The organism is Serratia sp. NA_112.1 (assembly GCF_052691715.1).
In genome coordinates this window covers 114243-166604 of the sequence record NZ_JBQZFO010000009.1, presented here as the reverse complement: position 1 = coordinate 166604, position 52362 = coordinate 114243, and the positions used below count along the sequence as shown (strand labels likewise).

33 protein-coding genes, 1 tRNA gene, 1 other RNA gene and 3 pseudogenes (1 of these 38 cut by a window edge) are annotated in these 52362 nt (G+C 57.1%); 28 read left to right on the top strand and 10 right to left on the bottom strand.

Annotated features, from left to right (window positions below; translation table 11 throughout):
- Both ACUTQ5_RS17375 and ACUTQ5_RS17370 read right to left on the bottom strand, forming a co-directional pair.
- The coding region (locus ACUTQ5_RS17375) for a two-partner secretion domain-containing protein (RefSeq protein ID WP_445652253.1) at positions 1 to 8715 on the bottom strand (8715 nt) is incomplete at its 3' end.
- A gap of 68 nt (positions 8716 to 8783) precedes the next feature.
- Positions 8784 to 10430, bottom strand: a complete 1647-nt coding sequence (locus ACUTQ5_RS17370) for a ShlB/FhaC/HecB family hemolysin secretion/activation protein (protein ID WP_445652259.1) — start codon at positions 10428 to 10430, stop codon at positions 8784 to 8786.
- 258 nt (positions 10431 to 10688) lie between these two features.
- On the opposite strand from ACUTQ5_RS17370, the pseudogene ACUTQ5_RS17365 reads away from it, so the two are divergent.
- Positions 10689 to 10844 (top strand): annotated as a pseudogene (locus tag ACUTQ5_RS17365) (transposase); the annotation flags it as partial.
- 70 nt (positions 10845 to 10914) lie between these two features.
- Here ACUTQ5_RS17365 and ACUTQ5_RS17360 read toward each other — a convergent pair.
- Positions 10915 to 11040 (bottom strand): annotated as a pseudogene (locus tag ACUTQ5_RS17360) (histidine phosphatase family protein); the annotation flags it as partial.
- 199 nt (positions 11041 to 11239) lie between these two features.
- On the opposite strand from ACUTQ5_RS17360, the gene ACUTQ5_RS17355 reads away from it, so the two are divergent.
- Complete coding sequence (locus ACUTQ5_RS17355; protein ID WP_445652252.1) at positions 11240 to 11476, top strand: DUF4282 domain-containing protein; 237 nt, start codon at positions 11240 to 11242, stop codon at positions 11474 to 11476.
- A 103-nt stretch (positions 11477 to 11579) separates the two neighbouring features.
- A complete protein-coding gene (locus ACUTQ5_RS17350; RefSeq protein WP_445652251.1) occupies positions 11580 to 13028 on the top strand; it encodes an alpha/beta hydrolase in 1449 nt (482 codons plus the stop codon).
- Here ACUTQ5_RS17350 and ACUTQ5_RS17345 read toward each other — a convergent pair.
- Together ACUTQ5_RS17345 and ACUTQ5_RS17340 are read right to left on the bottom strand one after the other, a co-directional pair.
- Positions 13025 to 13774, bottom strand: coding sequence for an NAD-dependent epimerase/dehydratase family protein (locus ACUTQ5_RS17345; RefSeq protein ID WP_445652250.1), 750 nt, complete (start codon positions 13772 to 13774; stop codon positions 13025 to 13027). The genes ACUTQ5_RS17350 and ACUTQ5_RS17345 overlap by 4 nt on opposite strands.
- A gap of 93 nt (positions 13775 to 13867) precedes the next feature.
- A complete protein-coding gene (locus tag ACUTQ5_RS17340; RefSeq protein ID WP_445652249.1) occupies positions 13868 to 14731 on the bottom strand; it encodes a LysR family transcriptional regulator in 864 nt (287 codons plus the stop codon).
- Between the two features lie 114 nt (positions 14732 to 14845).
- On the opposite strand from ACUTQ5_RS17340, the gene ACUTQ5_RS17335 reads away from it, so the two are divergent.
- Positions 14846 to 15604: an SDR family NAD(P)-dependent oxidoreductase gene (locus ACUTQ5_RS17335; RefSeq protein ID WP_445652248.1), complete on the top strand. Its 759-nt coding sequence runs from the start codon at positions 14846 to 14848 to the stop codon at positions 15602 to 15604.
- Positions 15605 to 15616: 12 nt separating this feature from the next.
- Here ACUTQ5_RS17335 and ACUTQ5_RS17330 read toward each other — a convergent pair.
- Positions 15617 to 15823 (bottom strand): annotated as a pseudogene (locus ACUTQ5_RS17330) (GTP pyrophosphokinase); the annotation flags it as partial.
- 108 nt (positions 15824 to 15931) lie between these two features.
- On the opposite strand from ACUTQ5_RS17330, the gene ACUTQ5_RS17325 reads away from it, so the two are divergent.
- From ACUTQ5_RS17325 to dppF, 14 genes are all read left to right on the top strand, one after another.
- A complete protein-coding gene (locus ACUTQ5_RS17325) occupies positions 15932 to 16396 on the top strand; it encodes a MarR family winged helix-turn-helix transcriptional regulator (RefSeq protein WP_445652247.1) in 465 nt (154 codons plus the stop codon).
- A gap of 156 nt (positions 16397 to 16552) precedes the next feature.
- Entirely contained in the window at positions 16553 to 16978 is a 426-nt protein-coding gene (locus ACUTQ5_RS17320) for an organic hydroperoxide resistance protein (protein ID WP_004950797.1), read from the top strand.
- 224 nt (positions 16979 to 17202) lie between these two features.
- Positions 17203 to 18897: a kdo(2)-lipid A phosphoethanolamine 7''-transferase gene (gene eptB, locus ACUTQ5_RS17315; protein ID WP_445652246.1), complete on the top strand. Its 1695-nt coding sequence runs from the start codon at positions 17203 to 17205 to the stop codon at positions 18895 to 18897.
- 119 nt (positions 18898 to 19016) lie between these two features.
- A complete protein-coding gene (gene uhpA / locus ACUTQ5_RS17310; RefSeq protein ID WP_445652245.1) occupies positions 19017 to 19607 on the top strand; it encodes a transcriptional regulator UhpA in 591 nt (196 codons plus the stop codon).
- On the top strand, positions 19607 to 21148 hold the full coding sequence (gene uhpB / locus ACUTQ5_RS17305) for a signal transduction histidine-protein kinase/phosphatase UhpB (protein WP_445652258.1): 1542 nt from the start codon (positions 19607 to 19609) through the stop codon (positions 21146 to 21148). The genes uhpA and uhpB overlap by 1 nt, the downstream gene beginning before the upstream one ends.
- A 94-nt stretch (positions 21149 to 21242) precedes the next feature.
- Positions 21243 to 22574 carry an MFS transporter gene (locus ACUTQ5_RS17300; RefSeq protein WP_445652244.1) on the top strand — a complete coding sequence of 444 codons (1332 nt, stop codon included), beginning with the start codon at positions 21243 to 21245 and terminating at the stop codon, positions 22572 to 22574.
- Positions 22575 to 22694: 120 nt separating this feature from the next.
- Positions 22695 to 22771, top strand: a tRNA-Pro gene (locus tag ACUTQ5_RS17295).
- A gap of 34 nt (positions 22772 to 22805) precedes the next feature.
- A non-coding RNA gene (locus ACUTQ5_RS17290) (RtT sRNA) lies at positions 22806 to 22933 on the top strand.
- Between the two features lie 385 nt (positions 22934 to 23318).
- Positions 23319 to 25010 (top strand): glycosyl hydrolase family 18 protein, encoded by a 1692-nt coding sequence (locus ACUTQ5_RS17285; RefSeq protein ID WP_445652243.1) that lies wholly within the window; start codon positions 23319 to 23321, stop codon positions 25008 to 25010.
- A gap of 602 nt (positions 25011 to 25612) precedes the next feature.
- Positions 25613 to 27220, top strand: coding sequence for a dipeptide ABC transporter periplasmic-binding protein DppA (gene dppA, locus ACUTQ5_RS17280; RefSeq protein ID WP_445652242.1), 1608 nt, complete (start codon positions 25613 to 25615; stop codon positions 27218 to 27220).
- Positions 27221 to 27390: 170 nt separating this feature from the next.
- Positions 27391 to 28410 (top strand): dipeptide ABC transporter permease DppB, encoded by a 1020-nt coding sequence (gene dppB, locus ACUTQ5_RS17275; protein ID WP_020824728.1) that lies wholly within the window; start codon positions 27391 to 27393, stop codon positions 28408 to 28410.
- 11 nt (positions 28411 to 28421) lie between these two features.
- Positions 28422 to 29324, top strand: a complete 903-nt coding sequence (dppC, locus tag ACUTQ5_RS17270; protein WP_445652241.1) for a dipeptide ABC transporter permease DppC — start codon at positions 28422 to 28424, stop codon at positions 29322 to 29324.
- 14 nt (positions 29325 to 29338) lie between these two features.
- The gene (gene dppD / locus ACUTQ5_RS17265; RefSeq protein WP_445652240.1) at positions 29339 to 30319 is read left to right on the top strand and encodes a dipeptide ABC transporter ATP-binding protein; all 981 of its coding nucleotides are present in this window, start codon (positions 29339 to 29341) and stop codon (positions 30317 to 30319) included.
- The gene (gene dppF / locus ACUTQ5_RS17260) at positions 30316 to 31305 is read left to right on the top strand and encodes a dipeptide ABC transporter ATP-binding subunit DppF (protein ID WP_445652239.1); all 990 of its coding nucleotides are present in this window, start codon (positions 30316 to 30318) and stop codon (positions 31303 to 31305) included. Before dppD ends, dppF begins: the two co-directional genes overlap by 4 nt.
- Before the next feature lie 279 nt (positions 31306 to 31584).
- On the opposite strand, the gene bcsG is transcribed toward dppF, so the two are convergent.
- From bcsG to bcsE, 3 genes are read right to left on the bottom strand one after another with little or no spacing between them, the layout of a single operon-like run.
- Positions 31585 to 33237, bottom strand: a complete 1653-nt coding sequence (gene bcsG / locus ACUTQ5_RS17255) for a cellulose biosynthesis protein BcsG (RefSeq protein ID WP_445652238.1) — start codon at positions 33235 to 33237, stop codon at positions 31585 to 31587.
- A complete protein-coding gene (bcsF, locus tag ACUTQ5_RS17250) occupies positions 33221 to 33436 on the bottom strand; it encodes a cellulose biosynthesis protein BcsF (RefSeq protein ID WP_445652237.1) in 216 nt (71 codons plus the stop codon). Before bcsF ends, bcsG begins: the two co-directional genes overlap by 17 nt.
- Positions 33423 to 34991, bottom strand: coding sequence for a cellulose biosynthesis protein BcsE (gene bcsE / locus ACUTQ5_RS17245; protein WP_445652236.1), 1569 nt, complete (start codon positions 34989 to 34991; stop codon positions 33423 to 33425). Before bcsE ends, bcsF begins: the two co-directional genes overlap by 14 nt.
- 198 nt (positions 34992 to 35189) lie before the next feature.
- Here bcsE and bcsR point away from each other — a divergent pair, with 198 nt between their 5' ends.
- From bcsR to ACUTQ5_RS17200, 9 genes are all read left to right on the top strand, one after another.
- A complete protein-coding gene (bcsR, locus tag ACUTQ5_RS17240) occupies positions 35190 to 35381 on the top strand; it encodes a cellulose biosynthesis protein BcsR (RefSeq protein ID WP_318430272.1) in 192 nt (63 codons plus the stop codon).
- A gap of 3 nt (positions 35382 to 35384) precedes the next feature.
- On the top strand, positions 35385 to 36122 hold the full coding sequence (gene bcsQ, locus ACUTQ5_RS17235) for a cellulose biosynthesis protein BcsQ (protein WP_445652235.1): 738 nt from the start codon (positions 35385 to 35387) through the stop codon (positions 36120 to 36122).
- Positions 36119 to 38722 carry a UDP-forming cellulose synthase catalytic subunit gene (gene bcsA / locus ACUTQ5_RS17230; protein WP_445652234.1) on the top strand — a complete coding sequence of 868 codons (2604 nt, stop codon included), beginning with the start codon at positions 36119 to 36121 and terminating at the stop codon, positions 38720 to 38722. Before bcsQ ends, bcsA begins: the two co-directional genes overlap by 4 nt.
- Positions 38723 to 38777: 55 nt before the next feature.
- Positions 38778 to 41087, top strand: coding sequence for a cellulose biosynthesis cyclic di-GMP-binding regulatory protein BcsB (gene bcsB, locus ACUTQ5_RS17225; protein WP_445652233.1), 2310 nt, complete (start codon positions 38778 to 38780; stop codon positions 41085 to 41087).
- Between the two features lie 5 nt (positions 41088 to 41092).
- Positions 41093 to 42205 (top strand): cellulose synthase complex periplasmic endoglucanase BcsZ, encoded by a 1113-nt coding sequence (gene bcsZ, locus ACUTQ5_RS17220; protein WP_445652232.1) that lies wholly within the window; start codon positions 41093 to 41095, stop codon positions 42203 to 42205.
- Positions 42187 to 45660, top strand: coding sequence for a cellulose synthase complex outer membrane protein BcsC (bcsC, locus tag ACUTQ5_RS17215; RefSeq protein ID WP_445652231.1), 3474 nt, complete (start codon positions 42187 to 42189; stop codon positions 45658 to 45660). Before bcsZ ends, bcsC begins: the two co-directional genes overlap by 19 nt.
- Before the next feature lie 290 nt (positions 45661 to 45950).
- Positions 45951 to 47957: a biofilm formation regulator HmsP gene (gene hmsP, locus ACUTQ5_RS17210; protein WP_445652230.1), complete on the top strand. Its 2007-nt coding sequence runs from the start codon at positions 45951 to 45953 to the stop codon at positions 47955 to 47957.
- A 292-nt stretch (positions 47958 to 48249) separates the two neighbouring features.
- Positions 48250 to 49539, top strand: coding sequence for a dicarboxylate/amino acid:cation symporter (locus ACUTQ5_RS17205; RefSeq protein ID WP_445652229.1), 1290 nt, complete (start codon positions 48250 to 48252; stop codon positions 49537 to 49539).
- 282 nt (positions 49540 to 49821) lie between these two features.
- On the top strand, positions 49822 to 51315 hold the full coding sequence (locus ACUTQ5_RS17200; protein WP_445652228.1) for a M16 family metallopeptidase: 1494 nt from the start codon (positions 49822 to 49824) through the stop codon (positions 51313 to 51315).
- Between the two features lie 25 nt (positions 51316 to 51340).
- Here ACUTQ5_RS17200 and ppiC read toward each other — a convergent pair whose 3' ends face one another.
- Positions 51341 to 51622, bottom strand: coding sequence for a peptidylprolyl isomerase PpiC (ppiC, locus tag ACUTQ5_RS17195; protein ID WP_017891252.1), 282 nt, complete (start codon positions 51620 to 51622; stop codon positions 51341 to 51343).
- A gap of 109 nt (positions 51623 to 51731) precedes the next feature.
- Here ppiC and rep point away from each other — a divergent pair, with 109 nt between their 5' ends.
- A protein-coding gene (gene rep, locus ACUTQ5_RS17190) for a DNA helicase Rep (protein ID WP_012004628.1) crosses the window boundary here: on the top strand, positions 51732 to 52362 show its beginning. Its footprint extends 1394 nt past the window's final position; 631 of the gene's 2025 nt are visible here — the first part of the coding sequence; its start codon is at positions 51732 to 51734; its stop codon lies off the right edge, out of view.

Genomic DNA, 52362 nt, shown 5'->3' with positions numbered 1-52362 from the left:
AGACTGCAGGGTAATATCCCGCGCCGCATCGAGCTGCAGGTCCTTGCCCGCTTTCAACTGACTGCCGGCAATCGTGATATCCCCACTTCCGTCCGCGTGGTTTTTACCGGTCGCCGTTATTGACAGATTTTGCCCGGCGTTGAGCGTGCTACCCTGCGACTGACTGCTGTCGGTACGGGTTTCACTCTTCGACGACTGGCTGCCATAAGAGGCGCTGATGCCCACCGTGTTGGTGGCGCCCTGCGCCGCACCTTCGTCTCCGGGCTGCAAACCGGCAGCGGCGTTTTTCGTCTCTGCCGACGCGGTCAGGGCATCGTCACGTTCCCAGGCCTGTGCAGCCTGCACGCCGGACAGCGCTGCCTTGGTGTTTTGCAGGGCGTTCAGGCGCCCGTCGCCTTCTTTCCTCGCCTGTTGCGCCGAGCTGACCGTGGTGTTGAGTGCGCTACCCACGGTGCCCGACAGCGCCACACTCAGGCCGCTCTGCTTCTGCTCGAAGGTTTCTTTACGTGTGCGCTGATCGTAGCCGGGATCGATAATCACGCTGTCGCCGGTAAGAGCCAGATCCTTGCCCGCCACCAGGTCGGCACCGCCAATGTGCAGTTGGTTGCCCGCCGTAATATTAACGCTGCCCTGGCTGCTGCCGACGGTACTGACGCTTTGGCTCTGGGTCCGGCCTTTCTCGTCGATTTCGTGTTTTCTCGACTGTTTGCCAATGGTGAAGCCGATACCGCCGCTGCCCAGCAGGCCGCTCTTTTTCTTCTCTTCCAGCCGGTAATGCGTGTCGGTCTCGGTGGCCGCACCGATGTCGACGTTACGGCCGGCCTGCAGGTTGACATCCTGGTCGGCAGCAATGGCCGAGCCGGTAACCGTCAGGTCATTGCCGGCGCTGAGGCTGACACTGTTCCCGCTGAGCAGGCTGCCTTTCTCGCGCGTGGTCGTATCGTTGGCGATACTGTGGCTGCTGCTTTTTTTCAGGAAGCCTTTTTTCTGAGACCGCTCTTCACTGAAGGTCGACTCGCGTTCGGTAGCGGTATTGAGGGTCACATCCTGCTTCGCCTGCAGGGTAACAGCGCCCTGGTCACTGTGAAGGGTGCTGGCCGTGGCGGTGATGCTGCCGTCCTGCGCTACCACAGTGACGCCGTCGCGCCCGTTGAGGGTGCTGCCCACCACATTTTCCCGCAGGGTTTCTTCGGCGCGCTCACCTTTGGTTTTCCGTCCGCGACTCTCCTCGTTGGAGACGCGATGTTCGCTGTCGGTGGTGTGGTTAAGGGTCACCTCCTTTTTCGCCTGCAGCGCGATGGCGCCCTGGTCACTGTGCAGGGTACTGCCGGTAACCGTGACGTCACCTTCGCGCCCGATCACGGTCACACCGTCGCGCCCGCTGAAGGTGCTGCCGGTGCTGATTTCGCGCTCGGTTTGCTCTTCGCGATGGCTGCGGGTTTTGCCCTTGCGTTTATTTTCGCTGTCCTGGTCCTGCGTGCGGGTGCGCGCGTCTTTAATGGTCACGTCCTGCGCACTGATACCAATGCGCCCCTCTTTACTGTCAACTTGTGCGCCTGCGGCCAGTAGGCGATTGCCCGCTACCAGGGCCACGCTCTGGTCACCACTCAGCGTGCTGAGCGTCAGGCGTTCTTCCTCGCGGCTGTTGCTGACCGACGAGGTGCGGCTGTTGGCCTCAAGATGCGTTCTGTTGGTGGTGGTTTCAGCCTTGAGGTTGATGTCGCCACCGGCCTCTACGCGGGCGTTGCCCCCCGCCTTAGCCTGGCTGCCCTGTAAGGTGACATCCCGTCCGGCCGCCAGTGATAGGTTGCCGCCGGCGTTCAGCTCACTGCCCAGCGCCTGCTGCCATTCACCGTTGACGTGCGCCATCCGGGAGCCTGCCGCTTCCGTGCCGCCGTGGGTGCGGTTACCCATTGAACCGGAAATAACCTCAAGATCGGCGGTATGGCTACTTTTCGCGGCGGTGATGGTCAGGTTGTTACGCGCACTCAGGTTGAGCGTATCTGTCGCATCAAGCTTCGCCCCCGTGAGCGTGATATCGGTGCCGCGCAGGCGAATATCGTCGGCGCTCATCATAGCCTGGCGCAAGGCATCTTGCAGGTTGGTGCTCAGGGTCAGGCTGTCGGCCTGCACGTCGATGCTGCCCGCTTTGATGTCGCCGCCCTGATGCAGGAACTGCCCGGCATCTACGGTCAGCGCCTTGTCGGCGAACAGGTTACCGGCATTGGTGATGCTGCCGGCCGAGAGCTGCAGGTTACCGCCGCCAATCACCGCGCCATCGCCGGTCAGGCGCAGCGTGGTTTGCGCCAGATACACCTTAGGCACCCACACCGTTTGCAGGCCGTCGGCCGTTTGTACCGTTTCGCTCACCAGCCAGACGATATCCTGTTGCAGCGCCGCAATCTGCTCCGGCGTCAGGGCCACGCCCGGCACCAGATGGAATTCTTGGGCGACTTTAGTGCCATGATTCATCAGTTGCTGGTACTGCGCCATCACATCCCAGCCCTTGACGGACGGTTTGCCGGTCAGCGCCAGCACCTGCTCGCGTACCAGCCGCTGCTCGTAAAAGCCGTCGCCCAGGCGCTTATGGGCCTGCGCGGGGTCATACCCTACGCGCTCGAGCATGTAGTCACTGCTGATAAAGTTGTCGCGGCGGGTAAAGCGCTCGTCGGTCACCACCAGGAATGGGCTGCCGGTCGCCGTGTGCTGGCTGAACAGCGCGTTATTGGGAATGGCGGTGGCCACATTGCCCAGATGCTGTAACTGCGTCAGCGCCAGCTCTGCCGGCAGCAGCGGACGCCCCAGCGGCGAGGACGGCGTGGTACCCGATTTTGTCACTTGCTCGCCCGGCGCAAGCGCCGTGTCGCCATCCTGGCGGCCGGTGCCCTCTACCGTGAAGGCCAGCGGGTTGCGCTCAAGTTCGGCACGTTCGGCATCCACGGCGTTTAATACCGCCTGAAGCTGGCTGATTTGTGCCTGATTGACCGTGGTATTGGTGATGCGGATCCCGTTGATGGTGACCGTGCCGTTGCCGGTGATCACGCCGTCAACGGTCGCCAGCGCCGTGGTCTCATCACGGTTGTACGTCGGATACCAGTGGTGGGTGTCTTTATCCATGTGGTCAACGATATGCTCCTGACGTCGTTCGTTGACCGAGTAAGCGCGGTTGTCCACGCTGCCGCCACCGTCCTGCGTCAAATTACCGTTGGCGGTGATAACACTGGCGTCATTGAGCAATGCACCGGTGATGCGCAACACCATGTTGCCGCCGGCCAGAATGCGCGCGCCAATGCCCTCGGAGACCAGTTTGTCGCGCGTCACCGTACCGGTGGCGGTACGCTCACGCAGGTTGTTGTAATCGGTGACGAACGGCGCGCTGTCGATATCGATGTGCTTCTCGGGGTCCCAGGTCATCACCTGCGTCCAGTCGTGCTCCCAATGGAAGCCGTTTTGGTAAGGCGTCGGGATGGACGCCAGCTGATTTCCCCCGCGCGTTTCATAGAACGTCATCGCATAGCTGCCATCGGCATTCGGCTTGAGCGCCAGGTAGTTGACCCACAGGTCGGTCAGTTGCCCCTTATTGTCTTTGACCCGCACCTGTGCACGCTTGCCCGGCGCATCAATGTTCAGCAGGGTGCCGTAGCGGTTGGTTTGCGCCGCCGCGTCATCCTGGAAGGTCAGTTGCTGGGTGGTCGGCGCCATGGTGTTCTTATCGGGGTTGACCTTTGAGCCATAAGAGCGCCAGTAGTAGTTGTAGCGGTGCCATTTGTAGTCGCGCTTCTCGGCGTCACGTTCAATCACCAGCCCTTCACGCAGGTTGTTCAGGCGACGGGCTTCGACCGTGACATCACCGTCAGCTTCAATAAAACTTGCCCGGTTCTCGAGCAAATCATCACTGCGCAGTGACAGACGGTCACCGCTGTAAAGTAGGGCGCCGTCGCGGTTAGTCAAGCGCTCCCCAGTCTGCAACGTCAGGCTCTGCGTCGCCGCCATCACGGCAGGCGTACCGTGGTTGTCGATGACGCGCCCGCGCACGGTGATGTCGTCACCCATCAGCGCCGCGGCGTTGTCCAGGGTATCGACGCTCAGCGTCATGCTGTCAGCCTCAATACGCCCGGTGTTTTGCAATGCCCCGGTCGTCAGTTGCAGCGTTTTGCTCACCAGGGTGGCCGGATTGGTAATGCCGGCCGCAGTGAGCACCAGATTACCCGGCAGCAACCAGTCCGCCAGGTTGGTAAAGGCGCCGCTCAGAGAGAACGTCACTGTGCCGTTACTGCTGACGGTGTCGCCGGCCTGATGGGTGTAGTCCTGCTGCGCGGACAACGTTAGCGCCTGTAGCCCCAGCAGGGTGCCGTTCTGGTTATTCAGGGTGCGCGCATGCGCTGTCAGTTGAGCCGCGCTCTCCACGCGCCCGCCCTGGTTAAGCAACGTCAGCGACGAGTCGCCAGGGGAGAGAGCGGTGTTAATCTCAAGGTTGCCGTTGGCCAGGATGCGCCCCTGGCGGTTATCCAGCGTGGCGACATCCGTGAAGGTGAGGGGGCCCGCACTTTGCAACCGGCCTGACGTGTTGTCGACGTCACGGGCGGTGATGTTAGTGCGGGAGGTGCTCAGTATCAGCCCGCCGTCGCGGTTGTTCAGACGATCGGTCTGCACATTCAGCCCCGCCTGGCTGCTCATCGTGCCCTGACGACTGTTGTCGAGCGCCCCGGCCTTAAGCCTCATCCCCTGGGTCGACACCAGTTGCCCACCCTGGTTGTTGACCTGCGCGCCCTCAAGTGTGAGCGCGTCGCCGCTGTGCAGCTTGCCTTGCTGGTTGTTGAGCGTGTCGAAACGGTAGGCACCCGAGCCCTGACTGATGAGTGTGCCACCCGCATTGTTCAGTTGTGCCGTTGTCAGGGCAATGCCGCCACGGCTGCTGAATATACCCTGACGGTTATCGATACCAGCCGCTGACACCTGCTGGTCACCATTGCTGCGCACCGCGCCGTCGGTATTTTCCAGTAAGCCAAGAATGCGCAGCGCCACCTGTTGCTGGCCGTCTATCGTCCCGCCGGCATTGTTCAGCGTTTGTGCGTCAAGTTGAAGCGCCTCGCCACTTTGTACTTTCCCATCGCGGTTGTTCAGCGCGCCGCTCAGCGTAAGACGTTGTTGTTTCTGGCTGTAGAGCAGCCCGCCCTGCGTATTGTCGAGCGCGTGGGCGGCGATATGCAGCGCCTCTCCGGCCAGCCACTGACCGCCGGCGTTATTGATGGCGCCGGCGTGTTCGCCGTCTTTGTCGCCCGCGACAGCCAGTTGCCCCTGCGCCGAGACCTTGCCGGCCCGGTTGTCGATGTCCTGCACAACGTGCAGCACCAGATCATGTGCCGACTGTAGCACACCTCGGGCGTTACCCAGCCAGTCAGATGCAAGCTGTGCATCCTGCTGGCTTTGTACGCTGCCGTCCGTGTTGTCAAAACCACGACTGACGGCCTGCCAGCTACCCTGACTGCCTATCCAGCCCTGCGCGTTGGAGAGTGTCTGCGCCTGTAAAGTCTGCGACGATGCGCTGAAAATCCGGCCCTGGCTGTTATCCAGTTGGCCGGTGAATTGCATGTCCAGGCTATCCAGTGCGTTGATAGCACCCTGTCCATTCAACAGATTAGCGGCGCGTACCTGCGTGCGCCCATTGCCGGTCAGGGTGCCGCTCTGGTTGTCCCAGCCCCCCGACAGACTCAGAGACAGCGCCTGCCCACTGAGTACCACACCGGCGGCGCGGTTGGTCAGTTGCCCGCCCTGCAGAGATAAGTTGCCGCCGCTTTGCAGTGAGCCTGTATCGTTGTCGAACAGGCTGGTTGCAACGCCTTTAACGGTGAGGGCCTGTTGCGCGGTCAGCTTGCCAGTGTGGTTGAAAATATCGCCTGCGGCGTCAAGCGTCAGGTTACCGCCGGACTGCAGCCGACCACCGGTATTGTCGAATGATTGCGTGCTGGCGGTGACCTGATGGCCACCTTGTGCGGTCCCCGCACGGTTATCCCAGTCACCGCCGCTTTGTACGGAGAGGACGTTGCCGGCTTCAAGCCAGCCGTCAGCATTGCCCAATGCCTGATGCGTCGTCAGATTCAGATCCTGATCGGCAATGATTTTGCCCTGCGCATTGTCCATTTTCTGTGTCGTCAGCGTGAGCGACTCGCCGCTGATTTCACCCTCGCGATTACCCAGTATCCCCGAGCTGGTTAAGGCGAGCTGCTGCCCGCCCAGCAGCTTGCCGGCTTCGTTGCGGATGTCCCGCGCTGCCACGGTGGTTTGCCCATTCCCCTGCACCGTGCCACGATGGTTATTCAATTCACCTGCGGTACGTACCGCCAGTAACTCGCCGGCACCCAACAGCCCTTGCGTGTTGTCCAACCCCTGGCGGGCATTCACATCAAGGCGCTGCTGGCCAATCACTTTGCCCTGGGTGTTGTCGAGACGGTCAGACGTTGCCGTTAGCACTGCGGCGCTGATTTCGCCGCCGCGGTTGGTGGCATTGCCCGTGGTATTCAGGGCTAGCGATTGGCCGGACAGCAGCTTACCACCGTCATTATTGAGGGTGCCTGCCGTTGCCGTGACGGCCGTTTCGCCTTGCGCCGTGCCGCCACGGTTGTCCCAGTTGCCGGCGTGAACATCCAGCGCCTTGCCGGCGCCAATGAGGCCGCGTTGATTATCCAGGCGGCTGGACGTCAGGTCGAGATTGCCCTGACCGATGATCTGCCCCTGCGAGTTATCCAGCCGCTGCGCCACCAGACGCACGTCATCGCCGCTCAGGGTACCGGACGCGTTATTCATCTCGCTGCCTGCCTCAATCGTCAGGCCGTTCCCGGCCAGCAGGTTGCCCCCGGCATTATTCACCGCGCCGTCAGCAAGGAGCGTGAAGCCCGCCTGGGTTTTTACCGTGCCGCTCTGATTATCGAGTCGCCCGGCATCCAGGCGCAGGTTGCCGTTGCTGCCCATCGTGCCGCCGGCATTGTCGAGCAGGCCACCCACCCGCCAGTGTTGTGCCGCGCCGCCCAGCGCCACCAGGCGGCCACGCTGATTGACCAGTTGACCGGCCGAAAGCAGGAGGTTCTGCGTCTCAATGGCACCGTCACTGTTATCCAACTTGCCCGCCAGGGTGAAGCCGCTCTCACCGTCACCGGTCTGTGACCAGGTAGCCTGTTGGTTGAACAGGTTGTCGGCATCCACCGTCCAGCGCCCGGACTTGACCTGCGCCTGCTGCGCATCCACATTTCCTTTCGTGCTCACGGCCAGCTCACCGCTGTCTACGGTGGATTGGTGCAGTGCCACACCGCCTTCGCGAGCCGTCAGCGCGGTACGGCCGGCCGCAACCCGTGCGCCGCTGATATCCACCCGGCGGCCGGACGCGTTGACATTCTTTTTGGCAAGCAGACTGCCACTGGTACGGATATCGCCCTGGCTATCAAGCTGCAGGTTGGCATCCTGGACCAGCAGGCTGTTGGTATCACTGCCCGCCAGCAGATGGCCGCTGCTCTGTATACCGTGCGCGGCGTTCAGGCGCACATCCCCGGCCGCTGCCAGCGTACCGGATTGCGTTAACATTCCCTCGCGACTCTGCACGGCCAGTTGACCACCGCTATACACTTTGCCGTGCGTCTCGATGTCGCCTTTTGCCGCCAGCTGAATATCACCGCCGGCTTGCGTGCCCGCATCTGGCGCACCAGACTGCCAACTGAGCTTACCTTCGCTGCTGACGGTGAGCGTTTTGCCTGCCTGCACCTGCCCGTTCTGATTGCGCACGCCGACGCCGGCTTCGGTGCCAATCATGCGGATACTGCCGCTGTACATGCCGCCCATCTGGCCCATGTCGATGGCAAGCTCCGGTTTGGCGCTGCCGTTATCTGAAAGCGGCGTCGCGGTTTTACCGTCCGCACTCACCCGGTTACGCCCGGCCACCACCGACACGCCTTCTTTGGCCCAGACGCCGGCGTTGATCTCCACCGCGCGCGCCAGGATGTCGACGTACTCGGTATCATGACGCGCATCGCCGTTGAGCCCACCGCCCTCGATGCGCACCACGCCGCGTTCGACCTGATAACCCGCCACGCTGCCGTCGGCGTTCATCTGCGGTTTGCCGGTGGTCAGCGTCATGCGCCCGGCGTTGATGGTGCCGCAGCCGTTGCAGACAATACCGGCGGGGTTGGCCACAATCACCTGCGCCTTGCCACCGGCCACTTCCATAAAGCCGCGCAGTTGGCTGGGGTTGTTGCTGTTAACCTCGTTGAGGATGACGCGAGCCGGTGCAGCGTTGGGATTGAGGTTGGGGTTACCCTGGATCATCCCGGCCATCTGGGTGGCGGTCATCACCGCCGAGTTGTTGAGGATGGCGCCTTTGGGGTCGACGTCGAATTGTTGATATTGGTTATGTGAGATCCCAGCCTGATTGGGGGCGGTGATGTTGACCTGCGGCAAGCCGTTCTGGGTATTGATGACCTCCGGTCGCTGACCCGGCGCAGCCGCACCGTCCGCCACAATGCCATTCGCCATTACCGGTCCGGCGAACAGGGCCAGTCCCAGCAGCCACACCGACCGTCGCACGGTCACCCACAGACGGTGAGCGTCCGTTATCCCCGTGCCGAGGCGTTGCCCTGGTTCGTTGCTGCAACTACGGGCCAGTTCGGACACCACCCGCAATTCCCCGTGGGTGCGGCTGAAGATGAGGCGGTAGCAATGTTTATTCATGGGTCACATCCGTGAGAAAAGTCAGTCCAGTCAGGTCAATATAAGCACAGTGGTCGGTATCGTGATGTTCAGATTTCCAGATTCACGCTAAAACCCGCGATAGCACCGGAGGTGTGGAAGCCTTCTGGCTTGTAGAGCGGTACGCCGGCAAACAGGTCATAGCTGAATCGTCCCCACAGCGCGCCACGCACGCCGAGTGCACTGCCTACCAGCTGATGCCCCACCAGGTAGCGGGGGCGAGTGCTCGGGCCATCCACCCGGCCATAGTCGGCAGCCAGATACAGTTCGTGCCCGCCGGATAACACATTCCAGGCGATTTCGTTACGCCACAGCAGGCCCTTTTCGCCGGACAGCATCTGCTCACCGTCAAAGCCGCGCACCGTGTAACGCCCGGCAATCGCCATCCGCTCCTGCGGCGTCAGCGCATTCGGGCTCCACTGGCTCCGCAAGCTGGTGTAAACCCGCCACGGCTGCTCGCCCAAGGCAAAGGGGATATTGATGGCTGCATCACCGAGCAATATACCTGTACGGGCAGACCCGTCATGGTTGACCTCCTCCGGTGCGCGCAGGGCGCCCAGCGCCCCGGTTCCGCGCCGCCAACTGATGTTCGCATCCAACGTGGTGGTACCGAAATAACTGCGCTGGTTCAGCCCAATTTCCCAGCCTGCGGTGCGGCGTTTTTGTTGGGTCAGCTCGATGTCATCCGCGTGGTTGGTGGAGTGCTTGCGGTAGCCCCGCAGGTTAAGCGTTAACTTGTGCGACTGGTCGCGGTACAGCAATCGGGAGACGGTCAACTGAATGTTGTCGCTCTTGCCGCTGTAACGCAGCACCTCGTTGGCGTTGGGGATGTTCTGATGGTAGGTGTAGTCGTTGTAGTTGGCCGAGAAGGCCCAATACCCCACCGGGAAAAAGTAGTTCAGCGCATGCGAACGGTTGCCGAACGGCCCGTGCTGAAACACATCCTTGCCGATGTTGGCATAGAAAAGGTCATTTTGCGCAAAGGGGGCATCGATTGCCAGGGTGGCCGAACCGAGATAACGCCCGGTGCTTTTGGAGCCGCTGTCGTCCAACCCCAGACTGAGTCGCACCGGCCGCCCCTCGTGCCAGTTGACCTGCAGGTCACTGGTGGCGTCCTGGGCGCCGGGGATGATTTTGATGTCGGCATTGGCGCTGGGCACCCGCCTGAAGTTCTCCAGCCCCTGCTCGATATCACGCAGGTTGAGAATATCACCGCGTGAGGCCGGAATGGCGTTCCACAGCCGTCCGCGCCAGGAGACCGGTTCATCAAAGCGGATGTCGCCAATACGCCCCGGTTGCAGCGTCAGCGTCAACACGCCCTGAGTCAGGTCCTGCTCCTGCGCCATCACCCGCGTGGTGACATAGCCTTTGGCCAGTATGGCGTTCTGTACTTTATTGATGGCAAGCACAATGCCCTGGCCGCCCAGGCAGCGGCCTTTGGCATCGGCTGCCGCGTCCACCGCCCACTGAAAGCGTTCGGCCGCTTCCCCGACAAGGGTAAGCCGGTTGATGGCGAAGCAAGGGGACTCATTGGCAGGATAATCCGGCAACACGGCCTCGGGACGGGAAAGGCGCGCATCGGCCTGTGGGACATTTTGCTGTTGCAGGGCACGCTCGCGCTCCTGCTGGCGCTGCTGCTCAAGGGCATCAATGGCGGAAGCTGCCCGTTCCGGGGCGTCGGAGGGCGTGGCGGCCATGCCTGGGAAAGCGCCGGCGAAGAGAACACCAGCGAGAACGTGGCTCACCGCCTTCGATGTGAATCCGTGCGAAAGAAAAGTCCTTTTCATGAAAATCCATTTCATCATAAAGTGTAAAGATATGTAATTTGGCGCATTATCCGCCAGCAAGATCAGAAAGCAAGCGAATTATGTTTTCGGGGAGACTGAAGTGGTTTACTGAATTTGGCCACCTGAACAGAGGTGATATGCCCACCTCAGAACAACACAGGTGCTTCAATGAAAAGAAGAAATTTTAGTCCTGAATTCAAACGCGAATCTGCTCAGTTGGTTGTCGATCAAAACTACACCCTCTCTGATGCCGCTAAGGCTATGGATGTAGGTCTTTCCACTATAACGAAATGGGTCAAACAACTGCGTGACATGCATACCGGGTAGCCATGTCCAGTGATGATCCCTGACTCCACTTGGTTTAGCCAGCAGAAGGTCATTTGGCTTTATCCTGCAGCATGTCCGGCAATGCCAGTGCACGATTTAGTCCTTTACAGGTTAACTGCCCACTGTTATTAGCCGGTTTTTCCCCATGCCGCACAAAGATCAGTGTTTCCTGCGTCAGTGCGCTTTGGCCCAATAGCTACAACGCCGCCAAAACACCGAGTAAATTGTGAGCTACTTTGTTAAACATCCTAAACCCTTATGTAATGGCTTGCTGATTTCTCTGCGCTTTTGGTCGCGTTACTCGCTATCATTACCGATGTAACAAAACGGGCTTTCCGCACCGATGCGGCGCCTCTGGGATAATTAAATACTGGCCTAAGAAAGGATTTACAATGAAAAACATTTTCTTTTTTGATGCGATGCTGACGCCGAAAATCATCACTGGTGTCTACTGGCTGTGCCTGCTGGGCATTATTGTTGGCGGGATTGGGGCGATGTTCTACGGTGAGTTTTTCCGTGGTCTTTTCGCAATCATCATCGGTGGCGTGTTTACTCGCGTCTGCTTTGAAATGATCATTATTGCGTTTAAAAATAACGAATATCTGCGCAAAATCTCCGAAAAGCCGTAATTCATGTCACAACGTCGGGCTAGCCCGACGTTGTTCTGCCTGCCCCTGTGGGCATTTAACTTCTATAATCGCTGCTGGGATCATCGTGAATTCAGGAGTGAGCATGCCTTCCAGGGCGATAATCAAATGGACCAAACGGCTGACGATCGTGATGGTCAGCGTGCTGCTCACACTGTTTGCGGTACGGATTTACGATACCCAAAACGGCCCGGCGCTGGAACCCTGGCACACCTTTGTGCCGCATGAACTGTCGGCCACCGAACTGGACAAGACCGACTGGCCAGGCTATCTGGCCGCAGAGAGTCGGGTGTTTGATGAGGTGAAGGCTAACGTCACGGACAAACTCTCCGCCAGCGAACGTATTCCGCTCAACCGCTACTTTGACGGCAGCCCGATATACCCGGAGCACTTCGCCCAAGACTGGAACCGTTCCTATGAACTGTTGCCACAGGGCGAACCGCGTGGTGCGGTGGTGCTGTTGCACGGCCTGACCGATTCCCCTTATAGCCTGCGACACATTGCCGAGAACTACCGGCAACAGGGATATGTGGCGGTCGGTATTCGCCTGCCGGCGCACGGTACGGTGCCGGGTGCGTTGACCGATATTGAATGGCAAGACTGGTTGGCGGCGACACGTTTAGCCGTGCGCGAGGCGCGCAGCAAAGCCGGGGGCGATAAGCCGCTGCATATCGTGGGCTTTTCCAACGGCGGTGCGCTGGCGATGAAGTACGCGCTGGATGCATTGGACGATCCGCAATTGGCAGCTCCACAGCGACTGGTGTTGGTCTCACCGATGATCGGCGTGACCAGTTTTGCCCGTTTCGCCGGTATTGCCGGTTGGCCTGCGGTGTTCCCTGCGTTTGCCAAAGCCGCATGGCTCGGGGTTCTGCCGGAGTTTAACCCTTTCAAATACAACTCGTTCCCGGTGAACGGAGCGCGTCAGTCTTATCTGCTCAGTAATGGTCTGCAACAGCAAATTGCCCGGGGGGCGCGTGATGGCAAGCTGGATAAATTAGCGCCGATACTGACCTTCCAGTCAGTAATGGATTCCACGGTCAGCACCCGGGCGGTGATCCGCGCGTTATACAACGAATTGCCGGCTAACGGTAGCGAACTGGTGCTGTTTGACGTCAATCGTACGGTAAACTTCGGGCCGCTGCTGCGGCCAAATGCGGCTGCGGCGGTCGGCCAACTGCTGCCGCCGCCTCCACGCCGTTATCAGACCACGGTGATCGCCAACGCCTCACCGGAAAGCACTGAGGCGATCGCCAGCGTAACGCCAGCCGGGGCAACTACGGTCAGTGAGCAGCTACTGGGCATGACTTACCCAGCGGATATTTATTCGTTGTCGCATGTGGCGTTGCCATTCCCGGTAAGCGATTCTCTTTATGGCCGTTTTCCGGTGCGGCGTGATGAGTTCGGCATTAGCCTTGGCACCCTTGCTGCGCGCGGTGAAAGCTCAGTATTAGTGGTCAGTCTCGATTCGCTGATGCGTATTGCTTCCAACCCGTTTTTCCCTTACCTGCTGCAGCGCATTGATAGCAAACTTTAGTCGAAACCGAGGATGCTAAATGCGTCGTCCTGCGGGTAGTAACCAAGCAGCTGGCTGGTTTCCTCCAGCGATAGCCGTTTGTAGCGGTTATTGGAAACGCCGTGCACCACCGCATGGTGCACGCCTTCAACGCGCAGGCAGCGCTCCAGCAGATCGGCAGCGTCGCGGTGGCTGAGAAAAGCGCTCATATCGCGAGCGCTGAGCTGCTCACCGGGCTCGAGTGTGGTGAAGTTGGCAATGCGTACCGACAGCGCAGAAAGACCTTCCTGATGGGCAAAATAGGCGGCGATGCCTTCGCCAAACGCCTTGCTGACGCCATACATATTTTTCGGTTTTGGTGCGTCCTGCGGCCTAATCTGATAATCCAGCGCATAACCTTCTACCGCCTGTGCGCTGCTGGCGAAGACTACGCGCTTACAGCCGGCGTCTTTTGCTGCGCGGAATATATTGAAGGTGCCGAGGATATTGTTATCCATCAGCGAGTGGCAAAAGTCTGCATCGGGGGAGGGATCGGCCGCCAGGTGCAACACGGTATCGATATCGGCGCAGGCCGCGCGGCAGGCGGCGATATCGGCAATGTCGAAGCTGATGATCTCATCATTTGGCTGCAGGTTGATCAGCCGCCCGAGGTCTTTTTCCGCCAGCCGCAGTGGGTAGCGATTTCCCACCGATTGGCGGAATGCCGTAGCCACCCGGCCGCCCGCGCCGGTAATCAGAATTCGTCCAAATTCAGTACGCAAAATCATGATCTCAGCCAGCCCCTAAAGTCCATTCTGTGGTGACCAGTAATAATCCGCTGCGTCAGATTTGTCCAGTATCAAATTAGAATGTCTTATGATTTAGCGCGCCAGCGGGCATTTTTCCCCAATGATTTCGGCCAGGAAATTCATGACCGCGCGCACGGCCGTCGAGCGAGCCAGGTCCGGGTAAGTGACCAACCACAGCTCGCGAGTCGGTGCCGCTATTGAAGTCGGCATTGTCACCATGTCTGGGTCACCATCGGCAACAAATGTCGGCAATACTACCGCTCCCAGTCCCGATCGTGCGGCTTCTTGCAACGAGAACAGGTCGCTGGCCTGAAACACCACCGGACGACCCTGCAACAGCTGTTGCAGCCATTGCTGATGGGGCTGGTTTTGGTAGTGGTGGTCGTAGGCGATAAAGGCCCGCGCCGCCTCCGGCAGGGCGGCGTGCTGTGGCGTGGCATACAACGCGTAGCGCATCATGCCAATGCGCTGCACCAGCAGGTCCGGTTGTTGTGGGCGCACCATGCGCACCGCCACTTCGGCGTCACCGCGATCCAGTTCGGCGATAGCCGATTCGCCGGAGAGTACCAGCGTAATATGCGGAAAATTATGGTGAAATTGCGCAATCTGCGGGGCAATAACCCGCGCGGCAATCGACGGCGGGGCGCTGATGCGCACCTGAGTTTGCGGTGTTTCACCAATGCTGCGCGCATGGCGGACAATGGCGTGGCTTTGGTTTTCGATGTCGGTCGCCAGGCCGGCAATGACCTTTCCGCCCTGCGTCAGCGGCGTGCTGCGCGGCAGCCGCAGGATCAGCGGCACGCCGAGTGCTTTCTCCAGTGCTGCCACCCGTCGCCCTACCGTGGCGTGATCGCAACCCAGCTCCCGTGCCGCTGCCGACAATGAACCGGTGCGTGCCAGCACCACGAAGTGTTTGAGATCCTGCCAATCGAACATCAGTGAATTCCTGCACAGTATTACCGCGAATTTACGGAATATTCACACAGGCTGGGACATGATTCAATGGCGTTATCTTTGTCACTACATTGAATTATTTAATTAGGGTATCTTATGAATTTGTGTCTGCAGGGGCGTATCGCGCTGGTGACCGGCGCCAGCGAAGGGATCGGTGCGGGAATGGTGCGGGTGTTAGCGGCGCAGGGAGTGACTGTGGTGGCGACGGCGCGCCGGGCAGATCGTTTGCAGGCCTTGGCGGATGAAGTTGAACAAGCCGGTGGCATTCGGCCCTGTGCTATCGCGGCAGATATCACCAATGCGCAAGCGCTCGAGGGCATGCTTTCGCAGGTGATGCAGCGTTTCGAGACCATCGATATTGTGATTAATGCGGTCGGCGGAGCCCGCCCGACCACGTTGAGCGAAGGCGACGCTGGCTGGGAAGAAGCTTTTGCCCTGAACTTTACGCCGGCACGCCGGGTGACTCACGCCTTGTTGCCTCGGATGCTGGCGCAGGGCTGGGGACGAGTGATCAACATCAGTGGTTCGATGGAGCCGCGCAGCTTGAATGCCGCCACCGCCGCCAAAGGGGCATTGCACCTATGGGCCAAGGGGCTGGCAGGCGACGTGGCGGCGCAGGGCGTTACGGTTAATACTCTGCAGCCCGGACGAATAAATAGCGAACAGGTACGTGAAAAACTCCACCCCAGCGAGGAAGCACGCCAGGCATTTATCGAGCAGAATATCCCGATAGGCTATTTTGGCGAACCGGAAGATATGGCCTATCTGGCCGCGTTTCTTTGTTCCCCACTAGCGCGCTATATCACTGGCGCCGTGATCCCGGTGGATGGTGGTATGCATTATTTTGCGCACTGAAGTCGTTGTCGGTTATGCCGCATCGCTTTCCCGGTAGCGCTGGCGGGCATGTTCAAACCAGTTTGCTGGGACGTTATACGGAGGCAACCGCAGCTTTTCCAGCCCCTTTTCGACGATATGATACGCCTGCTGCCATAAAGTAGGGTCCCCTTCGGTCAGCACTTCCAGCAGCCGCTGTTTTTCGATCCGGTAGGTTTGGGCGAAATGGCTATCATAGTCCTTTCCCTCCACACAGCACCTCTCTGTGGTATCCCCTGCTTTTAACAAGGTAGCATATTGGCTGAAAAATAGCTTGCTATTACATCGTGCGCTATCTATATTCAGAGCATGAAAATCGAAAACACCGAACCACCGACAGCGAAAAACCTGCTGCTGCTTGATCAGCAACTTTGCTTTGCCCTGTACTCCGCCAACCTGGCTCTGAACAAGGTGTATCGCAAACTGCTGAGCCAGCTTGATCTCACCTATCCGCAATATCTGGTGATGCTGGTGCTGTGGGAGCGGGATGAAATCAGGGTCACGGACATTGGCGAACGGCTATTTCTCGATTCCGCCACCCTGACGCCATTGCTGAAACGCCTGGAGTCCGCCGGTTTGTTGGCGCGTTACCGCGCCACCACCGATGAGCGGCAGGTGATTATCGCGTTAACCGATGCCGGTCGTGCATTGCGTGAGAAAGCGCAGTCGGTACCGGAAGCTGTATTCTGCGCTACCGATTGCAGCCTTGATGAAATCGTCAATATCAAACAGCAGTTGGAAAAGCTGCGCGGCAAGCTGATCAACCAGCTTTGATCCCCAGTGCCGGACGCAGGATCGGCACGGGTGGACTACACTGGAATTAAGCAGTAAATATATAGCGTGCGATTTAATCGTGAAAGATATACCAATGACGACGTTCCGCCAGCAGGAATTGTCGTCTTGCCTCCAACCAGAAAGAAGGAATGATGTATGTCGATTGAAAAAGTTGTGTACCGTGCTCATGCCACCGCAACCGGTGGCCGCGATGGCCGTGCGACCTCATCTGACGGTGTGTTGGATGTCAAACTGGGCGTGCCGAAAGAAATGGGTGGCGCGGGCGGGGAAGTCACCAACCCGGAACAGTTGTTTGCTGCCGGTTATTCGGCCTGCTTTCTCGGCGCACTGAAGTTTGTCGCGGCGAAAGAAAAAGTGAAGATCCCGGCCGAAGCCAAAATTGACGGCACCGTCGGTATTGGCGAAATCCCCAACGGTTTCGGTATCGAAGTGCAGTTGGATATCACTCTGCCGGGTATCGAGCGCAGCGTGGCGGAAGACTTGGTGAAAAAAGCCCACGTGGTCTGCCCTTATTCCAACGCCACCCGTGGCAATATTGATGTAACGCTTAACGTTAAGTAAGATTTTCGCCAATATCGCGGAACAAATGGAGGGTTCAGCCCTCCATTTCTCGTCTCTTCCCCCTTTATCTCTTGTACAAAAAATGGCAAAAATGGTTATTTTGTGAGAATTCTCTTGATTCTTACCCCCAAAATAGCGCTTATTGCCGATCGGCTGAACCTGCAGCCGCATCGAATGTCTGACTGACTTCAGAACTGTTAAAGCCCCCGGAGCCATCGCGTTACATGAACAAAGTTAAATCGCTATCACAGCAGAATTTATCGTTATTGTTAGCGATCTATATCGGCATCTTTTTGAACCTTTCCGTTTTCTATCGTCGCTTTGATTCATTTTCGCACGGCATTCAGGGGATTAAGGTTATTTCTGCGGTAACCGAGGTTATCGCCATCGTTCTTTTCACCTTCTTTATTATGCGGCTGGTTTCGCTCGGCGGCCGGCTGTTCTATCGAATTACTGCCTCGCTGTTGGTGCTGATTTCCGTGGCGGCCAGCTATTACATGACGTTTTTCAACGTGGTGATCGGCTACGGCATCGTGGTGTCGGTGATGACCACCGATGTTGACCTGTCGAAAGAAGTGGTCGGCATGCACTTCGTGCTGTGGATGGTGGTGCTCAGCGTATTGCCGCTGCTGTGCATCTGGAAAAACAACCTGCGTTATACCCTGATCGAGCAACTGAAAACGCCTGGACACCGGATAAAACCGCTGGTGGTGCTGGTGGCGGTAGTGGCGCTGGTCTGGGTGCCGCTGCGTATGCTGGATAACGAGCAAAGCGCGCAGGAAAAAATCACCAATGTGGACTTGCCAAGCTACGGTGGCGTGGTCGCGCATTCCTATTTGCCATCCAACTGGCTGTCGGCGTTGGGGCTGTTTGCCTATACCCGTTATGACGAAAGTCAGGATCAGGCCAATTTGTTCGACCCGGCCAAGAACTTTACCTATGTGGCACCGGCCGATATTGATGATACCTACGTGGTATTTATCATTGGTGAAACCACCCGCTGGGATCACATGGGCATTCTTGGCTATGACCGTGACACCACCCCACGGCTGTCCAAAGAGAAAAATCTGGTGGCGTTCCGCGGTACGTCTTGTGATACCGCCACCAAACTGTCGTTGCGCTGTATGTTCGTGCGGGAAGGCGGCACGGCAGATAACCCGCAACGGACGCTGAAAGAGCAAAACGTGTTCGCAGTAATGAAAGATCTGGGCTTCACCTCCGAGCTGTTCGCCATGCAGAGTGAGGTTTGGTTCTATAATAATACCGAAGTGAACAACTATTCTTTCCGCGAGATGATCGCCTCCGAAAAGCGCAACGACGGCAAATCGGTTGACGATATGCTGCTGGTGGATGAAATGAAGGAGTCGCTGGCCCGTTATCCCAAGGGTAAGCATCTGGTGATCCTGCATACCAAAGGCTCACATTATCTCTATTCCCAACGTTATCCACGCAGCTACGCACGCTATCAGCCGGAGTGTCTCGGCGTTGACGATTTCTGCTCTAAGGAGCAGTTGGTTAACGCCTTCGATAACTCGGTGCTGTATACCGACAGCTTTATCGCCAATGTGATTGACCAGGTGCGCGAGAAGAAGGCCATTGTGTTCTATTCTTCCGATCACGGCGAATCGATAGGCGAGAATTCGCACCTGCATGGTACGCCGCGTGAAATGGCGCCGGTGGAGCAGTTCCGCGTGCCAATGATGGTATGGGCATCCGACAAGTTCCTGGAAGACCCACAGCATCGCAGTGCTTTCGAGCAATTGCAGGCGCAGCAGCGGGTTGGCAAGACCCACCGCCATGTCGAGCTGTTCGATACCATTCTCGGTTGCCTCGGTTATACCTCGCCGAACGGCGGCATTGTGGCGGAAAACAACTGGTGTAATATTCCGCAGGAAAAAGCAGCGGCGACCCCGCTGTAATTCCCCATGCCGGGCGCGACTGCGCCCGGCAATTCACGCGAATACCTTCCCTCCATCAATTCATCCGGCTCAGGCTTACGGTATACTTGCAGACTTTCCCCCTCGGACCGGAGATTTCCATGACCTTGCGCGTGGCGTTTATTGACGATCATGACATTGTGCGATCGGGTTTTGTGCAACTGCTGTCGCTGGAGCCGGATATTCAGGTGGTCGGCGAGTTCAGCAGCGCTGCTCAGGCCCGCGCCGGCCTGCCCGGTCTGGAGGCGGAAATCTGCATCTGTGATATTTCGATGCCGGACGGCAGTGGACTGGATCTGCTGGCGGATATTCCCTCGGGTATTCGGGTGGTGATGCTGTCAATGCATGACAACCCGGCGCTGGTGGAACTGGCGCTGGAGCGCGGTGCCTGCGGGTTCTTGTCCAAACGCTGTAAGCCGGAAGATTTAATCACCGCGGTGCGCACCGTCGCCAGCGGCGGCGTGTATCTGATGCCTGAAATCGCCCAGCAATTGACGCGGGTGAAGGTGGACCCACTGACCCGTCGTGAACGTGAAATCGCACTGTTACTGGCGCAAGGGCAGGAGGTGCGGGAGATTGCTGCTGCGCTGGGTTTGTCACCCAAAACGGTACACGTGCACCGCGCCAATCTGTTCGCCAAGCTGGGTATCAACAACAACGTCGAACTGGCGAAGCGGATGCTGAACCTGTGATGCAACGCCTGATCAGTCAACTGGCGTTGTTCTTTATCTATGCCACCAGTGCGTTTTGCCTGTGGGGCATTGGTACCGCGCTGATCGACCCGCCGTGGCAGGCGCTGTTGCTGTTCCCGTTTGGTCTGCGTATGGGCATTCTGCTGCAAAGTCCTTACCGCTTCTGGCCGGGCATCCTGTTGGCCGATCTGTTGCTGATGGTGGTGTTGGCCGATCAGTTCGGTTACGGGCCAGCACTGTGGGCTTCGGTGGTGGTGCTGGTACTGACGGTGTTGCTCAGTCTGGTGGCCTCCCCTTGGCTACTGCGGCATCAGGAAAGCGACAGCGAATGGCAATGGCCATTGTTGCAGGGCGCGGTGGTGGCGGTGGCCGCGTTGCTGCAGGCGCTGGTGTGGCAGGTAGTGAACGGTGAGGGTGCCAGAGCCCTGTTGCTGGGGTTGGCGGGCGGATTCACCATTGCCCCGACTTGCCTGCTGCTGTGGCATTACCTGGCGCGGCAGATCTGGGTGCCGCTCGAACCGGGCCTGATCCATAAGCCTGTGACGCTACGGTTGCGCCATCTGGCCAGCTATTTACTGCTGTTTGCGCTCAGTATCTGGCTGCAACAGCAGGTCAATGCCGCCGAACTGCGCCGTTTTGCCCCCTTTTGCCTGGCCATTCCGATCGTCTTTATGTCCTATCGCTATGGCTGGCAGGGCGCGCTGTTGGCAACCCTGCTTAATGGTGTGGTACTGGTGGCCAACGAACCGCCACAACCCGAGTCACACCGAGATTTGCTGCTGTCGCTGCTGGCCCAGAGCCTGACCGGTCTGTTGCTCGGTGCGGGTATTCAACGCCAGCGCGAACTGAACCAGCAACTGCGGCTGCGGCTGACGGAAAACCGCCAACTGGCGCGTGCGCTGGTTACGGCAGAAGAACAGACCCGGCGCGAGGTGGCGCGGGAGTTGCACGACGAGGTCGGTCAAACTATCACCGTGATCCGCACTCAAGCCAGTATTATCAAACGGTTGGTGCCACAGCCGCAGGTGATGGGCTGCGCTGAAGCGATAGATACCCTGGCGCTGCGGGTGTATGACGGCGTGCATGATGTGTTGACCCAGCTGTGGCCGGCTGCGCTGAATAATTTGCCGCTGTCGGCGGCGGTGGCGGCGATGCTGCGTGAATCATTGCCGCAGGATTCGTCGCTGGTGAGCGTGATGCAGTGGCAGGTGCCGGATGAACTGCTGGATGAGACGTTGAAAATTACTCTGTATCGGGTGTGTCAGGAAGGGGTGACCAATGTCTGTCGTCACGCCGCCGCCAGCCGGATTGAGCTGGATGCACGTTTTCGTCAGCGAAAAGGGCGGTTGCCGCAGGTGCTGCTGACCATTCGCGATAACGGCGTGGGTATCGATCTGGCCCATCATGAGCCTGGCTATGGTCTGCGCGGCATGCAGGAGCGCATCAGCGCACTGGGCGGCCGCCTGCGGCTGACGTCGGAGAATGGCACCTGTTTGAATGTGATCTTACCCACAGTTTCACCGGCGGAAGGGCCAAACTAGGAAATACTCCTAGCCGCGTCGGGAATCCGGCGTAAGTCATTTCCGCGCGCGCGCAGCATGATAGCGGCACTTTTCATATTCTCTGAGGTTTCACATGTGGTCTTTCCTTAAAAGCCGCGATGATGTGCCGCCGGTTTCCGATCAAAAACAGATCGATGCCAGCTATAAATACTGGCGCATCCAGCTGATGTGGACGATGTACATCGGCTATGCCGCGTTTTACTTCACGCGCAAAAGCTTCAACTTCATCATGCCGGCGATGCTGAGCGATCTTGGCCTGACAATGTCTGACGTCGGCATCCTCGGTACGCTGTTCTACATCACTTACGGCTGCTCGAAGTTTATCTCAGGCATGATCAGCGATCGTTCCAACCCGCGCTATTTTATGGGGTTGGGCCTGATTATGACCGGCATACTCAATATCTTCTTCGGCCTCAGTTCCTCTCTGCTAATGCTGGGGACGCTGTGGGTCCTCAACGCCTTCTTCCAGGGCTGGGGCTGGCCGCCATGCTCCAAGATCCTTACAAGTTGGTACTCGCGTTCCGAACGCGGCAGTTGGTGGGCGATCTGGAATACATCACATAACTTTGGCGGTGCGCTTATCCCGCTGCTGGTTGGCTTTATCTCGCTGCACTTCAGCTGGCGCTACGGCATGATTATTCCGGGCATTATCGGCGTGGTGTTGGGCCTGTTGATGTGTTGGCGCCTGCGTGACAAGCCCTCCACCATGGGGCTGCCTAGCGTGGGTAAATGGCGCAACGACGCCATGGAACTGGTGCAGGAATCGGAAGGTCAGGGGCTGACCAACCGCGAAATCATCAAACGCTACGTGTTGACCAACAAGTACATCTGGCTGTTGGCGGTATCCTACGTGCTGGTGTACATCGTACGTACAGCCATTAACGACTGGGGCAACCTGTACCTGACCCAGGAAAAGGGCTATTCGCTGATGACCGCCAACTCGGCGATCTCGCTGTTTGAAGTGGGCGGCTTTATTGGTTCGCTGGTGGCCGGTTGGGGTTCTGACAAGCTGTTCCGCGGTAATCGTGGGCCAATGAACCTGATCTTCGCCATCGGGATCTTCCTGTCGGTTGCGGCGCTGTGGATCATGCCAGGTATCACTTTCCTGCTGCAGGCGGCCTGCTTCTTTGCTATCGGTTTCTTCATCTTTGGCCCACAGATGCTGATTGGCATGGCGGCGGCGGAATGTTCGCACAAGGATGCTGCCGGGGCGGCAACCGGTTTTGTCGGCCTGTTTGCTTACCTGGGGGCGGCGTTGTCCGGCTACCCGATTGCCCGCATCATGGAAATCTGGCACTGGAACGGTTTCTTCGTGGTGATCTCGATCGCTGCCTGTTTGTCTGCGTTGTTCCTGCTGCCATTCTTGCGTGCTCAATCACCGGCGCTGAAAACGGCGAAGGCATGATGAAAAAGTGCGCTGCAGGCTGCTGTGGCGCGCTTTATGCCGCTTTTATCACCACTTGATTAGCCGGGATAAGAAAGTTATTGACGCGTATGATCGTCAGCAGTAAGATGCGCCCCGCATCGGCGAGTAGCGCAGCTTGGTAGCGCAACTGGTTTGGGACCAGTGGGTCGGAGGTTCGAATCCTCTCTCGCCGACCACATTCAAGAAAACCTGCTTTTTAAAGCAGGTTTTTTTTCGTCTGTAATTTATAGGATGAGAGCCTCCGAAGGAGGTTTGAGCCGAGCGTAGCGAGACAACGTTGCTTTAGCAACGGCCCGCAGGGCAGCATCGCAGATGCAGTAATCCTCTCTCGCCGACCACATTCAAGAAAACCTGCTTTTTAAAGCAGGTTTTTTTTCGCCTGTAGTTTGTGTTTTGCACCCAGCTCCAGAACTCACTTTTTCCCATAAAAAACATTCATCCTTTCTCGCTAATTAATTCACTCTCCTTATTCCTGGCTGCTTCTGTTATTCATATTTAAATAAATTCACCGTTGCCAAATAAAATCTGGTTGATAGCGCTATTGTTTTAATGATTATTTTATCTATAGTCTGAATACGCGGGATGGGAATGATAGATTTCCGTTACGTGGGAAAGATTAATGCTTGTTTATTCATTTTAACCGGCCTGGATTATTCTGCTTCGACAATCTTCGGCCGTCATTAAATATTTTACGTTTATCCTCTCGGAATAAAGGAATCAGTTATGCGCAAATTTAATAAACCGTTGTTGGCGTTGTTGATCGGCAGCACGCTGTGCTCTGCGGCGCAGGCCGCCGCACCGGGCAAGCCTACACTGGCCTGGGGCAATACCAAGTTCGCTATTGTCGAAGTCGATCAAGCGGCGACGGCTTATAATAACCTGGTGAAGGTAAAAGATGCCGCCGACGTTTCTGTTTCATGGAATTTATGGAATGGCGATACCGGTAATACGGCAAAAGTATTATTAAATGGCAAAGAAGTCTGGAGCGGTGCCTCAACCGGTGCTTCGGGCACGGCAAACTTTAAAGTTAATAAAGGTGGACGTTATCAAATGCAGGTGGCGTTATGTAATGCTGACGGTTGTACTGCCAGCGATGCTACCGAAATTGTAGTGGCGGATACCGATGGCAGTCATTTGGCACCGTTAAAAGAACCACTGTTGGAAAAGAATAAACCTTATAAACAAGACTCCGGCAAAGTAGTAGGTTCTTATTTTGTTGAGTGGGGCGTCTACGGCCGTAATTTCACCGTTGATAAACTGCCGGCACAGAACCTGACGCATCTGCTGTACGGCTTTATTCCGATCTGTGGCGGTGACGGCATCAACGACAGTCTGAAAGAGATCGAAGGCAGTTTCCAGGCGCTGCAACGTTCTTGCCAGGGCCGTGAAGATTTCAAGGTGTCGATCCACGATCCGTTCGCCGCGTTGCAGAAAGGGCAAAAAGGCGTGACCGCCTGGGATGACCCCTACAAAGGCAACTTTGGTCAGTTGATGGCGCTGAAGCAGGCGCGTCCAGACCTGAAAATCCTGCCGTCGATTGGCGGCTGGACCTTGTCCGATCCGTTCTTCTTTATGGGTGACAAGGCCAAGCGCGATCGTTTCGTCGGCTCGGTGAAAGAGTTCCTGCAAACCTGGAAGTTCTTTGACGGTGTGGATATCGACTGGGAATTCCCGGGCGGGCAGGGTGCTAACCCGAAACTGGGCAGTGCGCAGGATGGGGCGACCTATGTGCAATTGATGAAAGAACTGCGAGCGATGCTGGATCAGCTTTCCGCAGAAACCGGTCGCAAGTATGAACTGACCTCTGCGATCAGCGCCGGCAAGGACAAAATCGACAAGGTGGACTACAACACTGCGCAGAACTCGATGGATCACATCTTCCTGATGAGTTACGACTTCTATGGCGCCTTCGATCTGAAAAACTTGGGCCATCAGACAGCACTGAAAGCACCGTCCTGGAAACCGGATACAGCATATACCACGGTGAATGGCGTCAATGCGCTGCTGACGCAGGGGGTGAAGCCGGGCAAAATCGTGGTGGGTACTGCCATGTACGGCCGTGGCTGGACCGGTGTTAATGGCTACCAGAACAACATTCCGTTTACTGGTACCGCGACCGGCCCGGTAAAAGGCACCTGGGAAAATGGCATCGTCGATTACCGCCAAATCGCCAATGAGTTTATGAGCGGTGAATGGCAGTACAGCTACGACGCCACTGCCGAAGCGCCTTATGTATTCAAACCTTCCACCGGCGACTTGATCACCTTTGACGATGCCCGCTCGGTACAGGCGAAGGGCAAGTATGTGCTGGATAAGCAGTTGGGCGGGTTGTTCTCCTGGGAAATCGACGCTGATAACGGCGATATTCTGAATAATATGAATAGCAGCCTGGGCAACAGCGCCGGCACGCAATAAATCGGTTGTAGCACGTTGCCGGGGGATATCCTTTTGCCCCCGGCTTTTTAACAGACGAAAGTTTTTTTACGCTGGATAGATTGTGGCGTCACCCGGCTAAAAAAATGCACCGATGGCTCACCCTTTCGGGTAACAGGACAGCATTTCGTCCTGTCTTTTACGTCGATCACAAAAATAACCGTTCAGATATTCATCATTCGACAACAAACTTTTTTAGTTTTTTATCGGAGTTAAACACCAGTAATTTTCTGCAACACAGCCTATCGAACTAAATTTGACCGTATAGCATAAGTTTTCATGCTGCCAATGTTAAAAAAAGGTTTTTTTTATGTTTGTTTGCTGTTTCTCACAGTCTGCGTAAATCCCCACTGGTTATATTGACGACACCCCAAACAGTTGGCAATTTGGTAGCCTCAGGGGTAAGAGCGAGAGTTGTTTGAGTGAATGCCACGCGCTCAGACGCCCCCACCGGGATGCGTTCCCCCGGCTCTCTTGCGCAATTATCCCTCCAGCCTTCGGGCACCGACTGCACAGGCCGCGCAATAAAAAATACAGGCTCTGGCGGTAATACACACATCACATCACATAATGGAGCACAAGCGATGACAAGTTCCTTGGGAAAAACAGGGATTCTGAAATTCGGTATTGGGCTGATTGCGTTGACCGTTGCGGCCAGCGTGCAAGCCAAGACTCTGGTTTACTGTTCTGAAGGTTCCCCGGAAGGGTTCAACCCGCAGCTGTTCACCTCGGGTACCACCTATGACGCCAGCTCGGTCCCTATTTACAACCGTCTGGTCGAATTCAAAATCGGCACCACCGAACTGCAACCGGGCCTGGCTGAAAAATGGGATGTCAGCGAAGACGGCAAAACCTACACCTTCCACCTGCGTAAAGGTGTGAAGTGGCAGAGCAGCAAAGACTTCAAACCGACCCGTGATTTCAACGCCGACGACGTGGTGTTCTCCTTCGAACGCCAGCTTGACGCGAAAAATGCCTATCACAAAGTCTCCGGCGGTAGCTATGAGTACTTTGAAGGCATGGACATGCCGAAGCTGATTGCCAAAATCGAGAAGGTGGACGATTCCACAGTCCGTTTCGTGCTGAACCGTCCGGAAGCCCCGTTTGTGGCTGACCTGGGTATGGACTTCGCATCCATTCTGTCTGCCGAATACGCCGACGTGATGATGAAAGCCGGTACTCCGGAAAAAGTTGACCTGAACCCAATCGGTACCGGTCCGTTCCAACTGCTGCAATACCAGAAAGACTCCAAAATCCTTTATAAGGCATTCGACGGTTTCTGGGGCACCAAGCCGAAGATCGACCGTTTAGTGTTCTCTATCACGCCAGACGCTTCAGTGCGTTACGCCAAGCTGCAGAAAAACGAATGTCAGGTGATGCCGTTCCCGAACCCGGCTGACATCGCCCGCATGAAGCAGGACAAAACCATCAACCTGATGGAACAACCGGGGCTGAACGTTGGCTACCTGTCGTTCAATGTTGAGAAAAAACCGCTGGATAACCTGAAGGTGCGTCAGGCGTTGACCCTGGCGGTCAACAAGCAGGCGATCATCGACGCGGTGTACCAGGGCGCAGGCCAGGCGGCTAAAAACCTGATCCCGCCAACCATGTGGGGCTATAACGACGCGGTGAAGGATTACACCTACGATCCGGTCAAGGCCAAAGAGCTGCTGAAAGAAGCGGGCATGGCAGACGGCTTCGCCATCGATCTGTGGGCTATGCCGGTACAGCGTCCGTACAACCCGAACGCGCGCCGCATGGCGGAAATGATCCAGTCTGACTGGGCGAAAATCGGCGTGAAAGCCAAAATCGTGACCTATGAGTGGGGTGAGTACCTCAAGCGCGCCAAAGCGGGCGAGCATCAGACGGTGATGATGGGCTGGACCGGCGACAACGGGGATCCGGACAACTTCTTCGCCACGCTGTTTAGCTGTGCGGCGGCGAAAGATGGTTCCAACTACTCTCGCTGGTGCTACAAGCCGTTTGAAGATCTGATCCAACCGGCACGCGCTGAATCGAACCACGACAAACGCATCGAACTGTACAAACAGGCTCAGGTAGTGATGCACGATCAGGCTCCGGCACTGATTGTCGCCCACTCCACCGTTTACGAGCCAGTGCGTAAGGAAGTGAAGGGCTATGTTGTGGATCCGCTTGGTAAGCATCACTTTGAGAATGTCTCTCTAGATTAATTCTGGCCGTTAAGCCGGCGACACACGAATGGACTTGGCAGGGGCGCAACAGGTTGCGCTTCTGCTGACCAGTCTCCGGCGTATGGCATCAGGATTGTTCAAAGTGTGTGAGCTTTAATAAGCCTGGCGGACGATGAGCTGCCGGGCACTTTATACAGAGAGTTCGGGATATGTTGCAGTTCATACTCCGACGTTTGGGGTTAGTTATCCCAACGTTTATCGGCATAACTTTGCTGACTTTTGCATTCGTCCATATGATCCCCGGTGACCCGGTGACCATCATGGCCGGGGAACGCGGGATCTCCGCAGAACGCCATGCGCAGTTGATGGCGGAAATGGGGCTGGATAAACCGCTCTATCAACAATATTTCTCTTACGTATCCAACGTGTTGCAGGGTGATTTGGGTACGTCCCTCAAAAGCCGCATCTCCGTTTGGGATGAGTTTGTTCCACGCTTCAAGGCCACGCTGGAATTAGGGTTCTGCGCGATGATTTTTGCCGTGCTGGTGGGTATCCCGGTCGGGGTGCTGGCGGCAGTCAGGCGAGGCTCAATATTCGATCACACCGCGGTGGGTATATCACTGACCGGCTACTCGATGCCGATTTTCTGGTGGGGCATGATGCTGATCATGCTGGTCTCGGTGCAGCTAAACCTGACGCCGGTATCGGGGCGGGTCAGCGACACGGTGTTCCTCGACGATACCTTGCCGTTAACCGGCTTTATGCTGATTGATACCCTGATTTGGGGCGAGCCGGGCGACTTCGCTGATGCCGTGATGCATATGATCCTGCCTGCTATCGTACTCGGCACCATTCCGCTGGCGGTGATCGTGCGTATGACGCGCTCCTCAATGCTGGAAGTGTTGGGCGAAGATTACATCCGTACCGCGCGCGCCAAAGGTGTGAGCCGTATGCGGGTGATTGTGGTGCATGCGCTGCGCAACGCTTTGCTGCCGGTGGTAACGGTGATTGGCCTGCAAGTCGGCACCATGCTGGCCGGTGCCATCCTGACCGAAACCATCTTCTCCTGGCCGGGCCTGGGGCGTTGGTTGATGGATGCGCTGCAACGTCGCGACTATCCGGTTGTTCAGGGCGGCGTATTGCTGGTCGCCTGTATGATTATTCTGGTTAACCTGCTGGTAGACGTGCTCTACGGTGTGGTCAACCCGCGTATTCGCCACAAGAAATAAGGGGCGCTCTGATGTCTCAAATCACTGAGTCTGTAGTTAAAGGTGCGCCGAAGCCCATGACCCCGTTTCAGGAGTTCTGGCACTATTTCAAGCGCAATAAAGGGGCCGTTGTCGGTCTGGTGTATATCGTTCTGATGTTTGTGATTGCCATCGGAGCCGGAGTATTGGCGCCGCATGCACCGGCGGATCAGTTCCGCGACGCGCTGCTTAAGCCTCCGGTGTGGCAGGAAGGCGGCAGTTGGCAATATCTCCTCGGTACCGACGATGTGGGTCGCGATGTGTTGTCGCGCCTGATGTACGGTGCGCGACTGTCGCTGCTGGTCGGCTGTCTGGTGGTGGTGCTGTCGCTGATCATGGGCGTGGTGCTGGGCCTGTTGGCCGGTTACTTCGGCGGCGTGGTGGATGCGATCATTATGCGTATCGTCGACATCATGCTGGCGTTGCCAAGCCTGCTGCTGGCGCTGGTGCTGGTGGCGATTTTCGGCCCCTCCATCGTTAACGCCTCGCTGGCGCTGACCTTCGTCGCTCTGCCGCACTATGTGCGTCTGACCCGCGCGGCGGTGCTGGTGGAAGTGAACCGCGACTACGTCACTGCTTCACGCGTGGCGGGTGCCGGTGCGATGCGCCAAATGTTTATCAACATCCTGCCAAACTGCCTGGCACCCTTGATCGTCCAGGCTTCTCTTGGTTTCTCGAACGCTATCCTGGATATGGCCGCTCTCGGCTTCCTGGGTATGGGTGCACAGCCGCCTACGCCGGAGTGGGGCACCATGCTCTCCGACGTGTTGCAGTTCGCACAAAGCGCTTGGTGGGTCGTGACCTTCCCTGGCGTGGCGATCCTGCTGACGGTGCTGGCATTTAACCTGATGGGGGACGGCTTGCGTGATGCTCTCGACCCCAAACTCAAGCAGTAAAGAGGACGAGAGAGATGGCGTTATTAAATGTAGACAAGCTTTCGGTGCACTTCGGTGACGAAGGTACCCCTTTCCGCGCGGTAGATCGTATCAGCTACAGCGTGGAGCAGGGCCAGGTGGTGGGGATCGTTGGTGAATCCGGCTCCGGCAAGTCCGTCAGTTCGCTGGCGATTATGGGGCTGATCGATTTCCCCGGTAAGGTGATGGCCGAAAAGCTGGAGTTTAACGGCCAGGATCTGCGCAAGATTTCCGAAAAAGAGCGCCGCCAACTGGTGGGCTCGGAAGTGGCGATGATTTTCCAGGATCCGATGACCAGCCTGAACCCGTGCTACACCGTCGGCTTCCAGATTATGGAAGCGCTGAAGGTACATCAGGGCGGTAATCGGCGTACCCGTCGTCAGCGGGCTATCGACCTGCTGACGCAGGTGGGCATCCCCGATCCGGCCTCGCGTCTGGATGTATATCCGCACCAGCTTTCCGGTGGTATGAGCCAGCGCGTGATGATCGCCATGGCGATTGCCTGTCGGCCAAAACTGCTGATTGCCGATGAACCCACTACCGCACTCGATGTGACCATTCAGGCGCAAATTATCGAGCTGCTGTTGGAATTGCAGCAGCGTGAAAATATGGCGCTGTTGTTGATTACTCACGATTTGGCGCTGGTGTCCGAGGCGGCGCATCATATTATCGTGATGTATGCCGGTCAGGTGGTGGAATCCGGTAAAGCATCGGAAATTTTCCGCGCACCGCGGCATCCTTATACTCAGGCGCTGCTGCGAGCGCTGCCGGAGTTCGCGGCCGATAAGGCGCGGCTGGCTTCGCTGCCTGGTGTGGTACCGGGCAAATATGACCGCCCAAGCGGTTGTTTACTCAACCCGCGTTGCCCGTACGCCACTGAGCGTTGCCGTGTTGAGGAGCCGGAACTGCGCAGCATTCCCGGCCGTCAGGTTAAATGTCACACACCGCTGGATGATGCGGGGAGGCCGACCGTATGAGCCAGAACCAACCCTTGTTGCAGGCGATTGACCTGAAGAAACACTACCCGGTCAAGAAGGGCATCTTTGCCCCGGAACGGCTGGTTAAAGCCCTGGACGGCGTCTCTTTCACCCTTGAGCGTGGTAAAACGCTGGCGGTGGTGGGCGAATCCGGCTGTGGCAAGTCAACGCTGGGCCGTCTGTTGACGATGATTGAAGTGCCGACCGGCGGTGAGCTGTATTATCAGGGGCAGGATCTGCTAAAGCCTGACGTCACCGCTGAGAAGCTGCGGCGCCAGAAGATCCAGATTGTGTTCCAGAATCCTTATGGATCGCTTAACCCACGTAAAAAGGTCGGGCAGATCCTCGAGGAGCCGCTGCAGATCAATACCGGGCTAAACAGCGCTCAACGTCGTGAGAAAGCGCTGGAGATGATGGCCAAGGTTGGCCTGAAAACCGAACACTATGATCGCTATCCGCACATGTTTTCCGGTGGGCAACGCCAGCGTATTGCTATCGCCCGTGGTCTGATGCTTAACCCGGACGTGGTGATTGCCGATGAACCTGTCTCCGCCCTCGATGTCTCGGTGCGAGCGCAGGTACTGAATCTGATGATGGATCTGCAGCAGGATTTGGGGCTGTCCTATGTGTTCATCTCGCATGATTTGTCGGTAGTGGAGCATATTGCCGACGAAGTGATGGTGATGTATCTCGGCCGCTGCGTGGAAAAGGGCAGCAAAGATGCCATTTTCAACAACCCGCGCCATCCGTATACCCAGGCGCTACTGTCCGCGACGCCACGTCTGAATCCGGATATGCGTCGTGAACGCATCAAGCTGACCGGCGAGCTGCCCAGCCCGATGAATCCACCGCCGGGTTGTGCATTCAATGCCCGCTGCCGTCGTGCTTTTGGGCCATGTACCCAGCTGCAGCCACAGTTGAAGCAATACGGTGAACAGATGGTTGCCTGCTTTGCGGTCGATCAGGATGAAAATCCTGTGACATGACTTTGTTATCAAGAGCGATTAATTTAAATGCCGGCATTTACGCCGGCATTTTTTTTGATTAAACCCACTGGTTTGTTAATTATTTTGTTGGGAAATTAATTAATTTGTATTAATAACGATTGTTTCTCTTAACGAAATCCTAACGAAATAATTGTTATTTAGGAATATTCTCACGATTATAATAAATAAATCGCTTAAATTTCATGTTGCCTGATATCAGCTATAAAAAAGCACGCCCGAAGGCGTGCTGAATATTCATGGAAAGATTTTTAGATGCATTTACTGGGGGTAAGGCACCCAATCACCACCGTTCAAGCGGATGTAGGATTTACCCTGGTATTGCATCACGATGGCGTTATCATTCTCCGAAATGACCGCTGTCTGCGGCAGGTTCTGCGTCAGCGCCTGCCAGTCGACGCTTGGGGCAATGAAGGCTTTGCCGTCGACCAGCCGTGAGACCAGCTCGGAAAGCGCCAGGTAGCTGCTCGGCGTCTTAATCTGCAGCGTACTGCCCTGATGCGGCGCTTTCATGCCCACCAGTTTGATGCCCACCGGCATATGGGTAATGTTCGGGCTTGGGATATCCCGCAGGCCGGACATCTGCATTTTATCGCCCACCAGGGCTGCGCCGTGCTCCGGTACAAATACCACCATTACCTTGCGCCCGGATTTCTCCAGTTGGTCAAGGAAGGTATTCAACTGATCGAACAGCTTCTGCGCCCGTGGCTGATAGTCCGCGCTCTTGTTGGAGCCGACGAAACGGTTGCCGTCGTGCAGTGGAATGATGTTGAAGAAGGTGGCACTGCGGGTATCGCCAGCCTTTTGCTGCAGATCCAGCCAGCGGGTGAGCAGTTCCAGATCGTTGTATATCGGTTCGCCGTCAAACGACGCCAGCTCATTGCCGATCCCGGCCTGAGACATCAGCGGTGCCTGCATATCACCCTGTTCGCGCAGCTCTTTCAGGAAGTTGCCGAATACGCCAGAGTGATCGAGCATCAGTTGTTCCTTGAAGCCCAGCTTGGCCAGATTATCAAACAGATAGCACTGCTGGTTTACCGGTTGATACAGGTCGTGGTGCGAGGGCTGGCCGCAGCTGGCGCGCAGCAAACGGATGGCCGCCGGGCCGCTGTAGGCGGTTGCCGAGTTGAAGTTGTCGAACATGATGTCCATCTTCGACCACAGCGGATGGTTTTCCAGTTTCGCCGCATCAATGTCGGCCCAGGCCAGCGAACAGATATTGATCACCAGCAGGTCGAACGGCTGAGCATCGGCAGGCAGGCTGGCCGGGAAGGCGGTGGCGCGGGCTTTTTCCTTGTCGTAAAACTGATTCAGGTAGGCCGTGAGGTTGGCGCTGGTTGGCGGTGCGCTGTCCGCCGGGGCATTATCACCACCGGCAGCCGGGGTAGCCACCGCCTGTGTGCTGCTGTTGGAGGCCGTGGTGCTGGCCGGCAGCAGTGACACTGCCGGGCCGGCAATATTGACCAGGTTCAGCCACACCAGCGCGGCAACGGTGAACACCGTTACCCGTATCCACTGGGATAAAAACAGATAGGCAATCAGCATCACAAAGGCAGCGCCGATCATCTGCCAATTGATAAAGCGATTGGTCAGCTCCAGCAGATATTGGGCACTGAAGCCGGTCAATTGCGAACCCTGACTCATGATGCTGTTGATACCAGGTAGCCAGGTGTCGTGATAAAACAGCGCGAAACCTATCGGGATCGCCACATAATGGCGCCAGCGGTGCACACGCAGTGCCGGTATCGGCATCAACAGAAACGCCATGAACACCAGGTTTGGCAGCGCGTGGAAGTTCAGGTACCCGAACCACAGCAGGGCAAACTTGACCAGGAAGTAGTAGTTCCAACCCCCCAGCCCACGCCAGTAGCGCCACAGGGAGTTATCGGATTGCGGGTTATTTGTTGGCTTCATGGCTGTTTTTACGCTTAATCTGAGATGAAGAACCTTCGCGCACCCATAACCCGGCGGATTTTAAATAGCGCGGTGATAACAACAGGTTTTGCCAGTATTGACGGCAGTGCGGGAAACGCCGATGAAAGGCATAGCCCAGTGGAATAAAAATAATGGCGCACAGGGTAATCAACTGCACAATATCGCTAAGATTCAACATGCTTGTTCTCCTGTGCCGTGGTGGTTAGCGTGAAGGCCACCGGTTGACGGCGTTCCTGCGGGCTTACTGCCTCGGCGGCGGTCTGACGTGGTGCCACCGGTGCGGTCGCCGCGCCCAACGGAACAGGGGCGTTGTGCGCCAGTCGTTTGATTTCTGAAATAATATCGACATCCTGATACCACACCACCCGGTTGCTGAAGGCTTCATCCACCGGCAGGCGGAAGATAAATTTCAGGGCGGTATCCAAATCGTTAATCCGGCAGGTGGAAAGGAATAGCACCAGTCGGCCTTGCACCACGGTCATTACATCGCCGAAGCGGCGCAAAAAACACAGGGTCATCGCCTGCTCGGCACGCAGCCCTGGGGCCGGGCGCAGGGCGACCATCACGCCTTTGCCGTCTTCCGGCAGCAGCGTGTTGGCCATCAATGAATTTACCGCCTGACTAAAATCATCCGGCCGCAGGTAACCCTTCAGCTGCAACGGTCGCAGTCCGGCCAGCAGGGCGTCGATATCTGCCGGAACGTGGCGTGAGAAGCGTTGCCCCTGGATGCCCTCTAGCATGGTCAGAAAGCGCGACAGCGGTGCCACGTGCGGCACAATCAGGTTGGCGCCACAGGCCAACAGCAGGCGTTCGTCGCTGTAACGCAGGCTGGCGCTCATCTCGCGCACGACGATTTTCAGCCCGTTACCGCGCTGGCGGCGCAGGCTGTGGATTTGGTGCGCCAGTGCATCAATATCATCGCTTTGGTACAGGGCAAAAATCAACGTTGCCGAGAGTGTCAGCATGCCGTGCTGCGCCAGTAGCGCATTGCTTTCCAGCAGTTGCCAGTTGGCCGACAGCGGCGGTGCACCTTCCAGAATGCTCTGTTGGGCCAGATAAAGCCCTTCATCGCTGCGAATGGAGGTCGGCGAGGGTTTGTTGCTGTCATCGTCACCTTGCCAGCCGTTTTCACCGGCGTACAGCGTCAGCAGTTGGTTGGCATTGATGCCGTTTTCGGTACTCCACCAGTTAACCAAATACTGTGCGCAGCCCTGTTGCCACTGTAGGCTGGACAGGCCGTTAAGGATCCGGTGCTGGGCGCTGAGTTGTCCCTTGAGCTTGTTGACGCCGCCGCCATGGCTGAGGATCAGCAGAGTACAGCCTTGTCGCCGCAGCCAGGCACCAGTAGCGTGGGTCCAGTCACGCAGTTCTTCGCTGGTGAAGGTTTGCCACAGGCTGGCGTGGGCCAACAGGATTAATAAGCGGTTTTGGGGCTTTAAGGCGCGCATCAGATCGTCGCTGAAATGCGTCAGCGCGGCTTTTTTTTCCGGCAGCTGGTACAGCGGAATTTTTTTCAGCGCGGGTGAGGTCAGTTCGGCCAGCAGTCGGTCAGGTTTACCCCCACTGCAAATCAATGCCACCTGGCTGGTTGCGGCCTGGGCAGCTATGGTTTGTTGGCAGAGCAGGTTAGCATCGGTCTGACGGTCGATGTTCACCCAATACAGGCCCGGGGCCTGCATGACAGACAGTTCTTCCCAAACCTGCTGAATACCTAATGAGAAAGATTGCGCCATAGGTTATGTTTCTGCTTTCGTTGAAAGTGTCGTCGCGACCAACTGAGCATTGCTATTCAGTCATATTATCATTGGGATCAATAATAACAAATCTTACATTATGTGTAATAATATCTTTTAGAAATCATCTTATTGTCCATTTTTTTTTATTACGTTGCTATAGTTAATTAACATTAGTCTATTTTTAAAGGCGGCAGAATGAATAATCAATTAACGCGATTTCATGCAGTAGTACCGCCAGAAACACAGGATGATCTGCTGGCCCTCAGTCATGCATTTTCCTTACCCAAATTAAGTTATATCGATATTTCGCGTCAGGAGCGTTTAACGCAGATGATGACTCGCTGGCCACTGCTGGCCGAACTTGTGCAGACCACGGGGAGCCAGTAATTTATGCCAGTGATTGCGCTGCAGGGTTTGCGAGGCGGGATGGGCACAACGTCGGTCACCGCGGCGCTTGCGTGGGCATTACAGCAGTTGGGCGAGTCGGTGCTGGCCGTCGATTTCGCGCCGGATAACCAGCTGCGTCTGCATTTTAATACGCCGTTTGAGCTGGCGCGCGGCTGGGCCAGAGCGGAGCAGGATGGCGGCGAATGGCAGCAGGGCGCAATGCACTACTGCGAAAACCTCGACTTTCTCCCCTTTGGCCGACTCACCGCGGCAGGGCGGTTAAGTTTACAACAATATTGCCGGCAACATCCTAACCACTGGCAGGAGAATCTGGCGCAGCTAAGCGCCAGTGCTCAGTACAACTGGATCCTGCTGGATTTACCGGCGGATGACCCACTGTTGGCCGCGCAGGCACTGCCGTTGGCGGACTCTGTGTTTATACTGATCGCCCCAGACGCTAACTGCCAGGTGCGGTTGCATCAACAGGCATTGCCGGAAGGCTGCCGTTTCCTGATTAACCACTATTTCGCTGCCAGCCAGCTCCAGCAGGATTTGCATCAGCTATGGTTGCAAACCCTGGGCGGGCTGTTGCCGGTGGTTATCCACCGTGATGAGGCGATGGCCGAGGCGCTGGCGGTCAAGCAGCCGCTGGGCGAGTACCGACCGGAAAGCCTGGCCGCAGATGAAGTGTTGACGTTGGCAAACTGGTGTCTGATCAACCTGAAGGATACGGCCCCATGAGCCGGGTGATGAGCCTGCTGCTGGTGCCGCCTGTCCAACAGGCGGTGCAGACGCGTTATCGCGCTTACCGCCGGCATGGCTCTTCGGCCTTTACCGCCTTTTTCACTACGCTGTTGGTGGCGTTGGGCTGGATTTTTCTGCGCTTTGAATCCCCGGGCTGGCAACGGCTACGGGTCGGTCGTGCCTATTGGTTTCCGCATCTGTCGTTTAGCCGCCCGCGGCCGGCGGATGTGCTGCGTTATCTGTTGCAGGGACTGTGGCTGTTGGTGTTCCGTACCGATCGTGAACCGCTGATTAGCCCTCGTTTTGCTGGTTGGCAGCGCCTGCAATTACGCTACGCCAATTGGCTGAAGACGGTGCCACAGCGGCTGGAAAATACCGGGCTGGAGCAGCGCTCGGTAGCACGGCTGAGCCGGATGAACCGGCGTGTGCGCCGCGTGCTGTTTATTCTTGTCGGTGTATTGGCGGCAATCCTGGCGATCCTGTGTATTTCACAGCCGTTCGACCTACCAGCGCAGTTTGTGTTTGTGCTGTTGTTGTGGGGCATCGCCATGGTGGTGCGCCGGGTGCCGGGCCGCCTGCCAGCGCTGATGCTGATCGTGCTGTCGTTGACCGTGTCCTGCCGCTACCTGTGGTGGCGCTATACCGCCACGCTGAACTGGGACGATCCGCTAAGTCTGACCTGTGGTCTGCTGTTGCTGGTGGCGGAAACCTATGCCTGGGTGGTACTGGTACTGGGTTATTTCCAGACCGTCTGGCCGCTTAACCGCCAGCCGGTACCTATGCCCGCCGACAGTTCGACCTGGCCGACCATCGATCTACTGGTTCCCACCTATAACGAAGACCTGGGGGTAGTGAAGCCTACTATCTACGCTGCATTGGGTATCGACTGGCCGAAAGAGAAAGTCACCATTTACATTCTCGACGACGGCAACCGGCCTGAATTCAAGGCCTTCGCCGAAGAGGTGGGGGTGAAATATATTGCCCGACCCACCCATGAACACGCCAAGGCCGGTAACATCAATAACGCCTTGAAGCAGGCTACCGGTGAGTTTGTGGCGATTTTCGACTGCGACCACGTGCCGACGCGCTCTTTCCTGCAATTGACTATGGGCTGGTTCTTCAAAGACAAAAAGCTGGCGATGCTACAGACTCCGCATCACTTCTTTTCGCCGGATCCATTTGAACGCAACCTCGGTCGTTTTCGTCAGACGCCGAACGAAGGCACGCTGTTCTATGGTCTGGTGCAGGATGGCAACGATATGTGGGACGCGACTTTCTTCTGCGGCTCCTGCGCTATCTTACGGCGCAGCGCGCTGGATGAAATCGGCGGTATTGCGGTGGAAACCGTTACCGAAGATGCCCACACCTCGCTGCGTTTGCACCGTCGTGGGCATACTTCGGCCTATATCCGTATCCCGCAGGCGGCGGGGTTGGCGACCGAAAGCCTGTCGGCGCACATTGGCCAGCGTATTCGCTGGGCGCGGGGCATGGTGCAGATCTTCCGACTGGATAACCCGTTGTTCGGCAAGGGGCTGAAACTGGCGCAGCGGTTGTGTTATGCCAACGCCATGCTGCACTTCCTTTCCGGCATTCCGCGGCTGATCTTCCTCACCGCACCTTTGGCCTTCCTGCTGTTGCACGCCTATATCATCTTTGCTCCGGCACTGGCGATCGCGCTGTATGTGCTGCCGCATATGATCCACGCCAGCCTGACCAACTCGCGCATTCAGGGTAAATACCGCCACTCTTTCTGGAGCGAGATCTACGAGACGGTGCTGGCCTGGTACATCGCCCGGCCGACCACGGTGGCGCTGTTTAATCCGCACAAGGGTAAATTCAACGTGACCGCCAAAGGCGGGCTGGTGGGGGAAGAGCATGTCGACTGGGTGATTACCCGGCCCTATATGTTCCTGGTGATATTGAACCTGGCCGGGTTGGTGTTCGGTGTCTGGCGTCTGGGTTACGGCCCGACGGACGAAGTGATGACGGTGATCATCAGCCTGGTGTGGGTGTTGTACAACATGACCATTCTCGGTGGCGCGGTGGCGGTGGCGGTAGAGGCCAAGCAGGTTCGCCAGGCGCACCGGGTGGAGATTGCCATGCCGGCCGCCATTGCTCGTGCCGACGGCCATCTGTTCCCCTGCACGCTGCGTGATTATTCCGACGGTGGGGTGGGGATTGAGATGCGCGTGGAGGATGCGCTCAAAGATGGTGACAAGGTGTCGCTGCTGCTCAAGCGCGGCCAGCAGGAATACAGCTTCCCGTGCGTGGTGACGCGCGCTTTCGGCAGCAAGGTGGGCATCCGCATGGTTGGTCTCAGCACCCGTGAACATATTGATTTTATTCAGTGCACCTTTGCCCGTGCCGATACCTGGGCGTTGTGGCAGGACGGCTTCCCTGAAGATAAACCGATCGAAAGCCTGCGCGACGTTCTGGCGTTGGGCTTCCGGGGTTATATACGTATGGCGGATTATGCACCGCCGTTGGTGCGCCGCTTGCTGGTTGGAACCACGACGCTGATTGGCTGGATAGCGTCATTTATCCCGCACGGCGTCGGCAGGGCTCCGGCCTTCAGCCAAAAAGAGACAGTGGTATAGGCAAACCGCCTGCTTACTCGCCTGGCTCCCAGGCTCTAACATTGATGATGATACGATGACGAGAAAAATAACCTGGTTTACCGCCCTGGCCTTAGGCATCAGCACCCTGTCTCAGGCTGAAACTGCCACCGCGCCGACCGTTGCCGCACAACCGCCGCTGGCGGTGCCTGCCGACGCAGTGGTGACGACACCCATGAGATCGGTCGTGCCGGAGGATCCGAATGCGCCGGTGCGTGACGTGCAATTGCAGTTTGCCAAAATTGCGCCGCCACCGGGCACCTTTACCCTGCGTGGCACCCGGCCGGATGGCCAGGTCGAATTCGGTGTGCGCAGCGATGAAGTGGTGTCGCAGGCGATGCTCGATCTGGAATTCACCCCGTCACCTTCGCTGATCCCGGTGGAGTCACACGTCAAGGTGTACCTCAATGACGAACTGATGGGCGTGACCACCCTCGCCAAAGAGCAGCTCGGCAAACCCAATCGTATCCAGATGGCGATCGATCCGCGCTATATCACCGATTTTAACCGTGTGCGGTTGGTGTTCGTTGGCCATTACCAGAACATTTGTGAAAACCCGGCAAACACCACGCTGTGGCTCGAAGTCAGCAAATCCAGTTCGTTGAATCTACGCTACCAAACCCTGCCGGTGAAAAACGAGCTTTCGCATTTCCCGGAGCCTTTCTTTGACAGTCGCGACAACCGACCGCTGACCCTGCCAATGGTGTTTGCCGGTCAGCCGGATGTCACCCAGCAGCGGGCTGCGGGCATTCTGGCCTCGTGGTTCGGCAGCAAAGCTCAGTGGCGCGGCCAGTCGTTCCCGACGCTGTATAACAAGCTGCCGGAACAGCATGCCATCGTCTTTGCCACCAACAAGCAGCGCCCGGACTTCCTGCGCGATTATCCGCCGGTCAACGGCCCGACGGTGGAGATGATCAGCCATCCGGATAATCCCTACATCAAACTGCTGCTGGTGCAGGGGCGTGATGACAACGACCTGATCACCGCCGTGAAAGGCATTGCGCAGGGTAACATCCTGTTCCGCGGTCAGAACGTCACGGTGGATAAGGTCGAACAACTGGCGCCGCGCCAGCCGTACGACGCGCCGAACTGGGTGCGTACCGACAGGCCGATGACCTTTGCCGAGCTGCAACAGTACGCTGAACAACTGCAGACCAGCGGCATCGAGCCTGGCCCGATCTCGCTGACCATGAACTTGCCGCCGGACCTGTTCCTGATCCGCAGTACCGGCATTGATATGCATCTGAAATATCGTTACACCGCGCCGCGCATTCAGGACGGCTCGCGCCTGAGCGTCAGCCTGAACAACCAGTTTGTGCAGGCCTATTCGCTGGTGCCGGAGCACGAACAGGGTGCCCAACTGTTGCGTTTGCCACTGACCCAGGGGCTGATCGATTCCGACAAGAGCGTCAATATTCCGGCGCTGCGGCTGGGTGCCAGCAACCAGATGCGTTTCGACTTTGATTACACCACGCTGCTGGCCAGTGGGGCGGAAGGGCGTTGCGAGACGTATTCCTTCACCCAAAACCACGCAATCATCGACGGTTCATCGACCATTGATTTCTCCGGGTACCGTCACTTTATGGCGATGCCGGACCTGCGCGCCTTCGCCAATGCCGGTTTCCCGTTCAGCCGTTTGGCTGATTTGTCGCAAACGCTGGTGCTGGTGAACAAGCAGCCACAGCCAACGCAGGTTAGCGCACTGCTGAACGCGATGGGCGTTATCGGCGCCCAGACCGGTTATCCGGCGCTGGCGGTGACGGTGAGTGACGACTGGTCGCAAGCCAAACAGCGTGACGCCGATATTCTGATGATCGGCACTATTCCGCCGGAACTGCGGGACGACAAAAAAATCAACCTGCTGGTCGATGCCACCCAAAGCTGGGTGAAAGTGCCGACGCGGCAGTTGGCGCTGCCGACAATGGATGTATTGCCGGAGGACACCAAACCCGACAGCCAGACCACCATCAGTTCCGAAGGCGCGATGTCGGCGATTGTCGGCGTGCAGTCACCGTTTAACAGTCAGCGCAGCATCGTGGCATTGCTGGCCGACAGCCCGCGAGGCTACGACCTGCTTAACGATGCACTGCTGGACAGTGGCAAGCGTGCGGCGGTGTTTGGTTCGGTGGCGGTGATCCGGGAATCGGGGGTGAACAGCCTGCGCGTGGGCGACGTTTATTATGTCGGTCACCTGCCGTGGTGGGAGCGTATCTGGCATGCGCTGTCGACTCACCCGATGCTGTTGGCGGTGATTGCGGTAGTGGTGGTGGTGGTTCTGGCGCTGATGCTGTGGCGTGGCCTGAAGGCCTTCAGTCGTCGCCGTCTGTCGCCTGAAGATCGGGATTAATCGCTATGCCTGCGGTATTGAAGCGTCTGACATTCGGCATGTTGCTACTGTGCTCATTCAGCGCGGTAGCCACCTGCGAGTGGCCTGCCTGGCAACAGTACAAACAGTTTTATATCAGCGAGCAGGGGCGGGTGATCGACCCGAGTAGCCCGAACCGTATTACTACCTCGGAAGGCCAGAGTTATGGCCTGTTCTTCGCGCTGGTGGCCAACGATCGGCCTGCTTTCGACCAACTGCTGGCGTGGACGGAAAATAATCTGGCAGCGGGCGATCTCAGCGCCCATTTGCCGGCCTGGTTATGGGGTGAGGACGATAAAAAACAGTGGACGGTGCTGGACAGCAATTCGGCCTCCGATTCCGACCTGTGGATTGCCTATAACCTGTTGGAGGCCGGACGCCTGTGGAAAAGTCGTCGCTATCAGACCCTGGGTACCTTGCTGTTGCAGCGTATTGCCCGTGAAGAAGTGGCTGATATTCCCGGTCTGGGGCTGATGCTGTTACCGGGTAAGGTGGGGTTTGTGGCGGAAGATCGCTGGCGGCTCAATCCAAGCTACCTGCCGCCGCAACTGTTGGTGCGTTTTGCCGCGTTGAACGGTCCGTGGCGTGCGATGCAGCAGACCAATCAACGGCTATGGCTGGAAACTGCCCCCCACGGCTTCTTGCCGGACTGGGTAGTGTGGCAGGTCGGAAAAGGCTGGCAGCCGGACACCGTCAAACCGAACATCGGCAGCTATGACGCCATCCGGGCCTATTTGTGGGCCGGTATGCTGGCAGACGACGATCAACACAAGGCGGCGCTGCTCAAAAAGTTGCAACCTATGGCACAGCTCACCGTTCAACAGGGCGTACCGCCGGAGAAAACCGACACCGCCAACGGCAAAACCACGGGTGACGGCCCGGTGGGTTTCTCTGCCTCGATACTGCCGATGCTGGCCAATCAACCCGAGGCGTTGCAGGTACAGCGCCAACGTATTAAGCAAAACCCGCCGGGCGACACTGCCTATTTCAGCGCCTCGCTGGCGCTGTTCGGCCAGGGATGGGATCAACAACGTTATCGTTTTAATCGGCAGGGTGAACTTCAACCCTCTTGGGGCGGCCAATGCGTAACTTCCGAATAAACTGGCTGGGCCTGGTGCCTTTAAGCCTGGCGATATTGCCACAGGCGCAGGGGGCAGAAACCGTTGCGCCGGAACAATGGCTGCTGGAGCAGGTGCGTGTTGGCGAGGCCGGCAATAAAGATGAGCTGGTTCGCCAATCGCTCTATCGGCTTGAGCTGATGGATCCGAACAACCCGGAGGTGATTTCAGCGCGTATGCGCCTGGCGTTACGCCAGGGGAATCAGGCGTTGGCGCAGCAGCAGCTGGATAAGCTGAAAAAGATTGCGCCGCAGTCCAGCGCCTATCGCCAGGCGGAAATGAATATGTTGCTGACCCAGCCGGAAACCCGCCAAAAGCTGCAGCAGGCGCGGTTGATGGCGACTGCGGGTCGTTTGCCGGAGGCCAAGGCGCAGTATGATGCCCTGTTCCACGGGGATCCGCCGACGCTTGAACTGGCGGTGGAATACTGGCGACTGGTGGCACGGCTGCCGGGGCAGGAAGCGGCGGCACTGAAAAAACTGCAGGCGCTGGATCAACAATATTCCGGCAACGTGCCGCTGCGCATGTCGCTGGCGCGGATGCTGTTTAGTCAGGATCGTGACGCGCAGGCCTATGATTTGCTGCAGAAAGTGGCGGCCGACCCGGTCGGGCGCGGGGAGGCGGCCGATCTGTGGCTGGAGAAAGTGAAAGCCATGCCGGTCAGCCCGCAAAGCGTGGCGGCCCTTAACCGTTTTCTCGGGGTGTTTGAAACCGGCGATCAGGCGGTCAGCGCCCGGCAAGAGCTGGCCCGGCAGCAGGCGTTGTTGTCGGATCCGGCCTATCAGGCACGGGTGCGTGGGTTGGCGCAGGTCGACAAGGGCGGCAGCCGTGCCGCCATTCCCGAACTGAAGAAAGCGCTGGCGGCTTCCCCCAATGATGCCGAAGTGCTGGGCGCGCTCGGGCAGGCTTACTCCCGCGCCGGTAATCGGCCGCAGGCCTTGAGCCTGTTCCGCCAGGCATTGCAGGCCGACAAAAGCGGTTATGGCAGCAGTAAATGGCAGAGTCTGATCAAGAGCAACAGCTATTGGCTGGCGGTCGACGAAGGTGACAAGGCGTTGAAAGCCGGCAATCTGGCACTGGCCCAGCAAAAATACCAACAGGCACGGCAATTCGACAACACCGACAGCAGTGCGGTGATCGGCTTGGGTGATGTTGCGGTCGCGCGTAAAGATGACGCTGCCGCCGAACGTTTTTATCAGCAGGCATTACGGCTGGATCCGGGCAGCGGTAGTGCGGTGCGTGGCCTGGTGAATATTTACCAACGGCAATCGCCGGAAAAGGCGCTGGCCTATCTCAACGGCCTGCCGCGCAGCCAGCAAAACAAAATGAGCAAGACGCTCGAGGGTTTGCAGCTCGATATGCTCAAGCAGCAGGCCGAGCAGCTGGTACAGCAGCAGCAGTGGCATCAGGCGGCGGAAAAATACCGTCGCGCCCAGCAGATGGACCCCGATGATGTCTGGTTGACCTATCACTACGCGCAAACGCTGCGTCAGGCTGGGCAGCCACAGCAGGCGGATGCCCTGTTCGCTCGGTTGGCGCAAAAACAGCATGATAATCCACAGTTAGCCTATGCCTATGCGCTGTATCTTTCCAGCAGCGATCGCGACCCGCAGGCGCTCGCACAGTTGAATGCCTTGCCCAGCGCACAGTGGAACGACAATATGCGCGAACTGGCGCAGCGCTTGAAAATGCAGGCGACCCTGGAGCATGCCGAGCAGTTACGCGCCGCGGGTGACGAGCCGGGCGCGGTGGCTTACCTGCGTCGGCAGTCGGCGGATACCCGTATCGATCTCCAGTTGGCCGATTGGGCGCTGGTACGCGGTGATTATGACGCTGCACTGGCTGACTATCAGCGGGTGCGGACACGCGAACCGAATAACCCGGATGCGCGGCTGGGCGAAATCGAGGCCTATGTGGCGCAGGGCAAGCTGAGCGAAGCACGCCAACAGCTGCAAACTAAAACGCCGGAGCCGACACCATCAGCTAACAGCGAGCGACGGGAGGCTAACGCCTGGTCTGCCGTTGGCGAACCGCAAAAAGCCACCGATATCTTTACCCGGCTAAAAACCGCCGCCCAACCAGAGCCGGCAAGCCAGTCGAAGGCGTTGATTTACCGTGATGCGGCGCGGCTCGAGCGCGACCAGCTACAACCGGCGCTGGCGCAACAGGATTACAAACAGGCGATGGTGGCCAGCGGCATTGCGCCAGACGTGCCGCAGGATAACGACAGTTATACCTATCTGACACGCAACAATCCGGGTGACGACTGGCTCAAGCGGGGTATTCGCTCGGATGCGGCAGATTTGTACCGCCAGCAGGATGTTAACGTCACGCTCGATCACGATTATTGGGGCTCGAGCGGTACCGGTGGTATCTCCGATTACAAAGCGCATGACACCATGCTGCAGGTGGATATGCCGCTGTACGACGGGCGGGCATTTTTCCGTTCCGATACCGTGCAGTTGGATGCCGGCAGTTTCTCTACCGACGGCAGTGGCAAATATTACGAGACCTTTGGCACCTGTAATACTCAGGGTTGTAGCGGCGACGAACATCAGAAAACTACCGGCACCAGCGTGGCGGTTGGCTGGCAGAACGATCGCTGGTCAGGGGACATCGGCACCACGCCGATGGGTTTTGAGGTGGTCGACTGGGTAGGCGGGTTGGCCTACAGCAATGACTGGAACCACATTGGCTGGACGTTGGCGGCTTCGCGTCGACCGATTTCCAGCTCATTGCTGGCGTTTGGTGGCACCAAAGATCCGAACACCGGCACCACCTGGGGCGGCGTACGCGCCACCGGGGTCAGTCTGAGCGGCAGCTACGATCGTGGCGAGGCTCATGGCGTCTGGGCCGATCTCAGCGCGCATCAGTTGACCGGTAAAAACGTTGAGGATAACCAACGTGAACGCTTTATGGCCGGTTATTATTACAAGCTGGTCAATGAAGATAATCGCCGCGTCACCGTCGGGCTGAACACCATGCTGTGGCACTATCAGAAGGATTTAAGTGGTTACTCTCTCGGCCAGGGGGGCTATTACAGTCCGCAGCAATATATGTCGCTGGCGGTGCCGGTCAATTATCGCCAGCGGACCGAGAACTGGTCATGGGAGCTGGGTGGGTCGGTGTCGTTGTCCCATTCGAAAACCAACAGTCAGCAACGTTATCCGCTGCAGGGGCTGATCCCGGATTCGCTGCCGGACAAGTTTGCGGTAGAAGACGGCAGTTCCTCTTCCGGTGTCGGTTATACCCTGCGGGCGATTGTCGAGCGACGCCTCAGTTCACACTGGACGCTGGGTGCCGGGTTCGATATCCAGCAGGCGAAAGACTATACGCCGAGCCACGCATTGATTTATCTGCGCTATTCGATGGCCGGTTGGCAAGGCGACCTGGATTTACCGCCGCAGCCGCTGACGCCATACGCCGATTTCAAGTAACCCAACTCAGGTAGATTCAGAGTGTCGGCACAGGGTAGTTTTGCTACCCTGTGTGAGTTTGGTATGTAGCCTGAGATATCCGGGCCTGGTGCACCGAGGTGCGCTATCACTAATAACCGGCTTCGCAAGCCGCGTTTCATTAGGAAAAGACTGAAACCCGCGGTTTTCTAGGTTTTGTCCTGGGTATGGCCAGATAAAAACATCTGACGATCGAGTATACTCAGACCGGTATGAGGGATGGGTATTATTCATCCCTTTTTTATTTCAGCCCGAATTAGCGGAGAGCAGGTTTGCGGGTCAGGCGTTCATTAACGATTAAACAGATGGCAACGGTTTCCGGCGTGGCGCTGGTGACAATCTGTATCTTTATCGTGATCCAGTTATTCCATTTTGTGCAGCAGCGCAGGGATGACTATGCCCAGCAACTGGAAAATATTGCTCATTCCGTACGCCAGCCGCTGGCGGAGGCCGTGCTGCGCATGGACGTGCCGGAAACCAAGCGGGTGCTGAACACCCTGCTGCCGGTAGGTATCCTGAGCCGGGCGGATATCGTACTGCCGAACGAATTCCAGGCATTGCACGCCAATTTTCCGCCAGAGCGCCCGGTACCGACGCTGATTGCTCGTCTGTTCGAGCTGCCAATCCAGATTTCCGTGCCGCTCTATTCGCTGGAGCGCGTGCCGACCAACCCGCAGCCGCTGGCTTATCTGGTGCTGCAGGCCGATTCGTTCCGCATGTACCAATTCATTCTCAGCATTCTGTCGACCATGTTATCGACCTACTTGCTGTTGGCGTTGATTCTGTCGGTTTCTATCAGCTGGTGTATGAACCGATTGATGGTGCATCCGTTACGCGCGATGGCCAAAGAGCTGGAAAATATTTCCCAGGAAGAGGCGCCTTACCATCAATTGATGCTGCCGGCGTTACACCAGGACGACGAACTGGGGTTGTTGGTGCGCAATTACAACCGCAATCAGCAGCGGCTGGCCAAAGCCTATGCCGAAATGAGCCGTATGAGCACCCATCATCCGGTTACCGAGCTGCCGAATCAGGCGCTGTTTACCGCGCTGCTGGAGCAGCATATTGCTTCCAGCCTGCGGCCTGAGCGTTTTAACTTGCTGGTTATCGGCATCGAAACCTTACATGAGGCCTCCGGTGTGCTCAACCCGGCAATGCGTGAGGCGCTGCTGTTGACGTTGGTGAAAAAACTGCGTGAGTGCATCGATGAAAACGGCGTGCTGGCGCAACTGAGCAAAACCGAGTTTGCCATTCTGGCTAAAGGTGTTGAGCGGCCGTTCCACGCCATGCAATTGGCGCGGCGTATCATGGCAGAGATTAACGCGCCGCTGAGCTTGCAGGACATGCCGCTGCGACCCAACGCCAGCATCGGTATCGCCCATTCTCTTAATCCGGGGGAAAGCGCGGAACAGCTACTGCGCAGTGCTACCTCGGCGATGATGTCGGCGCATCGTGAAGGTAAAAATCAGGTGTTGTTCTTCGAGCCAAGCCTGACGGAGCGTACGCAGAAACGACTGACGCAGGAAAGTGAAATCCTGCAAGCCATCGAGCAACGCCGTTTCACCCTGTTTTTACAGCCGCAGGTCGAGATGCAGTCCAACGCGGTGATCGGTGCCGAAGCCCTGCTGCGCTGGCAGCAGTACGACGGCAGCTTTACCCTGCCGGCCGAGGTCATTCCATTAGCCGAAGAGCTGGGTGTGATTGTGCCGCTCGGCAACTGGGTACTGGAAGAGGCTTGCCTGATCCTGGCGGATTGGCAGGCCCGGGGCATTACGCTGCCGCTGGCGGTCAATGTCTCCCCGATCCAGATGAAGCATGAAGATTTTATTCCACATCTTAAGAGCCTGCTGGCGCAGTATCAGATTGACCCGTGTAAATTGCTGCTGGAAATTACCGAAACGGTGCGTATTGACGATCTCGACCGTGCATTGGCGTTGTTCCGGGAGTTGCACGACTTGGGGCTTTCCATTGCGCTGGACGATTTTGGCATGGGGTATTCCAGTCTTAATTACCTTAACCGGTTGAAATGCCTGCCGATCGATTTGATTAAAATCGACAAGAGCTTTATTCAGGGCCTGCCGACGGACGACGCCATAGTGCGTATTGTCAGTTCGATTTCTGAGGTGCTGGCGCTGCCGGTGATGGCCGAAGGCGTCGAAAATGACGAGCAACGTGACTGGCTGTTGCAGCACGGCATTCACAGCGGTCAGGGGTTCCTGTTTTCTCGCCCGCTGCCGCGCAGTGAGTTTGAAGCCGAGTTTTGCCGGCCTTCGGCCTGATCCGCCTTTTGCCTTCCGTCTGGGCGACATCCGCGTCGCCCGCTAAGCCCGCCCGAAAACCGCCAGTGGTTCCTACCCCTTTTGAGTTAATGCAAACAATGGGTTACGCAATTTACAGCCTTGCATTCGAGCTGGCGCGTTTCAGCTCTTAAATTCGTATCAACATGTATCTATTGGTGCAACAAATTATTTCCATGTTGTTAGGTGGGTGTTATTTTCCGCGCAAGCGATGAACAGGCGAGATAACTAGACTACCGCCTGGTGCGTGTATTTCCCCCCAAAGGATGTTCATATGAAACTCACTATCTTTAAGAGCCTCTATTTTCAGGTGCTGACAGCGATTACGCTGGGCGTCCTGCTTGGCCATTTTTACCCTGACATTGGCGCGCAGATGAAACCTCTGGGCGATGGATTCGTCAAACTGATTAAAATGATCATCGCTCCGGTGATCTTCTGTACCGTGGTGACCGGTATCGCGGGTATGGAGAGCATGAAGGCTGTAGGTCGCACCGGTGCGATTGCACTGCTCTATTTTGAAATTGTCAGTACCATTGCGCTGCTGATTGGTTTGCTGATAGTCAACCTGGTACAACCGGGCGCCGGGATGAACATCGACCCCGGCACGCTGGATGCCAAAGCGGTGGCCGTTTACGCCGAACAAGCCCAGCAGCAGGGCATTGTCCCGTTCCTGCTGGACATCATCCCCGGTAGCGTGATTGGTGCCTTCGCCAGCGGCAATATTCTGCAGGTGCTGCTGTTTGCCGTGTTGTTCGGTTTTGCCCTGCATCGCCTGGGTGATAAGGGCCAACTGATCTTCAATGTGATTGAAAGCTTCTCCCGCGTGATCTTCGGCATCATCAATATGATTATGCGCCTGGCGCCGTTGGGGGCTTTTGGGGCCATGGCGTTCACCATAGGCAAGTACGGCGTGGGCTCGCTGCTGCAGCTCGGTCAGTTGATCGCCTGTTTCTATCTCACCTGCGTTCTGTTCGTGGTGGTGGTGTTGGGCTCGATTGCCCGCGCCAACGGCTTCAGCATTTTCAAGTTTGTTCGTTATATAAGAGAAGAGTTGCTGATCGTGCTCGGGACCTCTTCTTCCGAGTCGGTACTGCCACGCATGCTCGACAAGATGGAAAAACTGGGCTGCAAAAAATCGGTGGTGGGCCTGGTTATTCCGACCGGCTATTCGTTTAACCTGGACGGCACCTCAATCTACCTGACCATGGCTGCGGTATTTATCGCGCAGGCGACCAACACCCATATGGATGTTATCCATCAGGTGACGCTGCTGGTGGTGCTGTTGCTGTCCTCGAAAGGGGCGGCAGGGGTGACCGGCAGTGGCTTTATCGTGCTGGCCGCCACTATTTCTGCCGTCGGCCATCTGCCGCTGGCCGGTCTGGCGCTGATTCTGGGCATTGACCGCTTTATGTCTGAAGCCCGTGCGCTGACCAATCTGGTCGGTAACGGTGTGGCCACGGTGGTGGTGGCAAAATGGTGTAAACAGCTGGATGAAAAACAGCTGCATGACACCCTGTCCAACAATCCTGGCTCAGGAGCCGATAAAACGCTGCCTTCAGCCTGATTTTATCCTCAAATCACCGGTTGCCACGGCAATCGGTGATGTTTTATCCCCCCGCGTAATGATTTCTTGCATTAAAAATACGGTTATCCATTATTTTTCACACTAATGAGTGACATCCGCAAAGGCGCGCGGTCTAACTCGATGGTACACTTTCTGCTTTCCGCCCCACTGTGAAACTCAGGGCGTTTTGTTTGTAGGCTGTTGGTTGCAGCCTAATATTCCGGTAAATGGAATATCCGCATTTGCATAAAGAAATTGGATAGTCATTAAGTAGGGGTTCACATGCAGGGCACCAGAATTCATCTCATAGCAGGTGGGCTGCTGTTGGCTGCAGCCAACAGCAGCGTGCAGGCTGAAGCACTACAACCCGATCCTGCCTGGCAGCAGGGGGCCTTGGCCAACGGGTTCTCATGGCAGATATTAGACACACCGCAGCGGCCGAGCGATCGCGTCGAGCTGCGGTTGATGGTTAACACCGGCTCTTTAGTGGAGTCTTCACAGCAGATTGGCTTTGCCCATCTGTTGCCGCGCCTGTCGTTGGCGCGCAGCGAAAGCTTTACGCCACCGCAGTTGCGTTCACTGTGGCAACAAAGCGTAGACAGCGAGCGGCCTCTGCCGCCGGCCATCAGTTCTTATGACTTCACCATTTACAATCTCAGTTTGCCGAATAACCGCCCAGACCTGCTGAAAGAAGCGCTGGCATGGCTTTCCGATACGACCGGCAAACTGGCGATTGACGAACAGACGGTGCATGCGGTGGTCAACTCCAGTGTCGATCCGGTTGGCACTTTCCCACCGAATCCCAAAGATGCCTGGTGGCGCTATCGGCTGAAAGGCTCGGCGATGCTGGCGCACGATCCGGCCCAGCCACCCAAGCGACCGGTGAATGTTGATCAACTGAAGAAATTCTACCAGCAGTGGTACACCCCAGACGCGATGACGCTGTACGTGGTGGGCAAGGTAGACATCCGTAGCCTGAGCGAGCAAATCAACAAAGCCTTCTCGCCGCTGCAAGGCAAGCGTGAAACGCCGGCCCTGATGCCAACGCTGACGTCCCTGCCACCGCAGCCGGTCAGCCTGATCAGCGAGCAGGTGAAACAGGATACGCTGTCAATCATGTGGGATGCACCCTGGCACCCGATCCGTGATTCGCAAAATCTGAGCCGCTATTGGCGCGGTGATATGGCTCGCGAAGCGTTGTTCTGGCATCTCCAACAGGTACTGGACAAAAGTGACCAGAAAAACCTGCATCTGGGCTTCGATTGCCGCGTGCAATACCAACGCGCCCAATGTGCCATCCATCTGGACACCCCAAACAACAACCTGAACAACAGCCTGGACTTTATCGCCCGCGAGTTGGCTAACGTGCGTAATAACGGCTTGTCGCAGGACGAGTTTAACGCGCTGCTGGCGCAGAAAAACGATCAACTCAGCAAGCTGTTTGCCACTTATGCCCGCACCGATACGGACGTGTTGATGAGCCAGCGCTTGCGCTCGCAACAGAGCGGCGTGGTGGATATCGCACCGGAGCAGTATCAAAAACTGCGCCAGGAGTTCCTGAGCGGATTGACGCTGGAAGCGCTGAACCAGGAGCTGAAACTTAAGCTTTCGCAAGATGCGACCCTGGTGCTGATGCAGCCGAAAGGCGAGCCAGAGATGAGCATGAAGCAGTTACAGGAAACCTATAACGGCATTATGTCCCCGGCACCTGCCGTGGTAACGGAAGAAATCAAACCCACCGATACCGCTCCAGCGCCGGAGACCAGCGCACAGTAATAATAGGGGGGCGCTTGCCCCCCAATCAACTGCGGTACAGCACTTTGATGATGTGGTAGCCGAACTGGGTTTTCACCGGGCCGTAGGGCTTGAGCAACGGAATGCTGAATACTGCCTTATCGAAGGCCGCCACCATGGTGCCCTTGTTGAACTCGCCCAAAGAACCGCCATTGCGTTTTGATGGGCAAGTTGAATATTTGCGTGCCAGGGTGTCAAAGCTGACGCCGCGTTTAAGCTTGGCCAACAGTTCATCGGCCAGCTTTTCGTTATCTACCAGAATGTGCAGGGCGCACGCCGTCTTTGCCATGGTATTGCCTTTATCGATACAGAAATTGCGCTGATTATACCCGTTAAATCTCGTCGACGCTTTCTGCTACAATCCTCTCCCACGTTATAAAGTCGAGCAATAAAGCGCCATGCGATTAAACCCCAGCCAACAACAAGCCGTCGAATTCGTTACCGGGCCCTGCCTGGTGCTGGCCGGTGCCGGTTCCGGCAAGACGCGCGTCATCACCAACAAAATCGCTCACCTGATCCACAATTGTGGTTATCAGGCGCGGCACATCGCCGCCGTGACCTTTACCAATAAGGCTGCGCGCGAAATGAAAGAGCGTGTGGCGCAAACCATGGGGCGCAAAGAAGCACGCGGACTGATGATTTCCACTTTCCACACGCTGGGGCTGGAAATCATCAAACGTGAATATGTCGCGCTGGGGATGAAGTCCAACTTCTCACTTTTCGACGATCAGGATCAACTGGCGCTGTTGAAAGAACTGACCGAGAAATGGCTGGAGAATGACAAGACGCTGGTGGCGCAGCTGATTTCCACCATCTCCAACTGGAAGAATGACCTGGTCGATCCCCAGAAGGCAATGGAGCTGGCGCGTTCAGAACGCGACAAGCTGTTCGCGCATTGCTACGGCCTGTATCACGCGCATATGCGTGCCTGTAACGTGCTGGATTTCGACGACTTAATCCTGCTGCCAACTCTGCTGCTGCAGCGCAATGAAGAAGTGCGCGAACGCTGGCAGAACCGCATTCGTTACC

Excerpts from the sequence above, each read along its gene's own strand:
- ACUTQ5_RS17325 (WP_445652247.1), top strand. The coding sequence starts at position 15,932 with ATGAAAATCGAAAACACCGAACCACCGACAGCGAAAAACCTGCTGCTG.
- ACUTQ5_RS17370 (WP_445652259.1), bottom strand. The coding sequence starts at position 10,430 with ATGGCCGCCACGCCCTCCGACGCCCCGGAACGGGCAGCTTCCGCCATT.
- ACUTQ5_RS17320 (WP_004950797.1), top strand. The coding sequence starts at position 16,553 with ATGTCGATTGAAAAAGTTGTGTACCGTGCTCATGCCACCGCAACCGGT.
- bcsZ (WP_445652232.1), top strand. The coding sequence starts at position 41,093 with ATGCCTGCGGTATTGAAGCGTCTGACATTCGGCATGTTGCTACTGTGC.
- ACUTQ5_RS17355 (WP_445652252.1), top strand. The coding sequence starts at position 11,240 with ATGAAAAACATTTTCTTTTTTGATGCGATGCTGACGCCGAAAATCATC.
- bcsQ (WP_445652235.1), top strand. The coding sequence starts at position 35,385 with ATGCCAGTGATTGCGCTGCAGGGTTTGCGAGGCGGGATGGGCACAACG.
- ACUTQ5_RS17345 (WP_445652250.1), bottom strand. The coding sequence starts at position 13,774 with ATGATTTTGCGTACTGAATTTGGACGAATTCTGATTACCGGCGCGGGC.
- bcsR (WP_318430272.1), top strand. The coding sequence starts at position 35,190 with ATGAATAATCAATTAACGCGATTTCATGCAGTAGTACCGCCAGAAACA.
- dppD (WP_445652240.1), top strand. The coding sequence starts at position 29,339 with ATGGCGTTATTAAATGTAGACAAGCTTTCGGTGCACTTCGGTGACGAA.
- ACUTQ5_RS17200 (WP_445652228.1), top strand. The coding sequence starts at position 49,822 with ATGCAGGGCACCAGAATTCATCTCATAGCAGGTGGGCTGCTGTTGGCT.
- ACUTQ5_RS17300 (WP_445652244.1), top strand. The coding sequence starts at position 21,243 with ATGTGGTCTTTCCTTAAAAGCCGCGATGATGTGCCGCCGGTTTCCGAT.
- dppF (WP_445652239.1), top strand. The coding sequence starts at position 30,316 with ATGAGCCAGAACCAACCCTTGTTGCAGGCGATTGACCTGAAGAAACAC.
- uhpA (WP_445652245.1), top strand. The coding sequence starts at position 19,017 with ATGACCTTGCGCGTGGCGTTTATTGACGATCATGACATTGTGCGATCG.
- ACUTQ5_RS17335 (WP_445652248.1), top strand. The coding sequence starts at position 14,846 with ATGAATTTGTGTCTGCAGGGGCGTATCGCGCTGGTGACCGGCGCCAGC.
- ACUTQ5_RS17285 (WP_445652243.1), top strand. The coding sequence starts at position 23,319 with ATGCGCAAATTTAATAAACCGTTGTTGGCGTTGTTGATCGGCAGCACG.
- bcsG (WP_445652238.1), bottom strand. The coding sequence starts at position 33,237 with ATGAAGCCAACAAATAACCCGCAATCCGATAACTCCCTGTGGCGCTAC.
- ACUTQ5_RS17340 (WP_445652249.1), bottom strand. The coding sequence starts at position 14,731 with ATGTTCGATTGGCAGGATCTCAAACACTTCGTGGTGCTGGCACGCACC.
- dppC (WP_445652241.1), top strand. The coding sequence starts at position 28,422 with ATGTCTCAAATCACTGAGTCTGTAGTTAAAGGTGCGCCGAAGCCCATG.
- bcsE (WP_445652236.1), bottom strand. The coding sequence starts at position 34,991 with ATGGCGCAATCTTTCTCATTAGGTATTCAGCAGGTTTGGGAAGAACTG.
- bcsF (WP_445652237.1), bottom strand. The coding sequence starts at position 33,436 with ATGTTGAATCTTAGCGATATTGTGCAGTTGATTACCCTGTGCGCCATT.
- dppB (WP_020824728.1), top strand. The coding sequence starts at position 27,391 with ATGTTGCAGTTCATACTCCGACGTTTGGGGTTAGTTATCCCAACGTTT.
- ppiC (WP_017891252.1), bottom strand. The coding sequence starts at position 51,622 with ATGGCAAAGACGGCGTGCGCCCTGCACATTCTGGTAGATAACGAAAAG.
- ACUTQ5_RS17350 (WP_445652251.1), top strand. The coding sequence starts at position 11,580 with ATGCCTTCCAGGGCGATAATCAAATGGACCAAACGGCTGACGATCGTG.
- ACUTQ5_RS17205 (WP_445652229.1), top strand. The coding sequence starts at position 48,250 with ATGAAACTCACTATCTTTAAGAGCCTCTATTTTCAGGTGCTGACAGCG.
- eptB (WP_445652246.1), top strand. The coding sequence starts at position 17,203 with ATGAACAAAGTTAAATCGCTATCACAGCAGAATTTATCGTTATTGTTA.
- bcsC (WP_445652231.1), top strand. The coding sequence starts at position 42,187 with ATGCGTAACTTCCGAATAAACTGGCTGGGCCTGGTGCCTTTAAGCCTG.
- bcsB (WP_445652233.1), top strand. The coding sequence starts at position 38,778 with ATGACGAGAAAAATAACCTGGTTTACCGCCCTGGCCTTAGGCATCAGC.
- dppA (WP_445652242.1), top strand. The coding sequence starts at position 25,613 with ATGACAAGTTCCTTGGGAAAAACAGGGATTCTGAAATTCGGTATTGGG.
- uhpB (WP_445652258.1), top strand. The coding sequence starts at position 19,607 with ATGCAACGCCTGATCAGTCAACTGGCGTTGTTCTTTATCTATGCCACC.
- bcsA (WP_445652234.1), top strand. The coding sequence starts at position 36,119 with ATGAGCCGGGTGATGAGCCTGCTGCTGGTGCCGCCTGTCCAACAGGCG.